Raw genomic sequence first — 57,671 nt, 5'->3', positions numbered from 1 at the left:
CGGCCAGCGGCTCGGCCAGCGTGGCCCGCACGATGTTCTCGTTGAGCAGGCGCACGTCCTGCTTCACTGCAAAGGTGGATTCGCTGCGCCACTCTTCGGGCGACTTGCGCGCCCAGCCGTCGAGGCCGCCTTCGGCGTTCTTCTCGGCGCCTGCGTACATGCAGGCCGGCAGTTCGTGCGCGGCCGAGGAAAGGTCGATCCAGTCGATGCGCAGCGACAGCGGCCCGCGCGGCGCGTTCTCCAGCAGCACGGCGCCGGCGCCGTCGGAGAGCATCCAGCGCAGGAAGTCCTTCTCGAAGGCCAGTTCGGGCCGCGCCTCCAGCGCCTCGATCTTGTGCTCGAACTCGGCCTCGAAGCGCGAGCCGCGCATCACGGCCGAGGCCAGCTCGGAGCCGGTGGCCACCGCGCGCCGCGCATCGCCCGCGCGCACCGAGAGCCACGCGTGCTTCAGCGCGGCGGCGCCGGCCAGGCAGATGCCCGCGCAGGCCACCACTTCGAGCCGCGGCCAGCCGAGCTCGCCGTGCACCATCACCGCGTGGTTGGGCATGAGCTGGTCGGGCAGCGAGGTGCCGGTGACGAGGCAGTCGACGCGCCCCACGTCGCCGAGCGCGCGGATCGCGCGGGCGGTGAGCTGGGCGTTGGTCATCGCCAGCTCGCCGGTGGCGCGGTCGATGGCGTAGTGGCGCGACTGGATGCCGTTGCTGCGAAGGATCAGCCGCCGCGCGCGGGACGCCTTGCCGCCGATGCGACCGAGGACGTCTTCGATGTCTTCATTGCTGACCGGGGCAAAGGGCAGGAAAGCGGCAGTACGGGTCAGGAAGACATCAGTCGTCATAGAGAGGGGTGCGGTCCGTGGCTGAGCCCGACGGGCACTCGAATTTGGCCGTCATTCTAGTCAGCCACCCCCTGAACAGAGGCCGCAGGAGCGCCTGCAGACTCAGGCTCACGGGCACCACCGTAATGATCAGTACCAGCAGGAACAGCACGTACAACAGCAGCAGCGGCTTGCGCTGCCAGGCGCCGGGCCCGCCGGCGGCCATGATGAGCTTGCCCCAGAGATAGAAGCTGCGGGTGCCGGCCTTCTCGCTGATGAGCAGCCGGGCATTGGCCTGCACCGCGCCGAGACCGGAAAGCAGCGGCTGCGTGCCGCGCTCCAGGTCGTTGTGAAGCGCATCGCGCAGGGCCCGGCCGAAACGGGCCGTACCCGCGATCTGCTCGGTACTGAGGCCCGCATCGGGCATGCCCCAGAACCCGCGCTTGCGGCCCCAGATCAGCCAGGCGGGGGTGGTGAAGAAGGTGGCGAGCGTGGGGCCGGGGTCGGTGAGCACCACGTTGTCGATCAGCCGCGCGCCCACGTCGTCGAGCATGCCCTTGAGCTTTTCCTGCGCCAGCAGCCACATGTTGCGGCAGGCAATGACGGTGACCACCGGCTTGCCCTTAAGCAGCCGTGCCGCCACAGGATGCTTGAGGAAGGCCGCCACCGGCTGCGAAGGCGCCAGGAACCACACCTGGTAGGGCAGCACGACGAGGTCGAAGTCTTCGTCGCCCGTGAGCGAGAGCGGCGCCAGCGGCTGCGGCTTCATGTGAGCCGACTCGGGAAAGGCGTCGAAGAAGGTCAGGAAGGGCCAGGGAAAGGGATACGGCTTCAGCGGCCGCAGCACTTCCTCGTGCACCTGGATGGCCGGGTCCGCCTTCAGCGGCGCGACGATCCGGTCGGCCACCTCGTCGAGCTGGCCGGACTGCGAATAGCGCAGGACCAGGACGCGCTTGACGCTCGAAGGCGCGCTGGAAGGGCTTGAAAGACTGGAATTCACTGGCTCGGGCATTTCGGGGGCCGTCGAATGTAAGCGAACCGTCCTGCAAACGCATCTGCCAATGGTCATGGCGTCGCGGCAATCAGACGGTCGAGGCGGCCAAATTGCACCGGAAGGGCCGGCGATGCGGAAAACCGGGCAAAAAAAGGCCGTGCCTCGCGGCACGGCCCTGTCTGCCGGGTTGCTACCGGCTGTTGCTGCCGGACGAGGAAGTCGCCGGGCGCTCAGCGCACCTTGCCTTCCTTCCAGGCGGTCAGCAGCTTGTTGTAGTCGATGGTCTCGCCCTTCGGCTTCTCGTTGGTCAGCTTCTTCCACGGGGCGTGGTCGTCGCTCAGGTACTTGGCCGGGTCGCCCTTCGGGTTGAGCTTGGGCGCGCACTTGGCCATGCCTGCGCGTTCCAGGCGGGCCATCACGTTGTCCATCTCGTCGGCCAGGTTGTCCATGGCCTTCTGCGGGGTCTTCTCGCCCGTCACGGCCTCGGCCACGTTCTTCCACCACAGCTGGGCCAGCTTGGGGTAGTCGGGCACGTTGGTGCCGGTCGGGGTCCAGGCCACGCGCGCGGGGCTGCGGTAGAACTCGATCAGGCCGCCGTACTTGTTGGCGTTCTGGGTGAAGTAGTCAGAGCGGATGTCGCTGTCGCGGATGAAGGTCAGGCCGGTGATCGACTTCTTCAGCGAGGTGGTCTTGGCGGTGATGAACTGCGCGTAGAGCCATGCGGCGGCCGTCTTGTTGGCGTCGTGGCCCTTGAAGAAGGTCCACGAGCCCACGTCCTGGTAGCCGTTCTGCATGCCCTGCTTCCAGTACGGGCCGTTCGGGCCCGGGGCCATGCGCCACTTGGGCGAGCCGTCGTCGTTCACCACGGGCAGGCCCTTCTTGGTCATGTCGGCGGTGAAGGCCGTGTACCAGAAGATCTGCTGGGCGATCTGGCCCTGCGCGGGCACCGGGCCGGCTTCGCCGAAGGTCATGCCCATGGCTTCCTTGGGCGCGTACTTCTTCATCCAGTCGATGTACTTGGTCAGCGCGTACACGGCGGCCGGCGAGTTGGTCGCGCCGCCACGGGCCACCGAGGCACCGGTGGGCGTGCACTTGTCGGCGGCCACGCGGATGCCCCACTCGTCGATCGGCATGCCGTTGGGGATGCCCTTGTCGGCCGCGCCGGCCATCGACAGCCACGCGTCGGTGAAGCGCCAGCCCAGCGACGGGTCCTTCTTGCCGTAGTCCATGTGGCCGTAGATCGGCTTGCCGTCGATGGTCTTCACGTCGGTGCTGAAGAACTCGGCGATGTCCTCGTAGGCGCTCCAGTTCAGCGGCACGCCCAGGTCGTAGCCGTACTTGGCCTTGAACTTGTCCTGCAGGTCCTTGCGCGCGAACAGGTCGGCGCGGAACCAGTACAGGTTGGCGAACTGCTGGTCGGGCAGCTGGTAGAGCTGGCCGTCGGGCGCGGTGGTGAAGCTGGTGCCGATGAAGTCCTTCAGGTCGAGGCCGGGGTTGGTGAACTCCTTGCCAGCGCCGCCCATGTACTCGGTCAGCGACATGATCTTGCCGTAGCGATAGTGCGTGCCGATCAGGTCGGAGTCGGACACCCAGCCGTCGTAGATCGACTTGCCCGACTGCATCGAGGTCTGCAGCTTCTCGACGACGTCGCCTTCCTGGATCAGGTCGTGCTTGACCTTGATGCCGGTGATTTCCTCGAAGGCCTTGGCCAGCGTCTTCGATTCGTACTCGTGGGTGGTCAGGGTCTCGGAGACGACGGAGATCTCCTTCACGCCCTTGGCCTGCAGCTTCTTGGCTGCCTCGATGAACCACTTCATTTCCTCCATCTGCTTGTCCTTGGACAAGGTCGATGGCTGGAACTCGCTGTCGATCCACTTCTTGGCTTCGGCCTCGCCGGCCGTTGCCGCACCATGCGCGGCGAACATCGCCGCCGCAAGTGCCAATGCCGTGTAGCGCATCTTCATGGAACTGTCTCCTCGGTTGTTGCTTCCCCGGTGTTGTGTCCGATCACGGCTCCGGGGAGGCGGAGAGCCGGAACGCTTTTGGAAGAAGGAAAAAATGCGGTGCCCGCTCAGCCCTTGCGCATGACCAGCGCGAGCAGGCCCATCGACAGCACGAAGCTGATCCACACCGAGGGCTCGGCCTCGAGGCTGAACCACTCCTGGAACTTGCCCGCCAGGCCGACGAAGACCAGGTTGACGTAGGCCGCCGACAGCAGCCCGATGAAGAGCCTGTCGCCGCGCGTGGTGGCCATAGGCAGCCAGCCGCGCCGCAGCGTGGTGGGCGACTTCAATTCCAGATCGTCATGCCGACCAGCATGATCGCGATGCAGACGAAGAACACGGCCACCGGAGTGGTCCAGACCATCCAATCGAACATTTCCGTGCCTCCTCAAACACGACCCATCGCGAAACCCTTCGCGATGTAGTGACGCACGAACCAGATCACGATGGCGCCCGGCACGATGGTGAGCACGCCGGCCGCGGCCAGCGTCGCCCAGTCCATGCCCGACGCGCTCACGGTGCGCGTCATGGTCGCCACGATGGGTTTGGCGTTCACGCTGGTGAGCGTGCGCGCCAGCAGCAGCTCGACCCAGCTGAACATGAAGCAGAAGAACGCCGCCACGCCCACGCCAGCCTTGATGAGCGGCAGGAAGATCGTGAGGAAGAAGCGCGGGAACGAGTAGCCGTCGATGTACGCCGTCTCGTCGATCTCGCGCGGAATGCCGCTCATGAAGCCTTCGAGAATCCACACCGCCAGCGGCACGTTGAACAGCAGGTGCGCGAGCGCCACGCCCAGGTGCGTGTCCATCAGCCCGACCGTGCTGTAGAGCTGGAAGAACGGCAGCAGGAACACCGCGGGCGGCGTCATGCGGTTGGTCAGCAGCCAGAAGAACACGTGCTTGTCGCCCAGGAACGAATAGCGCGAGAAGGCATAGGCCGCCGGCAGCGCCACGGTGAGCGAGATCACCGTGTTGATCGCCACGTAGATCAGGCTGTTGATGTAGCCCGAATACCACGACTCGTCGGTGAAGATGCGCGCGTAGTTCGACCAGGTGAGCTGCTGCGGGAAGAACGAGAAGCTCGAAAGAATCTCCTCGTTCGTCTTGAAGCTCATGTTGATCATCCAGTAGATGGGCAACAGCGCGAACAGGATGTACAGCACCAGGAAGATGCTGCGCTTGTGAAATCTCTTCTCGTTCATTTCTCCACCTCCGCTTCCTGCGTGCCGACCCGCTGCATCCAGTTGTAGAGCACGAAGCAGAACAGCAGGATGATCAGGAAATAGATCAGCGAGAACGCCGCCGCCGGCCCCAGGTCGAACTGGCCCACGGCCTTCTGCGTGAGGTACTGGCTCAGGAAGGTGGTGGCGTTGCCCGGCCCGCCGCCCGTCAGCACGAAGGGCTCGGTGTAGATCATGAAGCTGTCCATGAAGCGCAGCAGCACCGCGATCATGAGCACGCCGCGCATCTTGGGCAGCTGGATGTAGCGGAACACAGCGAACTTGCTGGCGCCGTCGATGCGCGCGGCCTGGTAGTAGGCGTCGGGAATGGAGCGCAGGCCCGCATAGCAAAGCAGCGCCACCAGCGGCGTCCAGTGCCACACGTCCATCACCAGCACGGTGAGCCACGCGTCGGCGGCGCTGCCGGTGTAGTTGTAGTCGATGCCCAGCTTCTGCAGCGCGTGGCCCAGCAGGCCGATGTCGGCGCGGCCGTAGATCTGCCAGATGGTGCCCACCACGTTCCACGGGATCAGCAGCGACAGCGCCACCACCACCAGCACGGCGGACGACTTCCAGCCCTTGGCCGGCATCGACAGCGCCAGGCCGATGCCCAGCGGAATCTCCACCAGCAGCACCGACAGCGAGAAGCCCAGCTGGCGCCACAGCGCCTGGTGCAGCTCGTCGTCGCGCATCACCGCGGCGAACCATTCGGTGCCCACGAACACGCGGCGCTCAGGCGAGATGATGTCCTGCACCGAGTAGTTGACCACCGTCATGAGCGGCACGATGGCCGAGAAGGCCACGCAGACCAGCACCGGCAGCACCAGCCACCAGGCCTTCTGGTTGATCGGCTTGTTGGTGGCGTTCACAGCAATACCTCCGTGCTTCGCACTCCGGTGCGAGCTTGTTTGGGGCGGCCCGGCACTGCGCTCATGCGACCAGCTCCTCATCCTTGTAATAGCAGGTGTGGGTATCGAGCACCCTCACCCACACCGTGTCCCCCACCGTCGGCGAGCGGTCGTCCGAATGCAGGCGCACCTTCAGCAGGCTGCCTCCGGCCTCCACCGTCAGCATCACGTGCGTGCCCACGTCCTGCACCTGCTTCACAACCGCCGCCACGGCGCCGGCAGCGCCCGCGTTCGACAGGCGCAGGTACTCGGGGCGGATGCCGATCTTCAGCGGCCCCTGCGGCAGTTCGCGTGTGGGCACCAGCGGCGTTCCGGCCACTTCGATGGTGCCGTTGCCGCTTTGCGCCGACAGGAAGTTCATGCCCGGCGAGCCGATGAAATGCCCGACGAAGGTGTGGGCCGGCCGCTCGAAGAGCGCGTCGGCGCTGCCCACCTGCACGGCCTTGCCGCGGGTCATGACCACCACCTCCTCCGCGAAGGTGAGCGCCTCGACCTGGTCGTGCGTCACGTAGATCAGCGTGAGCTTCAGCTCGCGGTGGATCTGCTTGAGCTTGCGGCGAAGCTGCCACTTCAGGTGCGGATCGATCACGGTGAGCGGCTCGTCGAAGAGCACCGCCGACACGTCGCTGCGCACCAGGCCGCGGCCGAGCGAGATCTTCTGTTTGGCGTCGGCCGCAAGGCCGGCGGCGCGCTGGTTGAGCTGGCCGCTCATGTCGAGCATCTCGGCGATCTCGCCGACGCGCTTCTTGATCTGGTCGGCCGGCATCTTGCGGTTGCGCAAGGGGAACGCGAGGTTCTCGGCCACGGTCATGGTGTCGTAGATCACCGGGAACTGGAACACCTGCGCGATGTTGCGCTCCTGCGGCGTGGCGCGCGTCACGTCGCGGCCGTCGAAGGTCACGGTGCCCTGCGAAGGCACCAGCAGGCCCGAGATGATGTTGAGCATGGTCGTCTTGCCGCAGCCCGAGGGGCCGAGCAAGGCGTAGGCGCCACCGTCGCGGAAGCTCATCTTCAGCGGGAGCAGCGCGTAGTCGCTGTCCTGCGTGGGGTTGGGGCGGTAGGCGTGAGCCAGGTCGAGGTCGATGCGTGCCATGTCAGCTCTCCTCCACGCTTCCGCGTGATCCGCAATGCATGAAACAGTCGAGACCTTGTCGCGGAACACCGCGGAACCGGCTTTGCCGGGCCGCTGGTGTTGCCCCCTGGAAGGGGGTTGGCGAAGCGACACGAAGTGCGCGAAGACTGGGGGTCATCCTATTTCCTCGGCGCCAGTGCCAGCTTTTCGCCGGCATCGAACACATAGGCCTGTGACGCGCTGAAATACAGCGTGAGCGAGGCACCCAGCTCGAAGCGGTGCACGCCGGTGAGCTGCGCCACCAGTTCGCCGACCGCGGTTTCCACGTGCACGAAGGTGTCGGAGCCCGAGATCTCGGCCAGCTCCACCTTTCCCGGCAGGGCGATGTCGCCCTCCCCCGCGTCGACGTTCAGTGCGCTCGCACGCAGGCCCACGGTGACGGAGCCCGAAACGCTTTCAGGCAAGGGCAGCGCCAGTGCAGGGCCGCCGGCCAGCTGCACGCGGCCGGCCGCGGCCGTGGCGGACAGCAGGTTCATCGGCGGGTCGCTGAAGGCGCGCGCCACGCGCAGCGACTGCGGCGCATGGAACACCTCGGCCGTGGGGCCGTACTGCAGCAGCTCGCCGGCATCCATCACGGCGGTGTAGCCGCCCAGAAGCAGGGCTTCGCCGGGTTCGGTGGTCGCGTAGATCACGGTCGAGTCGCCGGTGGCGAAGAGCTGCGTGAGCTCCTCGCGCAGGCCTTCGCGCAGCTTGTAGTCGAGGTTGACCAGCGGCTCGTCGAGCAGCATCAGCGGCGCGTTCTTGGCGAGCGCGCGCGCCAGCGCCACGCGCTGCTGCTGGCCGCCCGAGAGTTCCTGTGGATAGCGGTCGAGGAACATGCCGATGTGCAGCTTGTCGGCCAGCGCCTTCACCCGCGCGTCGATGTTCGATTCGCCGCGCAGCTTGAGCGGCGAGGCGATGTTGTCCGCCACCTTGAGCGACGGGTAGTTGATGAACTGCTGGTAGACCATCGCGACGTTGCGCTCGCGCACCGGCATGCCGGTCACGTCCTTGCCGTCGACCAGCACCTTGCCGGTGGTGGGCGTGTCCAGCCCCGCCATCAGCCTCATCAGGCTGGTCTTGCCGGCCTGCGTGGCGCCCAGGAGCACGGTGACCGCGCCGCTCTTGGGCGCGATGCTCTGCTCGTAGAGCCATGTCTGCGCTCCCACCTTCTTGGTGACGCGCTCTAGTGTCAATTGCATTGGCGCTCTTCCTCTTCTCTTCCCTTGTGTCCGGCCTAGTTGCTGCCGGCGCGGGCTTGTTGCGGCTGTTGCCGCAGCCAGCGCGCGACCTGTTCGCGCTGCTCGGGCGTGTAGTGCAGCCCCAGCTTGGAGCGGCGCCAGAGCACGTCTTCGGCACTCACGGCCCATTCGTTGTCCTGCAGGAAGCGCAGCTCGCGCTCGTGCAGGCCGGGTGCGACTTCGCAGCCCAGGTCGGCCATGGCCTTGGCATCGCCCAGCAGATCGGCGATGCGCGCGCCGTAGGCACGCGCGAGGCGGCGGACCAGGTGGCTGCCGAGCCACGGATGACGGGCCTGCACGGCTTCGACGAAGCGCTCGAAGTCGTCATCGGGCCGCCTGGCGGCGCCGATCCAGGACGACAGGTCGCCGCCCGCGAGGAAGGCGCCGTCGGTCCAGGCCGGGCGCTGCTGGGCGGACTGGCCCAGCATCCGGCCGACCTCGTCGGCGGCGTCCTCGGCCAGCTTGCGGAAGGTGGTGATCTTGCCGCCCCACACCGACAGCAGCGGCGCGGCCGTGGTGTTCGACTCCAGCATGTAGTCGCGCGTGACGGCCGATGGGTCGCCCGAGTCGTCGTCCAGCAGCGGGCGCACGCCCGAGTAGGTCCACACCACGTCCGAAGGCGCGATGGGCTTCTCGAAGTAGCGGCTGGCCTGGGTGCAGAGGTATTCGACCTCCTCCTGCGCGATGCGCGCGGCGCCGGGGTCGTCGCCGGTGAGCTCGATGTCGGTGGTGCCGATCAGCGTGAACTCGTCCTGGTAGGGAATGGCGAAGATGATCCGCTTGTCGGGGTTCTGGAAGATGTAGGCGTGGTCGTGCTCGAAGAGGCGCGGCACCACGATGTGGCTGCCCTTCACGAGGCGCAGGCTCTTGGTGGCGAGCGCCTCGCCCTTGGCCGACTGGGCCACGCCGCGCAGGAAGGATTCGGCCCACGGCCCCGCGGCGTTGACCACCGCCCGGGCACGCAGCGTGCGCTTGGCTCCGTCGGTGCCCAGCAGGGTGGCGGTCCAGCCGCCGGCGTCGCGCTGGGCATTCACGCAGCGGGTGCGGGTCAGTATCTCGGCGCCACGCGCCTTGGCGTCGAGGGCGTTGAGCACCACGAGGCGCGCATCGTCGACCCAGCCGTCGGAATAGATGAAGCCGCGCTTGTACTGCGCCTTCAGCGGTTTGCCGGCCGCGTGCGCGCGGAGGTCGACGCTGCGCGAACCCGGCAGCACCTCGCGGCGGGCGAGGTGGTCGTACATGAACAGGCCGATGCGGATCATCCACGCCGGTCGCATCGACGGGTCGTGCGGCATCACGAAGCGCAGCGGCCACATGATGTGCGGCGCGCTCTTGAGCAGCACCTCGCGCTCCTGCAGCGCCTTGCGCACGAGGGAGAACTCGTAGTACTCGAGGTAGCGCAGGCCGCCGTGGATCAGCTTGGTGGAGGAAGACGAGGTGTGCGAGGCGAGATCGTCCTTTTCGCACAGCACCACGCGCCAGCCGCGGCCCGCGAGGTCGCGCGCGATGCCGCAGCCGTTGATGCCGCCGCCGACGATCAGCACGTCGCAGTCGGTGGCCGGCGCGGGCGAAGCGGAAGGAATAGCGCTCACAGAAGATGGGTCCGTTGAAGCGTGACTTTCGTCACTGACGGCGGCCATTGTATTTTCGAGTTTTTTCATTTGGATTCCTTTTGGCGCGATTTTCCTCCGAGTTTTCCCTTAGTTGGATTCGTTTTTGTTCGCTTTAAAGTGACGCGCCGGGTACTCTTGGCCTCAGTCTTCCCGCATTCCACGACGCCTCCGTGAACTCCAATCCCCGTCAGATCAACCTCCTGGACACCGTGCGCGCGCGCGGTTCCGTTACCGTCGAGCAACTGGCCGACATGCTCGGCGTGACCCTGCAGACCGTGCGGCGCGACGTGCAGCGGCTGGCCGACGAGGGGCTTCTCACCCGGTTCCACGGCGGCGTGCGCGTGCCCAGTTCGACCACGGAGAACATCGGCTACCAGCAGCGCGAAACGCTGCACGCCGAAGGCAAGGCGCGCATCGCCCGCCGCGTGGCGCAGCTGGTGCCCAACGACTGCTCGCTGATCCTGAACATCGGCACCACCACCGAGGCCATCGCCAAGGCGCTGCTGCGCCACACGGGCCTGCGCGTGATCACCAACAACCTGAACGTGGCCACCATCCTCAGCGGCAACGCCTCGTGCGAGGTGATCGTGGCGGGCGGCTCGGTGCGCCCGCGCGACCGCGCCATCGTGGGCGAGGCCACCATCGATTTCATCCGCCAGTTCAAGGTCGACATCGCGCTCATCGGCGTGTCGAGCATCGAGGCCGACGGCTCGCTGCGCGACTTCGACCTGCGAGAGGTGAAGGTGGCACAGACCATCATCGCGCAGGCGCGCGAGGTATGGCTGGCCGCCGACGCGAGCAAGTTCAACCGCCCCGCGATGATCCAGCTGGGCACGCTCTCGCAGATCGACCGCCTCTTCACCGACGCCGAGCCGCCCGCGCCCTTCAGCGACCTGCTGAACGCCGCCCAGGTGCGCCTGGAGATCGCGCGCGAGAACTGAAAAGAAGGAATACCGACCGAATGACCACCTACCTGCTCGCCCTGGACCAGGGCACTTCCAGCTCGCGCAGCATCGTTTTCGACCGCGAGGGCCACATCGTCGCCATCGCGCAAAAGGAGCTGACGCAGATCTACCCGCAGCCGGGCTGGGTCGAGCACGACCCGATGGAAATCTGGCGCAGCCAGCTCGCCACCGCGCGCGAAGTTCTCGTCAAGGCCAAGCTCAAGCCCACCGACATCCACGCCATCGGCATCACCAACCAGCGCGAGACCACCGTGCTGTGGAACCGCGCCACGGGCCAACCGGTGCACCACGCCATCGTCTGGCAGGACCGGCGCGCCGAACCGCTGTGCGCGCAGCTGCGCGACGAAGGCATGACCGACACCATCCGCGAGAAGACAGGCCTGGTGATCGACGCGTATTTCTCCGGTACCAAGCTGCGCTGGCTGCTCGACAACGTGCCCGGCGCGCGCGAGCAGGCCGCGCGCGGCGAGCTCGCCTTCGGCACCGTCGACAGCTGGCTCATGTGGCAGCTCACCGGTGGCAAGGTGCACGTGACCGACGTGAGCAACGCCTCGCGCACCATGCTCTTCAATGTGCACCGCAACGAATGGGACGCCGACCTGCTGAAGGAGCTCGACATTCCCGCCTCGCTGATGCCCAAGGTGCAGCCCTCCAGCTCGCACTTCGCGGACACCGACGCCGCGCTGCTGGGCCACACGCTGCCCATCGGCGGCGTGGCCGGCGACCAGCAGAGCGCCCTCTTCGGCCAGGCCTGCTTCGAGGCCGGCATGGCCAAGAACACCTATGGCACCGGCTGCTTCCTGCTGATGCACACCGGCGGCGAGTTCCAGCCTTCGCACAACGGGCTGCTCGTGACCAGCGCCGCGCAGACCGATGCGAAGCCGCAGTACGCCATGGAAGGCAGCGTGTTCGTCGGCGGCGCCGTTGTGCAGTGGCTGCGCGACGGCCTCAAGGCCATCAAGGGCAGCGCCGAGGTGCAGTCGCTCGCCGAGAGCGTGCCCGACGCGGGCGGCGTGATGATGGTGCCGGCCTTCACCGGCCTCGGCGCCCCCTACTGGGACGCCGACGCGCGCGGCACGATCACCGGCCTCACGCGCGGAACCACCCTGGCGCACATCGCGCGCGCCGCGCTGGAAAGCATCGCCTACCAGAGCGCAGCGCTGCTGCAGGCCATGAGCCGCGACGCGGTGGCCGCCGGCGGCAAGCCCGTTGCCGAGCTGCGCGTGGATGGCGGCGCCAGCGTGAACGACCTGCTGATGCAGTTCCAGGCCGACCTGCTGGGCATTCCGGTGGTGCGGCCCGAAGTCATCGAGACCACTGCGCTGGGCGCCGCCTACCTCGCGGGGCTTTCGACCGGCGTCTACACCGACGCGCGGCAGCTGTCGAAGCTGTGGAAGATCGAGCGGCGCTTCATGCCGACCATGGGCCGCGCCCAGGCCGAGGAATCGATGGCGCGCTGGGAGCGCGCCGTGCGGCAGGCCACGGCGACCTGATCCGCTGCCTGCGGCCTACCAGCCCCAGACGAGGCGCCGCTGCACCCAGCCGGTGGCGCCGCCTTCGTGCCGCACCTTGAGCCAGTCGCCGCGCCGCTCGATGGTGCGCAGCACGTCGCCATAGCCCGCCCTCTTCACCACCGGGCTGCGCACTCCGGGCGCGCGGCGCAGGTTGGCCGATTGGGCCTTCACCACATGGTGCGGCGTCTTGTTGGTCATCGGGCGGAAGACCCAGGCCTTGTCACCCTCGAAGTCACTCACCCTGAGCCAGTCGCCCTTCCTGCCGATCACGCGGAACGGATAGCCCCTGGTCACCGTCCAGTGCGACTCGTAGCGCTGGCCAGGGCCGGTGCGCATGTTCAGCGTCTTGACGGCGGCACTGACCATCTGGGTCTGCGCGGCGGTCGCGGAAGGCAGTGCCACCCACGAAAGAGCGAAAGCAAGCAGGAGCGCGGGGAGCCGGCTGAATCTGAGCATGGAGCGGAGGTTCCTTTCTGTATGCAGAACAGTGAAAAGCCCGTCTGGGCACCAGAGGCCCGATAAGTTCCGCGGGGATATCCCTGAGTGCACCTTCCGGCCAAAGGGCCTCGCCGGCATCGGGGCACTGGAGGCTGCCGCGCAATCCCAGGGGCAGAATGCGCCCGCCCTTCCCGACTCGCCTCGCCGCGCCGCCTGCTTGACCACCCTGCCCCAACAAGCTTCTCCGTCGCGCAACGCGCTGCTCGCCTGCGGCGTGGTCGGTGCGACATTGCTGGCCCTCATCGCACTCGGCCATGACGGCCGCCGCATCGCGCAGCTCGCTGTGCTCGCATTGCCGATGGTGCTGTGGCTCGCGTGGCCGCTGCGCAGTGCACGCATACGGCGCGTTCGCACGCTGCTGGTATGGCTCTGGGCGATGGGCTTCGCGCTCGACGGCGCAGTGCGCGCCTATCTGCTCGACACCTACCAGGCCGCGCCAGACGGCGCGATGGTGCTGGGCGCCGCGGCCAACACCAATGCACGCGAAGGCACCGAATACCTGTGGATGCACTGGCGCTCAGCCGCCGTGTGGGGCGCGGTGCTGGTCGTGGCGGGTGTGCTCGTGGGCATGTTCGCGCGGCGCGGCGCCGTCGCGAGCACGACTGTCTCAGCCCGGCCTTCGCGATGGATGGTGGCGCTGATCGCGCTGCTACTTTTGCTCTCGTGCGTGGCCTACGCCAGCAAGCCCTGGCGCAGGCTGCATCCCGCGATCTTCTGGACGCAGTGGATCGACTCCCTCCACGCGCTGCGCTCCGCCTGGGCCGACCAGCAGAAGCAGCGCGACCGCCTGATGGCACAGGCCAAGGCCATCGCGCCTGTCATGACGCAGTCCGGACCTTCCACCGTGGTGCTGGTCATCACCGACAGCATCAACCGCGACAACATGGCCCTCTACGGCTACGGCCGCCCGACCACGCCGCGCCTGCTCGCGCACAAGGCGCAGACCGGCGACCAGATGGCGGTGCTGAAGAACGCATGGTCGGTGGACGCCAGCACCCTGCCCGCGCTGCGTAACATGTTCCACTTCGGCCTGCCCGAAGCCGAGAACCCGCCCCACGTGCTGGCACTCGCTCGCGCCGCCGGCTACAAGGTCTGGTGGATCAGCAACCACGACGACCTCGCCATCGAACAGCAGCACGCACGCCTCGCAGACGTCGTCGACATGGTCAACCGCACGCCGGGCCGTGCCAGCGCATCGCTCGACGGCGAGATACTCGATTGCGTGCAGGAAGCACTGGCCGACACAAGCACAGACCGCAAACTCATCGTCGTCCACCTGATGGGCGCGCACCCGCACTACAGCCTGCGCTTTCCCGAGAACGCCAATCCTTTTGACGACAACGTCGACGCGGTGGAGAACGGTTTGGTCAAGGATGGGCGCTCGGCCTGGGTGCGGCGCTTTCGGCAGGAGTACGACGCAGCGCTGCTGTATCACGACTTCGTGGTGTCGGAGCTGCTGCAGCAGACGCGCGCCCCGGGCAAGCAGGGCGAATACCGCGCGTGGATGTATCTGTCGGACCACGGGCAGGAGGTGGGGCATGTGAGCGACCGTGCGGGACACAGTCCATCGACTGCTTCGGGCTACCGCATTCCGGCCGTCGTGTGGCGCAACCGGCAGCCGCTGCCGCAGGATGCGGCGCTGCAGCCGTTTCGCGCGGACTGGACGGGGTGGACCTTGATGGATCTGCTCAACATTTGGTGGAATGGGCAGCAGCCTGAGCGGATGTGCTGGCGGATTCCTATCGCTGGCAGGCGCCGGGGATTCCGGTGAAGGTCGAGTCGTTCTTGCGATAGTTGGCAAGCCCCACCATCCCCTGCCGCGTCAAAAGCTCGCGTTGAGATTGAAGCCCAGCGTGACCTTCGCGGTCCGATAGCCCTCCGGCTTGCTGATCGGCGCGCCGACGAAGAAGTCGTAGCTCAGTTTGCTCCACTGGCCTCGCACACCGACGACTGCGCCAGCCAAGCTGCGGCCGAGCAGATCGACCGTCGAGCGGCCGCCGACGTGGCCATAGTCGGCACCGACGTACAGCTCTGCCCCGCTTTGACCCACGGCCCATCCGATGTCGTTGCGGATGAGCCAGCCGCGCTCGCCCATCAAGCTCGTCTCTCCATCGAAACCACGCACCGTGTAGCGCCCGCCGATGGCGAAGCGGTCTTGCGGCGTCAGCGGCGTGCGATTCCACTGGGCGCGGATCAGGCCGGAGTAGCGCATCTTCTGCTCGCCGACTTTGAACGGAGCGTTGAGGCTGATGTCGGCGGTGTAGAGCTTCAGGCGCGAAGTGCCCTCGCCGAACTCCTCTTCCGGTGCAGCGCGCGATCCGAAGCCGCCGGTGCCGCGCTTGTAGGCCAGCGTGCCTTCGAGCGTCGCCTCGCCGATGTACTCCTTGTGATTGAGGCTGAGCTCCCAGCCGCCGACCACGCGGTGCTGCACCTCGACCTCGGTATCGTCCACGAAGTTGCGCGACTCGCGGCGCCAGCCCTTGATCGCAATGCTTGTCTTGCGGCTCTGGTCGCGGTAGACGAGACGCGAGAGCTTGACCTCGGCGTTGTTGGTCTTGCCGGCGTAGACGTAGTCTTGGTTCAGGCCGGCGACGCTCTGGTGGTACTGGCTGTTGGAGGCCGTGAGGCCCAGCAGCCAGTAGCCATACGGCAGCGAGTAATGAACGGTCTGGCCTTCGGTGCCCTTGGCTGGATCGCCGAAGACGTGGTTGTTGATGTTGTGGTTGGCGCTGACGTAGAACAGGTCGTTCAGGCCGAAGGGGTTGTCCAGGGACAGCGTGGCGCCGGCCTGGTAGCGGCCGGTGGCTTCGGTGCCGCTGTCGTCCAGGCTCAGGGTTACGCGCCACTTCTTGGATTGGACGTACTTGACGACGAGGTCGCTGTCGCCGGGCTTGGCGTCTGCGGCTGTGGAAGGCTCGATCTGGATGTCGGCTTCGGCTGTGGGGGTACGCTTGAGGTTCTCCAGGCCCTGCTCGATGTCGCGCAGGTTCAGGAGGTCGCCTGGACGAGCAGGAATGGCCGTGGCCAGCAAAGCAGAACTGCCGAGCAGCGTGGACGAAGAATCGGGCGTTGTCCGAATTGCGGCGATGCGGCCGGGGACCAGTGAGAGCGTCAGCGTACCGGTCGACAGATCCTGCGGTGCAGCGAGAACTCGGGTGGTGACGTAACCGCGGGCGATGACGGCTTGCTGCGCACGCGCAAGGACCACGTTAACGCCATCCGTGCCGAGGCAGCGACCGACAGGGGAATCATTGCCCTCGGGGCCGGACAGATCGGCGACAGCCCATTGGAAGGACTCGGACTGCTCGCCCGCCAACAGCACTAGATCGATACGAAAGCATGGCGACTCGGAATCAGGAATGCGCTGGGCCGGAACCGGCGGCGCAGCCTGTGGACGCTGGTCAACAGTGCGCTCGTTCTGCTCACGAAGGGCACGCTCTCGCTCTTGTTGACGTTGCAGTTCAACGAAGGGCTGCGGCGTTGATGGGGATTGCTGGGCAGCCGCAAGAAACGGCATTGCGACGGCCGACACCGCCAGTACATAGCTCTTCATCTCGACGGTGTTCAGCGCGAAGGTACAGGACAGCCTGCAACGTCCCGAACCTCAACGGGTTGGGGTGCATCGGGATTGGTCGCATCCATGACCGAGAGACGGCAAGACATCCTTTCTCCCCAAACGAACTCGACCGCATAGGCACGGTTCTCCGCAGGAGTGAAGCTCACGTCACCGGACCGCAACTGCCGGCGCGGAAGGCCACGTTCGCTCCGCCTGTACTCCAGTTGCCTATACCTCGGACTTGGATGGGCTGCCCTGGTGTCGCGTCATGCGCAAGGTAGGGGCTGGCACGCGTGCCAACACGCGTGGCACGTGCGATCCATGGATAAACGATGCCGCTGCCCGTGTAGGCAGCGGCGCCCAGATGTTGGAAGTCTTTGCACGGCGCCTCGGCGATGCTGACGGCGAACTGGGCATTGGACGTCGTGCCTGCAGCGCCGAAGGTGCGCATGACCAGTTTGGCGGTGCCTGGCTCGATCTCCTTCAATTCGTTGTAGCCGGTGTTGGCACGCAAGTCCGCCGCTGCAGCTTCGGGGTTGATCTGCGAGTATGTGCAACCGGTCATTGCGATCGTGGCAGAACCTAGCGCCCCTACGAAATAACAAGCCCGCTTTGTCGATTTCTTCATGTACTCCCTCTAATGGCAACCGCTCTCGCGCGGGCGCATTCCTTGACTCGCGACAGACGCACATAAACTTAATTAGTCTTCTGAGAACCACGCACCCAGAGTGATATCGATCTGCGATTTTGCCTTAAATGCCTCAAAATCTATAGGCAATACCGTACGCGCCAATTCATCCAAGTCCTGGCTTTGACGAGCAATCTCGGTTGAAACAAATAAACTCGAATCAACCGCCTCATCACTGACACTTCCAACCGGAATTCGCAACACCGAATAAGCAAGCGAATCCAAGATATTCATAGAGAATTCAGCAACCACCTTGCAAGACAAAGGATAGTTAATCAAATTTATTTCAGTGATAGCGTTCAATGCATAAATAAAGTTGGCTGCCGCATCCTCCGCATCAAATGTTGCCTCGATAAGAGGAACTGGCTCAAGCGGCACGTTTTGCAGCCAAAGAGCATCCAAGTATTTACGCGCGCGATCAGAATCTTCAGGACGCACCACTGTCGTCGATTTGTCATAAGCAAATTTTTGTCGCTCGGCACATAACAGGCAAAACACTCGCGCCTGTTCAAATGAAAGCTTGGATGCTCTCTCCTGTACACGCAGCAGGTGCTTCAACATTTCTCTCACTTACCACCTCGCATTTGCTCTATTGCAGCCGGGATAACAGGAAGCGTAATCACGGGATTAATGGACACGCCAATTGTAGTCCCTGCGCCTGGTAGTTTTGTCGTCAAGTCCAAAGGTCTCCCAATCACGCCTCCATTGGCGGCCGCGGTGCCAGTAAGATTGATCACGTTTGCCAGCGCCTGTCGAGCAGCGCAGCTATCGCAGGCAAAATGACTGGTAACTTGGATCGCGCCTGAAGGGTTATCAGCTGCATTTATGCCGCGGGCCTCAGAATGATGCCCCGCCTCCCCATCAGCATTTGCAGATTTTCCTCCAGCAACAAATTTGACATTGCCTTCCCCAAAAATCTGATTTGCCAGCTCCCGCTGCGCTGGCGTGGGCATACCCCCGACACGACTTAAAATCAAAGTTCCATCTGTCTCCATCGTCAAGGTTGATGGATTTTGGCGACGCGCGATGCCTTCTGGCAATGCCCCTTGAATTTGGTCAATTGCTGCCTGCCGCTCCGCCGTTGTCCACTCCGAAAATGGGCGCTGGTTTGTAGGCGTTGAGTCTTTTTCATAGCGACCATTGATCAGCAAACTCATTGTGATTTGCTGTCCTTGACGTGAATCCGCCGCAGTTTTGAAATTCTCAGGAACTGCACCCGATTGCTTCGCCCATGCGGCAGCTGTTCGTGTTGCGGCATCAGCGACCGCTCTGTCAGCGGCACTTGCCTGTGGCATAGCAGCAAGCAGGTCGGAGTACATCATCAATTGGCCGAGCACGCTGACTTGCTCAGTCTTTGACAGATTGGAAAAGGTCGGACTACTTGTCGCATTGGCGAATGCATATGTCAATGCATTCAGATTCGGGCTTGTGCCTTGCATCTTTCCAGCATTGCCATAAAGATTTGCCAATTGCCCCAAGTATTGAGAATTTATCGCTGGATCGTAATATTCCGCAGTCCCCGAGTAATCCATTCGTGGGCCGCCGGAATTCTGGATTCCCGCAAGAATATTTCTTGCACCAGGGTCCTCCGAATAGCGATCGGCAAAGGTCGAGTCATTTAGGCGCAACGCCTCCTGAGTCAGCCTGGACTCCCATTGCTCAGCGGTCAGCCCCTCAGTGCCTGCAAGTGATCGAGCACGACTTCGAATCGCATCTCCCTGTGTCGGGTGCAGCTGTCGATTATTGATATCGATGCTGTAGGCACTCGCTGCGCCTGGTGCTCCACCGACCAAGCCTCCAATCGCTGCAGCGGTCGCTGCCCCAACAGCCTGCGCCACCGGCGCTGGAAGATCCAGGTCGGCAATAGCTTGCCCCACCCTCGGCATCAGGGTTGCGCTGGCACCAGCCCCCAACGCCCCCGCAACGCCACCGCCCAAGGCACCTGCCGCCGTATGTGCAGCCACTCGGTATTCCCCACCTTCGTCCCACTTCGCGGCCTCGGCCTTATCTCCACGCGCCAAGGCAGCATCTCGCTGCTTGTCCGAATAGGTTCCGATCTCGCGCGCCGCGTTCTGATTGAACTGCTGGGTGATCTGAGCCTGTGCCTGGACGTTCTTGACGATGGCCTGGGTATTCCAATCCTTTATCAGTGTGCCAGCGCTGGTGTTGTCCCCCGTTCGCACACTCTGATCGCCCGCAATGCCCGAGATGCCAGATTTCGTGACGCTGGCCTGGTTGTTGCCGCTGTAACTGCCCACGCCCGCAGCCCCGCTGGGGCGATTGCTCGGCCCAGTCCACGATGCCGTCATGTCCCTGGCAGGCGCCGTCTCCGTGGCGGCGGTCGGCGCCGTGGTGTAACCCACACTCAGTCCTCCACTGACCGAGTAGCTGCCGCCGCTTGACTGGCTCACGTTCTGCAAGTCAGTCATGGTGAGCGCACCACCCGTGCTGAAGTTGTTCTTCTTGCCGTCGATGGCTGCCTGCGTGCTCTCAATCACCGCACCCTTCAGGTCGGTGTTGCCCGCGACCTTCACATCAAAGCCGCCATCCCCGGCTTTGATACCGGATTGCACGCCCGGGCTGACGAAAATCCCGTCCGCCTTCGCGCCTGCCGCGCTGCCGCTGACGGTAGCCACCGCGCCATAACAGATCGGCGGAATGCACAAACTCACTCCAAAGCCGCCGCTGGATTGCCGGCTTTGGCCCACGCTCACATCCTGCAAGGTGGTGATCTTCAGGTCACCTCCGACATCCGCCGTCACGCGGTTGCCTTCGATCGTCGCCCCGTCGAGCGTGAGGTTGCGACCTGTGGAGACGTTCACCGCCTTGCCACCGGAAACCTGGGTGGAGTTGTACGTGGTGTCGTTCTGATTGTTGCTGCCCTTGCCGCTCTGCACGCCCAACTGGATGCTGAAGCCGTTTTGAGCACCTGCACCGAAAGTCACGCCCACATTGGCGCCACGGCTGGAGTTCTGGCCTACCGTCACGCTCGTGTTCTTGCTGGCCTCCAAGGTAATGTCATTGTCCGCCACCATGTTGACGGTATTGCCAGCAGCGATGGTGGAGCCCACGGCGCGAATATTCGAATCCTTGTCGCCGCCCGTGGCCACGATGTTGACGTTGTTCGCACCTACAACGCTGGAACCTACCGCCTCACTGGTGTTGGTGAAGCTTGTGCTCTGGCTGCTGTTGCGACTCACGTTGACGCTGACGCCATAGCTCAGCGGACCTGTCCCGCCAATTGCTTGCACGGCGTCATAGGCCTGCTTGCCGCTCATAGCCAGATTGATGGCACCAAGGGCCTGCATGCGGCCGTCGCCGCCGATGTCGCCCATGGCCTTGATCGTGCTGGATCCCCCCTTGAGAGTGTCGGTGCCCACTCCCATGAAGTTCGCGCTGCCGCCTACGATGGTGCTGGAACTCTTGTCGAGAGTGATCGACTGCGTGGTGTTGTACGCCTCGTTGATCACGACGTTCTTGGCTAGGATGTTGACATCGCCCCCCACCAGCGGGCCGGCCTGCCCTGCAGCCAAGACGCTGCTGGCCGTCTGGCGGTACTCATTGCCAGCCACCAGAGTCACATTGCCTTGGAGGCTGGCGACTTGGCTGGCCTGCTGTGTCGTACTGATTTCGGCATTGGCCTGCGAGCCCTTGACGTTGCCGATCGCAGGGTTGTACCACTGGCCGATCATCCCTGACTTGCTGTTGGCGTCGTAACTGCTCGAAATCCGCTGGTTCTGAGCGCTCTCCACGGTCAGGTTCCGTCCAGCCACCATCGTGATGTCTTTGTCCACCACGACGGTCGCCGCCTGCAGCGTCGTGTCTCGTCCGCTCACCGTTTGCAGGCTTCCAGCCGAAATGGTGGTGCCTATGGCTTGGGTTGAGATACTTGCATCGGCATGATTGGAAGATTTCTTGTTGCCCGCGATCGCGACTGCCGTGACGTCGCCCATGAACGTTGCGGCGGCTAGGCCCATGCCAAATGCAGTGCCGCTGGTCTTGCTTTGCGCTGCATGCAATTCCAGGTCGGTCTGATTGGCAGTCGTGAGGTTGATATCACGGCCTGCAGACAGGCTCATCGCATCGTCCGCATGGAGTTGTGCCGCCTGCAGCTTGATGTCGTTGCCGGCCACCAGCGTGACACTGCTGCCGCTCAGGCTGCTGGAAAGCACCTCGGCGGTGGCACTAGTGTCCATGGTGCTAGAACTGCTCTTCTTGAAGAGGCTCTTGGAGGACTTCTGAGTGGCCGATGCGGTATTTGTCGTTGCTTGCCCCGAAGTGACGTTGATATCGTTGGTGGCGGTGACAACCAATCCACCATTCACACTTTGCACAGCACCCGCTCGCACGTTGACATCGTTGCCAGCGGCCAAGCGCACGTTATCCTGCCCCTGTATGACGGAACCTACTTCGCGACTTTCCGAAGAAATCCCCGCTGCACCTGGTGCGCTGAATACAAGCGTATGGCCTTCGGTGACGGTGCCGAGATTGATATCGTGTCCGGCACCAACGCCCAATGAGCCGGCACTGATCATGGCGGCCCCCACCAGATTTACATCATGGCCTGCGGACGCGAGCAAGATGCCCCCCGGATTGGTGACATAGACTCCTGCTACACGATCGATGGCTGTGCTTGCGCCAAGGGATCGCGTCGTGGTCTGCACGTTGATATCTCCGCCTGCTGTCAGTACAGCAGTTTCTCTGGCGGTGATCGCAGAACCGATATTGTTGATGTTGGTGCGCGCGTCGATATCCACGCTGCCTCCCGCAATTCGGCCCCCATCAAGGTTGTTGACGTTATCGGCAGTGATCGACACCAGTGAGCGGCCGGCGATGGTGCCTTTATTCGTTACATCGCCCGAACTCTTGATTTTTACTGAGTCCGCGCTTAACAGCGCCCCCGATCCGTCAATGTCGCCTGGCTGCACCCGCACATAGACCTGCGGCACAAGCACCCTCTGCGCGGAGCCATCGGGTAAGGTGACGGTTTGCTCGACCAACCAGACGATGTCGCTCGTGAGCTGGGCCATCTGAGCGGCAGTCAACGCCACGCCCGGACGAAGCCCGTACTGTTTCGCAAAGGTCACGCCGGCATTCATCAACGCCGCATACTGGTCCTCGTCGTTGTTAAAGCCGCCCAAATATCGATACCCAGTCAGGCGAGCAACCTGCTCGCGGATAAGTTGTTGCTCGTAGAAGCCATCGCCCAGACGCTTTAGGATGTTGTTCGGGTCGAGTCCAAAACTGTTGAGCAGATAGTCGCTGCTGAGCCAATTGCGGTAGTTCGCAAACCTTGGGTCCGTCTCGATCAAGTAGTTGCCGCCCGCCTGCGTACGAAACAGGCTAGCCTGAGGCACGTTCAGATTTGGTGTACTGGTGCGCACCACCGCAGGTACAGTTTGGGTGCTGCCGGTACTGGCTCCTCCGGATGCGCTAGCCCCAGAGCCACCCGCACTTACTACCGTCCCCACATCGGCGGCCACCTCCACGATGACTCCCGCGCCAGGACCGCCGCTTGCACCAGTGGCCCCGCCACCGGTCGCACCACCGGACCCTTTGGCGGCGCTGCCAGCGTTGTAGCCCGTGGTCGCGTTGAGGTTCTGCTGGTACTTGTAGGCACCCAATGCGATGCTTTGCGGCGCGGCCACGATGGGGATGTTGACGGCCTGGACCTGGCCCTGGTTATTGACCACGCTCGCCAGACCCGACACATTGACCGAGCCGTTCAGTTGGCTGGACTGGTAGTCGCTGGCGGTGATTGTCCCGCCCGCAAGCACTTGGCTGTCCTGGTTGTACAGGCGACCATTGATCGTCATGTTGCCGCCTGCGATCAGATGCGCGGGATCGGCGTTGACGGCCGTGTCAGTGACAGTGGTGATGTTGTTGGTCCAGACGCCATAGCCCCCCATGCCTACCAACTCGCCCGTGTCCTTTCGGTAGACGAACCCGTTGGCAGGATCGAGGTTGACCTCGTCCATCGTGTACTGCGTAGTCCGCCCCACACCACTGCCCATCGGCGTGACGGGTGCTATACCGACCGCGACGCTCGAGACCGAAGTGGGCGTGCCCAACTGGATGTGCACGTCGCGGTTGTTGACGGCAGCCATCGAGATGGACATGTTGCCCAGCGACTGGATGTCCGCGCTCAGGTTGTCGAGCGTGCCGCCCTGGCCGGCGGCTTTACGGCTCGCATCAAGCGTCCCACCGATGGCCATGTTGTTGCTGCTGAAGATCAACGCATGTTCACGGTTCGTGAGAGTACCCGCACCGATATTCAGGTCACCGCGCGAAGCAATAGTCGCGGCCGTTGTCGTGCCACCAATGCTCTCGGCTTCGTTCACCAGCGTTCCGACACCGATCGAGATGGCATTGCCGTAGATGCGCCCTGTTCCGATGTTGTTCAGGGTTCCCGCGTTGACCTGCGTGTTGCCTTGGCTGTCAATCAGTCCTCTGTTGTTGAGAGTACCCGCATTGATGATGGTGTTCGTGCCCGACATCTCGCCTGTCACTGCGTTGTCGACGACATTGCCGTTGACTGTCAGGGTGCTACCCGCGAGCAGCTTCGCGTTGTTTGCCAGATTGCCGGTGGTGCCATAGGTGAGATTGCCGCTCACGCTGATATCGCGGTTGTTGACGATGTCTTGCGTCAGCGCCACGGACATGTCTTTGCCCGTCGTGAAGGTGCCGTCATTGCTGAATTTGGCGGCGTCGATCTGGAGACTGGTCGTGGCCGTCAAGGTTCCGCTGGTGTTCACCAGATTGAGCGTCTCGGCGCTCGGATTCCCTGCGTTCGGATCAACGATCTTGACGGTATCGCCCGCCGACAGAAGGCCACCCGTGGAGTTGTCGACGGTCCCACTGCTGGTCACCGTGAGATTCTGCGCAGCGCGAACGGCGCCGGTCTTGTTCCCGAGTCCCCCGGCGTTGATTGCGACGTTCGTTCCCTCGATGCCTTGATTCGTTCCGCTGGTGTTGGCGTTGTCGACACTCGCTGCATTCAGCATAGTGGTATCGCTGGAGCGCAGCAGGCCGCCAACGTTCTTGAGTGCACCAGCATTGACCGTTAGGCCCCCGACCGCCTGTGTCTCACCACCGCTGTTCTCGAAGCTCGCACCGTTGGTGTTGATCGTGACCGCAGCCTGTCCGATGAGTTTTCCGCCGACGGTGTTGGAAAAGCCCCGCGAACCTTGTGTTGTGGCAGTAAGAGCTCCCTTGGCCCCGATGAAGCCCGAGTTGTTGTTCACGGAACCTGCGCTGAGCGTCAGAGTGTCAGCGCTCGTGATACCGCCCTGGCCATTCGTGTGGCCAGCTGCGTTGGTGTTGGTGAGCGCCTGGCCGTTGGTGTCGATGGTCATCGCCCCGCCCGACTGGACAAGACCGGTGTCGTTGTTGAGCGCTCCGGACTTGATATCGACGGTGGTGGTCGCAGCGATGGTTCCCTTGGCGCTGTTGTCCAACGCTCCCCCGTGAGCGTCGATGCTCAGGCTGTTGCCGAAGATCTTGCCGCCCGCGCTGCTCAAGCCACCGTTGCTCAGCGTGGTCGAGCCACCAGCTTGCAAAGTGCCGCCGGTGTTGGTGGTGGTGCCTGCGGTCGTGACTTTCAGGTCGCCGCTGACGGCTGCCGTCGTACCTGCACTATTGTCCAGGCTGGCTGCTGTCAGCGTCGTGTTGCCATTGGCCGCAAGCGTGCCGCCCACATTCGTCGCGGCACCCGAGACAGTTGCATCCAGGTTGCCGACAGCGGTCAGACTGCCAGTGTCGTTCTTGAGGCTCCCGGCCGAGACACTCGTATTCGCGCCTGAGGAAATCTTGCCTGCCGCGGAGTTGTCGAGCTGACCGACAACGGTGAGGTTCAGGTCAGAGGAGCCCGCTGCCTGCAGCTTGCCGCCCTGGTTGGTCATCGAACCTGCGTTAGCGATGATCGCGCCATTGCTTGCGATGGTTCCCGCGTTGTTGGAAAGAGAGCCGCCAACGTTGAGCGTCGTGGTGCCTGCGCCGGCCTGCACGATGCTGCCGCCGCTCTGGTTGCTCAGCGAGCCGGCTGTGATGTCGATCTGCTTCGCGTAGGTGGTGCCAGCATCCTGGTTGAAGGCGCTGGACAGGTTGACGTTCAATGCGCCGTTACCTGTGATCGCGCCACTTGCTCCGTTGAAGCTGCCTCCCGCGATGGTCAGCGTACCAGTGCCGGCATGGTCGATCTTGCCGGCCGTGCTCGTGATGGACGCTGCCTGAAGGGTCAGGTCCTGGCCATTCGTTGCGATATGCGAGTTCGAGTTGTCGATGCTGCCGCTGACGGCAAGAACGGTCGCACCAGTGCCCGTCTGGACGATCTGGCCGCTGTTGGTGTTGGCGATGTTCGAGGCGTTGATCTGCAGCTGGGCGGCATTCAGCTGGCCCGCGTTGTTCACCAATGTCTGACCAGGCTGCGCGTTGGCCGTGATGGCGAGCGTGCCCGGTGTTGCGACGGTAGCACCGCTGGTGGTTACGTTGCCTTGACCAGCCGTGATTGCGATATTGGCGGCGCCGGTTTGGCTACCGGAGAGGTCGACAGAAGCGCCCTTGAACGTGGCGTTGCCACCTGCGATGTTGGTGCCCGTGGAAGTCAGCGCCTGACTGGCAGCAACGGTCATGTCGCCCGTGCTCTGCAGATTGCCGCCGCTGCCATCGAGGCTGCCAGTCTGGACCGAGAGGTTCGCGCCGCTGGCAATGTGCCCCGCGGTGTTCAGGAGTTGCTGGCCAATGGTGAGCTGAACATTGCTGCCTGCCGATGAGATGTTGCCCTGGCTGTTGTTCAGGGACTGGGCAGCGACATTGAGACTCTGGTTCGAGGTCAGCGTGCCGGAGGTGTTCTGAACTGCGCCGGCAAAGCTCGCATTCAGCGCGCCAGTAGCCGAGATCGTGCCACGCGTGTTGTCGCCATTGGCGCCCACCGCCAGATTGACATCGGAAGCGCTCGTGAGCGTGCCATCTACGTTGAGCAGATCACCAGTGGTGGTGATGCTCAGACTGCCCGCATTGAGCTTGCCACCCGTGTTGTCGAAGGAGCCGACGTTCGCGCCGAAGCTCTGGCTGACATTGAGCGTGCCGCCCGCATTGCTGAAACTCGGGCCTGCAACGGCCATCGTCGCGACATTGAGCGAGCCGCCTGCGTTGTTGATCTGCGGCGTGTTGAGCGTGATGGGACCGCCCGCGTAGATCTTGCCGCCATCGTTGGAGATGGTCCCGCCAGCGGTGATGGCGCCCGGTGCAGGCGGGCTGTAGGTGGTTGGCGTGGATGTACCGCTCGAGCCCGTGTCGCCGCCACCCGTGGTCGATGGCGTGGTCGTGCCGCCGCCACCGATCGGACTCGTGGTTCCGCCACCAGTCGAGCCACCGCTGCTCGTACCGCCGGTGCTTGCACCAGCGCTCACGGGCTCGGCACCGATCACGCCGCCATTCGTATTGCTCAAGACCTGCGAGGCAATCGTCAGGCCCGCCGAACTGCCCTGGCGGACCGTGCCGCCGCGGTTCGAAATATCGCTAGGCGTGGTCAGTTCAACGCACTGACCTTCCAGCGTGCCGATGTTCTCCAGGCGCCCCGCTGCCGTGACGACAAGCCCCCCGGCACCAGCGCCGATGCTGCCCGCGTTGCGCACGCCCAGGCCGGCTTCGCTTCCGATCAGGACGATCTTGTTGGCGTACATGCCGCCCAAAGCAGCGACGTCTAGCGCAAAGGTCGGAGTGGTGCCCGTGCCCGTCGTGGGCGTGATCTGGCTATGGTCGGCGCTGATCTGGTTCGCGCCGGTCACCACCTTGAGCTCGCTCGCCCAGATGCTCGCGTTGGCCTGCACAGCACGCGCAAGAATGGCCGCGTAGTCGGTCTTGCTTGCATCGAGGCCCGCGCCGTCGATGGTGATGGTTCCGCCACGAACAAGGAAACTGTCAAGACCGCCGACGGCGTTGAACTGCGGCGTGCCGGTGGTGAGCGTGGCGCGGCTGACATTGATGAAGCCGCCGCCGTCGACGCTGATGCCCGCCGGGTTCGCGATGATCACTTCCGCGCGCCGGCCACCCACTTCGATGTAGCCGCGAAGCTGGCTGGGCGTCCCGCCGTTGACCTCGTTGAGAATGATGCGCGCCGTGCCCGTGGCCAGATTGGGGTTGCCCTGAACGAACCCACCCAGTTGGGTCTGCACGTTCACTCGGCTGTTGTTCAGGATGGTGCCGTTCGAACCGACGCTGAACTGGTTGTAGACGTTGCGCGAGACGCCCGCGGCGGAAGGCGTCTGGATGTTGACCAGCGGCACGCCATTGGGCGCTGTCAGCACGGTCGGGCGGAGATTGCCGGGAACGTTGGGGGCACCGACGATCTGGGCGTGTGCGGCTCCTGCGATCAGCACACCTGCGAGGGCGGCAGCACCTGCGGCGGTCGTCGCCCTGCTGGCGCCCTTTCCAGTGCTGGCGGCCGTTTCCTGGACCACCATGCGCATCCCTCTGGCCGCGTTGAAGACCACGCGGTGCAAGTGCCGATTCATCGCTTTTACGCTCCCTCACAGTTGTCATGTCGCAGCTTCATTTGTGACCAAATGAAAACTGAGGAGCGCGATTATGGGAGCGCGGCGCTTGCTTACAAGGTATTAATTCACGCTTTTAAACGTCTGAAAACATTCAATTTCGGCAATTTTAATTCTTATTGCTTACTTTTGATCTTGCTGATTTAGTTGCGTCAACAATTGTCAAAAGTTCGCGCTGAGTGGAGCGGGCGTCATCTCCCGCAAGGGAGATGACGCTTTCGCATTTCAATGCGCCGGAACCAGAAAATCCTGGCTGATCCGCACCCCCAGCTCATTCACCCGATCGAGGAATTGCGTGAGATATGCATGCAGCCCCGTCGCCAGAATTTCGTCGACGCGCGCATATTGCAGATCGGCCAGGAGCTTCCCCGCGCGGCGCTGCGTTTCAGCGCTCTGCTCGTTCTGAACCTTCGCCAGGTTGTTGACCACCTCGACCAGGCTCGCATGCAGCGAGCGAGGCATGTCGGCGCGAAGAATAAGCAGTTCGGCCACGCGCTCCGGCTTGATCACGTCGCGGTAAACCTTGCGGTAGACCTCGAAGGCCGAGACGCTGCGCAGGATGGCGCTCCAGTGATAGAAGTCGTATTCCTGATCTTCCTCGGTGGCGGCGCCGAAGAACTCGCTGTTGAGCGCGTGGAACTTCACGTCGACCAGGCGCGCGGTGTTGTCGGCGCGCTCCAGGAAGGTGCCCAGGCGCGAGAAGTAGAAGGCCTCGTCCTGCAGCATGGTGCCGAGCGTGACGCCGCGCGACAGGTGCGAGCGGAACTTGACCCACTCGAAGAACTGGCCCGGGTCGCGCTCGAAGTCGCCCGAGCGCAGCATGCGGTTGACTTCGAGCCAGGTGGTGTTCTGCGTTTCCCAGGCTTCGGTGGTGAGGGCGCCGCGAACGGCGCGTGCGTTCTCGCGAGCGGCCTTGAGGCAGGAGACGATGGACGAGGCGTTGCTCTCGTCCTTGACCATGAACTCCATCACTTCCTTGGGCGCGATCTGGTCGTACTTCTGGTTGTACCAGGGCAGCAGTTCGCTGATGGAGAGCACGCCCTGCCAGCCGTACTTGGCGACTTCTGCGGACTGGGGCAGGAGCGAGGTCTGGTAGTTGACGTCCAGCATGCGCGCGGTGTTCTCGGCGCGCTCGGTGTAGCGGGACATCCAATAGAGGTGATCTGCGGTGCGGGACAGCATCGTTCGTGCTCCTACTGCGATTGGCTTTGCGACTGTGCGGGAGCCTTGGACTTGGGCACACGGTCGGCTTCGAGAATCCAGGTGTCCTTGGTGCCGCCGCCCTGCGACGAATTCACCACCAGCGAGCCTTCCTTGAGCGCCACGCGCGTGAGGCCGCCGGGCACCATCTGCACTTCGCTGCCCGAGAGCACGAAGGGGCGCAGGTCGATGTGGCGCGGCGCGATGCCGGCGTCGACGAAGGTGGGCGAGGTCGACAGGCTCAGCGTGGGCTGGGCGATGTAGCCGTCGGGCTTGGCGATCACGGCCTTCTTGAAGTCCTCGATCTCGGCCTGCGTGGCGGCGGGGCCGATCAGCATGCCGTAGCCGCCGGCGCCGTGCACTTCCTTGACGACCAGGTCCTTCATGTTGTCGAGCGTGTACTGCAGCTCGTCCTTGTTGCGGCACATGTAGGTGGGCACGTTCTTCAGGATCGGCTTCTCGCCGAGATAGAACTCCACCATCTTCGGCACATAGGGGTAGATCGACTTGTCGTCGGCCACGCCGGTGCCCACCGCATTGCAGATGACGACGTTGCCCTCGCGGTATGCGCGCATCAGGCCGGCGCAGCCCAGCGTCGACGTGGGGCGGAACACCTCGGGGTCGAGGAAGTCGTCGTCCACGCGGCGGTAGATGACGTCGACGCGCCTCGGCCCGCGCGTGGTGCGCATGTAGACGAAGTTGTCCTTGACGAACAGGTCCTGCCCCTCGACCAGCTCCACGCCCATCTGCTGCGCGAGGAAGGCGTGCTCGAAGTAGGCGCTGTTGTACATGCCCGGCGTGAGCACCACCACCGTGGGCTCGGCCGTGGCCGGCGGCGCGCTGGCGCGAAGCGTTTCCAGCAGCAGGTCGGGGTAGTGCGCGACCGGCGCGATGCGGTTCTGGTTGAAGAGCTCTGGAAAGAGCCGCATCATCATCTTGCGGTTCTCGAGCATGTAGCTCACGCCGCTGGGCACGCGCAGGTTGTCTTCGAGCACGTAGTACTCGCCGTTGCCCTGTGCGTCGGGGGCGCGCACGATGTCGATGCCCGAGATGTTCGAGTAGACGTTGTGCGGCACGTTCACGCCCATCATCTCGGGGCGGAACTGGGCGTTGTTCAGGATCTGCTCGGCCGGGATGATGCCGGCCTTGATGATTTCCTGGTCGTGATAGACGTCATGCAGGAAGCGGTTGAGCGCCGTAACGCGCTGCACCAGCCCCTTTTCCATGCTGTCCCACTCGTGGGCGGGAATGATGCGAGGCAGCAGGTCGAACGGTATGAGCCGCTCGGTGCCGGAGCCGTCCTCGTCCTTTGCGCCGTACACCGCGAAGGTGATGCCGACCCGGCGGAAGATCATTTCCGCCTCTTCGCGTCGCGAACGCATCACCTCACCGGGTTGCTTCGCGAGCCATTGGTCGTAGCGCTTGTAATGCTGTCGGATCGCAGCTCCAGCATAGGGAAGCTGCTCGTACATCTCGTCAAATTTGTGCATGGAACGACCAATCTCCTTGAGTTAGTAGCTTAGCAAGTTCAGGGCCAGTAGAACCCCTGATGCCAAGGCCGGAGACGGGTCGGATGATCTTTCCGCGCTCAGGTCGGGGGGCCCTCCCCGGTCGTTTCCGGCTTCTTGCGGGGCGAGAGAAATTCCTTGATGCGCTCCCCGCTCTCGTCGCTGTAGAGGCTGGCCAGAAAGGACTCGCGCTCGGCCTCCAGCTGCTCGCGGCGGCTGCGTCCGCGCGCCGCATAAACCAGCTGCTTGATGCGCGCCTGCACTTCGAACGGTCCGCGCGCGAGTTGCTGCGCCCAGGCGAGCGCGGCGGCGCCGGCTTCGCCGTGCGGCACCACCTTGTTGACCACGCCCAGCTCATGCAGCCGCTTCGCGGTGCAGGGCGTGCCGTCGAGCAGCATTTCGAGTGCGGCCTGCGGCGGCAGCGAACGGGCCAGCGAATCGGTGCCGCCGCCGTCGGGCGAGAGGCCGACGTTGATGTACGACATCGCGAACTTCGCGTCCTCGGCGGCCACGATCAGGTCGCAGGCCAGGCAAAGCGAGAAGCCGCCGCCCATCGCGGCGCCCTCGACCGCGGCGATGACGGGCTGCGGTGCCTCCTCGATCGCCATGAGCCATTCGTGCAGCGCGTCGATGTGGCCTTGCTGCTCGGCGGGCGGCAGCTTGCGCTGCCGGGCGAGGCGCCGCAGGTCGCCGCCGCCGCTGAAGTGATCGCCCTCCCCGCGCAGCACGATGGCGCGCACCGTGCGAAATCCGGCGGTGGTGCGTATCGCCTTGGCGGCCGTCCGGTAGACCGAGGGATTGATCGCGTTGCGCGCCTCGGGATTGCTCAGCGTGAGGACGAGCACCGGACCCTCGCGATGCATCTTGAGACGCGCGCCGGAGCCGCCGGCGATGCTCGCGCTGGTGATGGCCGGAACGCCGGTCGTCATGAGGCGCGCCCGGAAGACGGGCCCCAGCGAGAGATCCGACGGTTGTGCTTGTCCATGTTGCCCCCTTGTTCTGAGTTGTAGCGAAACGATACAACGCATGGAACGCGATCGGGGACGCCTTTACAAGAGGTCTTTCAGGCTACTTTTGACAATTAGTTCACGATTTCAGGGCTCCGGACGGCCAACCTACTCCGGCTCCCGGTGCTGCCAGTAACGCGCCCGGCGCTCTCGCTCGCAGCCCACCTCGGCAGGCTTCGCGCTGCTCCAATGCGCGGCGCCGCAGTGGGTGTTCTCGATCAGCCGCACATCTCGTTCGCGGTACCGCGCCACCACCTCCCGCGCCGGATGGCCGAAGCGGTTGCGATACCCCGCCTGGACGAACACGATGCGTGGCTGCACTGCATCGAGGAACGCCGCGCCCGACGAAGTCTTGCTCCCGTGATGCGGCGCCAGCAGCACGTCCGCACGCAACAGCTGCGGCGTGCGAATGAGCAGCGCCGTCTCCTGCAGCCGCTCGATGTCGCCCGCCAGCAGCGCCGACGCGCGTCCGTTGTCGATGCGCAGCACGCACGACACCGCATTGGGCTTGCCGAAGCTGCGGTAGTCGCTCTCGAAGGGATGCAGCACATCGAAGCGCACGCCGTCCCAGTTCCACGACTGCCCCGCCTCGCAGCGCTTCGCCATGCGCATCGCCTGCAGCGGGTGCGTGGCCTCGATGGAACTCAGCAGCGCGGCCCCGGGCTGCATCGCGAGCACCGCGGGCGCGCCGCCGATGTGGTCGGCATCGCGATGGCTCACCACCAGCGTGTCGAGCCGCTCTCCGTACGCGCGCAGCAGCGGCACCAGCACGCGATGGCCCGCGTCGCTTTCGAGGCTGTAGCGCGGGCCGGCGTCGTAGAGCAGGCTGTGCGTGGCGGTGCGTACGAGCACGGCGTTGCCCTGGCCGATGTCGGCGGCGAGCAGCTCGAACTCGCCCACCGCGGGCCGCGGTGCCTGCCACAGCAGCACCGGCAGGAGCAGGGGAACGCCGAGGCTGCGCAGCGACCATGGCAGCCGCATTGCCAGCAGCACGCCGCCGCCCACGCCGCAGGCGGCCATCCACAGCGGAGGCGCCGCCATCGACAGCGTGGCATGCGGCAGGCCGGCCAGCCATTGCAGCAGGAGCGCCAGCGCATGCACGGCCCAGGCGGCCACGTCCCACAAGGGGGGCAGCGCCACGCCGAGCATCGCCAGCGGCGTGATCACGAGCGTGACCCACGGAATCGCCACCGCGTTGGCGAGCAGCCCGATCAGCGACACCTGCTGGAACAGCAGCAGGCTCAGCGGCGTGATCGCCAGCGTGATGGTCCACTGCTCGCGGAAGAAGCGCAGCAGGCGAGCAGCCGCGCCGGCCTGCTGCTCGCCCGGCATTCCGGCGTCCGTCGCGAAGAGCACGCCCACCGCCACGAAGCTCAGCCAGAAGCCCGCCTGCATCAGCGCCCAAGGATCGAGCGCGACCACGACGGATGCGGCCAGCAGCCACACGTTCGGCCAGGGCCAGCGCCGCCCGGTCAGACGTAGCAGCGCGACCGTCGCGAGCATCCAGACCGTGCGCTGCGACGGCACGCCCCAGCCGCTGAAGAGCGCATAGAGCGCGGCCAGCAGCACGCCGCCGACCAGCGCCGCCTGCTGGGCGGGCAGCCGAAGCATCAGCCGGGCGCTGCGGCGCCAGAGCAGGCCGACCACGTGCGCGGCGAGCCAGGCAAACATCGTGACGTGCAGGCCCGAGATCGACATCAGGTGCGCCACGCCCGTGGCACGGAACACATCCCAGCCCGCGCGGTCGATGGCGTTCTGGTCGCCGGTGACCAGGGCCGCGATCACGCCTGCGCGGGCGCGGTCGGGCACGCGCTCGAAGATGGCGTCGCGCACCGCTTCACGGGCACGCTCGATGGGATGCAGCCAGGTGGGGCCGAGCAGCACGGGCGCCGCGTCGCGCGCGCCGGCTCGTACATGGCCGCTGGCGTGCAGGCCCTGCTCCCACATCCGGAGTTCGCTGTCGAAGCCGTGCGGGTTGCGGTTGCCGTGCGGCGCTTTCAGGCGCACCGTCAGGCTCCAGCGTTCGCCGGCATGCGGGGAAGCGGCAACGGTGCTGGCTGGCGAGGTATGCCCCCAGGGACTGGAGCCGTCCGCATACCAGCCGAGAGCGATGCGATCGGGTACGGCCGGCCGGCCCCGCGTGTCGGCGTCTGTCCATTGCGCGGATTCGACATCCACGACGAAGCGCGTGCCGGCCTCGTTGCGCTGGGGCATCTCCGACACGACGCCCGTGACGCGCAGGTCGCGGCCTTCGAGCGACGGGTCGAATGCGCTCTTCGCATAGGCCACCGCACGCCATCCGGCGAGCCCCGCGCCGGCCATCGCTCCACATGCCAGGGCGACCAACAGCAGCGCGCTCCCCGGCACTCGGCGACACCACATTCCGGCCGTGCCTATACATAGCAAACCGGCATAGACCCATGCCGGCCACAGCATCGGCTGCTGCAGCTGCAAGGCCGCTCCCAGCAGCGAACCACCCAGCGCCGCGAACCCGCCAACGCCGCCCACAGCCTGGCCTGACGCGCGAAACCGCGTCATCGGACAACTCCCGAATCCATGATGCAAACCCTCCCCGAATCACGCTCAGTGGCGCGTTAATTGCTTTGGCATCTCGGCTAGTATGCGTCTCACCAGAGACATCTTCTCCCGATGCAATCTGCCAGCACTGCACACAAAAACGCATGTCCATTCACGCCGCTCTCCACCACGTCACCCACTACAAGTACGACCGGCTGGTGCAGCTGGGCCCCCAGGTCGTGCGCTTGCGGCCCGCGCCGCATTGCCGCAGCAACGTCATCTCGTATTCCCTGCGAGTCGAGCCGGCCGAGCACTTCGTCAACTGGATGCAGGACCCGTTCGCCAACTACCAGGCGCGGCTCGTGTTTCCCGAGAAGACGCGCGAATTCAAGGTCACGGTCGACCTCGTGGTCGAGATGGCGGTCTACAACCCCTTCGACTTCTTCCTGGAGCCGCAGGCCGAGAACTTCCCCTTCAAGTACAAGCCCTCGCAGGCCGAGGAACTCGCCCCCTATCTCGTGGCCGAGCCGGTCACGCCGCTGCTGCAGGCCTACCTCGACAAGATCGACCGCAAGGAACAGCGCACCATCGACTTCCTGGTCGGCCTGAACCAGCAGGTCCAGAAGGACGTCAACTACCTCATCCGCATGGAGCCCGGCGTGCAGACGCCGGAAGAAACGCTCGCCAACGGCAGCGGCTCCTGCCGCGACTCGGGCTGGCTGCTGGTGCAACTGCTGCGCCACTGCGGCCTGGCCGCGCGCTTCGTCTCGGGCTACCTCATCCAGCTCACGCCCGACGTGAAGGCGCTCGACGGCCCCAGCGGCACCACGGTCGACTTCACCGACCTGCACGCCTGGTGCGAGGTGTTCCTCCCCGGCGCTGGCTGGATCGGCCTCGACGCCACCTCGGGCCTGCTGGCGGGCGAAGGCCACATTCCGCTGGCCTGCACGCCCACGCCTTCGAGCGCCGCGCCGATCGAGGGCGGCGTGGACGAATCGGAGGTCGAGTTCGGCCACGACATGAAGGTCACGCGCATCTACGAATCGCCGCGCGTCACCAAGCCCTACACCGAAGACCAGTGGGCCGACGTGCTGGCCCTGGGCGATGCCGTCGACGCGCGCCTGAAGGCCGGTGACGTGCGCCTCACTATGGGCGGCGAGCCCACCTACGTGGCCACCACCGACCGCGACGCGCCCGAATGGAACACCGACGCGCTCGGCCCGACCAAGCGCGGCTACGCCACCGAGCTCGTGCACAAGCTGCGCGCCGAATACGGCAAGGGCGGCTTCCTGCACTTCGGCCAGGGCAAGTGGTACCCGGGCGAACAGCTGCCGCGCTGGGCGCTGTCGATCTTCTGGCGCGCCGACGGCCAGCCGCTGTGGCACGACCCCGACCTGTTCGCCGACGAGCGCTTTCCCACGCACTACACCAGCGAGGACGCGCGCCGCTTCACCAACCTGCTGGCGCAGAAGCTGGGCCTGACCGAGCGCTACATCCAGCCGGGCTACGAGGACATCTACTACTACCTCTGGCGCGAACGCCGCCTGCCGGTGAACGTCGACCCCTTCGACTCCAGGCTCGACGACGAGCTTGAGCGCATGCGCCTGCGCCGCGTGTTCACCCAGAAGCTCGATGCGGTGATCGGCTACATGCTGCCGCTGGAGCCCGGCAACGCGAACCGCGACGCCCCTTCGCTCGAAGGCCCCGCCTGGAAGACCGGCCCCTGGTTCCTGCGCGACGACCGGCTTTACCTCATTCCGGGCGACTCGCCCATGGGCTACCGCCTGCCGCTCGACTCGCAGCCCTGGGCCAGCAAGGGCGACTACCCGTACATGATCGAGCGCGATCCGAACGCGCCGCGCGGCGCGCTGCCGAGCGGGGCCGACTACCGGGCGCGCTACGCCGTGGGCACCGGTGACACCGGCGGACCGGGAGCCGACCTCGGCGCCGTGCCCTACGCCTTCGGCACGCCGCCCGTCGTGCCCTCTGCGCTGCGCATGCAGACGCCGGGCGCCGCGAGCGACGGCGACGGGCATGGCGAGGACGACAACGACGCCGCCAGCTCCGCAGATCCCAGCGTGACCCGCCAGCCCCTGCGCGGCGAATCCGCCCACTGGATCACCCGCACCGCGCTGTGCGTCGAAGTGCGCGACCCGCGCCGCGCCAACGGCCCCGCCGCCGAGAAGAAGGGCAGCGCCTCGGGTGTGCTCTACGTCTTCATGCCGCCGCTGGCCCGCCTGGAGGACTATCTCGACCTCGTCGCGGCCGTGGAAGCCACCGCGCGCGACCTGGGCGTGCGCATCGTGATGGAAGGCTATCCGCCGCCGCGCGATCCGCGCCTGAAGCTGCTGCAGGTCACGCCCGACCCTGGCGTGATCGAGGTCAACATCCATCCGGCCCACAACTGGAAGGAACTGGTCGACCACACCGAGTTCCTTTACAACGCCGCCTTCGAAACCCGCCTGTCGGCCGAGAAGTTCATGACCGACGGCCGCCACACCGGCACCGGCGGCGGCAACCACTTCGTGATGGGCGGCGCCACGCCGGCCGACAGCCCCTTCCTGCGCCGGCCCGAGCTGCTCGCAAGCCTGCTGCTGTACTGGCACAACCACCCGTCGCTGAGCTACCTGTTCTCGGGCATGTTCATCGGCCCGACGAGCCAGGCGCCGCGCGTGGACGAGGCGCGCAACGACCAGGTCTACGAGCTCGAGATCGCGCTGAAGGAGATCGCGAAGAACCGCGAGATCTACGGCCAGAACATGCCGGCTTGGCTGGTCGACCGCACGCTGCGCAACATCCTGATCGACGTCACGGGCAACACGCACCGCAGCGAGTTCTGCATCGACAAGCTCTACTCGCCCGACTCCAGCACCGGCCGCCTCGGCCTCTTGGAACTGCGCGCCTTCGAGATGCCGCCGCATGCGCGCATGAGCATCGCGCAGCAGCTGCTGATCCGCGCGCTGGTGGCCCGCTTCTGGGACGAGCCCTACAAGGCGCCCGTCACCCGCTGGGGCACCGAACTGCACGACCGCTTCCTGCTGCCGACCTTCGTGAAGATGGACTTCGACGACGTCATCAGCGAGATGCGCCAGGCCGGCTTCGCCTTCGACCCCGACTGGTTCGCGCCGCACTTCGAGTTCCGCTTCCCGCTGGTGGGCCAGATGCAGGCGATGGGCGTGGAGCTCTCGCTGCGCAATGCGCTCGAGCCCTGGCACGTGATGGGCGAGGAAGGCGCGATCGGCGGCACGGTGCGCTATGTGGATTCGTCGCTGGAGCGCATCGAGGTGCGCGTGACCGGCCTGAACGAAAGCCGCCACGTCGTCACCGTCAACGGCAAGGTTCTGCCGCTGCAGCCCACCGGCGTGGCCGGCGAGTTCGTGGCGGGCGTGCGCTACAAGGCCTGGAACCCGCCTTCGTCGCTGCACCCGAGCATCAAGGCCCACGCGCCGCTGACCTTCGACCTCGTCGACACCTGGATGAAGCGCTCGCTGGGCGGCTGCCAGTACTTCGTGGCCCACCCGGGCGGGCGCAACTACGAGACCTTCCCGGTCAACGCCTACGAGGCCGAAAGCCGCCGCCATTCGCGCTTCACCCGCACCGGCCACACCCCCGGCCTGCTGCGCACGCCGCCGGCCACCATCGAGCTGCCGGGCAGCCGCGAATTCCCGTTCACGCTCGATCTGCGGCGTTGACCGGGATATTCCGCACACTGCCCGAACGGCTCCGCCGTGACGGCGGTGTGACAATCCACCCCCTGTGGAACCTTTGAACGAATCCCTGTTCGACGCCCAGGCACTGGAGTTTCCGGCCGCCCTGGCGTCGGCGCTCGCCCCGCCCGCCCTGCCCGGCCATTTCGACGAAATGCGCGGGCTGGCCACGCCGGCAACCTCTTCCCGGCCGGCCGCGGCGCCCGCCCCTGCGCCGCAGCTGCACGACGCGGCGACGCAGCCGCCGGCCGCGCCGCAGGCCACGCCCCCTGAGTCCCCGGAGCAGCCCCCGCTCACCCCCGCCTGGAACGCCTTCTTCGAACAGCTCGGCCCGGGCGGCTTCAACGACCTGCCCCGGCGCGCGGCCAGCCTGGAGCGGCAGATCCGCGACAACGGCGTTACCTACAACGTGTACGCCGACGCCAACGGCCCGCAGCGGCCGTGGTCGCTCGACCTGTTCCCGCTGATCGTCTCGCCCGAGAGCTGGAGCCAGATCGAGGCCGGCGTGCTGCAGCGCGTGCGCGTGCTCGACCGCGTGATGGCCGACGCCTACGGCCCGCAACAGCTGCTGGCCGAGGGCCTCATTCCCCCGGCGCTGGTGCGCGGCCACCCCGGCTACCTGCGCGCGCTGCACGGCGTGAAGCCGCCGGGCGACACCTGGCTGCACATCGCCGCCTTCGACCTGGCGCGCGGCCCCGACGGCAACTGGTGGGTGGTCTCGCAGCGGACGCAGGCGCCCTCGGGCCTGGGCTACCTGCTCGAGAACCGCCTCGCCATCACGCGGCAGTTTCCCCAGGCCTTCGAGGCGCTGCACGTGCAGCGCCTGGCCGCCACCTACAGCGCCATGATGGAAGGCCTGCAGCGCATGTGCCCGGCGGGCGTGCCGCCGCACATCGCGCTGCTCACGCCGGGGCCGTACAACGAGACCTACTTCGAGCACGCCTACCTCGCGCGCTACCTCGGCGTCACGCTGGTCGAGGGCAGCGACCTCACGGTGCGCGACCAGCGGCTCTACCTGAAGACGCTGCAGGGCCTGCGCCCGGTGCACGGCCTCATCAAGCGGCTGGACGACCAGTTCCTCGACCCGCTGGAGCTGCGGCCCGACTCCACGCTCGGCGTGCCCGGCCTGCTACAGGCGATCCGCGCCGGCAACGTGCTGGTGGCGAACATGCCGGGCTCGGCATTTCTCGAATCGCCCGCGCTGCTGGGCTTTCTGCCGGGGCTGGCACGCCGGCTGATCGACGAGAAGCTCATGCTGCCCGCCCTGCCCACCTGGTGGTGCGGCGAGCGCGCGGCGCTCGAATCGGTGCTGCCGCAGCTGGGCGACAGCGCCATCAAGCCCACGTACCCCGGCTTCGACGGCCGCGCGAGCTTCGACGCGGTGCTCGGCAGCCAGCTCGGCCGGCGCGAGCTCGACGAGTGGGCCGGCCGCATCGTGCGCGAGGGCGACGTCCACACTGTGCAAGGCTACATGCCGCTGTCGCAGATGCCCACCTGGGCCAACGACATGGGCCCGGGCCATATCGCGCCGCGCGCCGTGATGCTGCGCGTGTTCGCGGTGAGCGACGGCGCGCAATCGTGGCGCGTGCTGCCCGGCGGGCTGGCACGGCTCACCGAGCCCGATGCGCAGTTCGCGTCGATGCAGCGCGGCGGCAGCAGTGCCGACGTGTGGGTCCAGACGCACGGCGAGGTCGACCGCACCACGCTGCTGCAGCCGCACAGCACGCCGGCATCGCTCGCGCGGCACCGCGCGCCGGTCACCAGCCGCGCGGCCGAGAACATGTTCTGGCTGGGCCGCTACACCGAGCGCGCCGAGAACGCCGTGCGCCTCGCCCGTCTCACGCTGAGCCTGCTGGGCAGCGAAGACCAGTCCTCGCGTCCGCTGCTCGACTGGCTGCACCGCATGGCGCTGCGCAATGCGCTGGTGCCGGCCGAAGTGCCGAGCGCGCCGCAGTCGCGCCGCGTGTTCGAGCGTGCGCTCATCGCCGAGCTGGGCGACGTGGCCCGCGGCGGCAGCGTGGGCTTCAGCCTGCGCTGCATCCGGCAGGCGGCGGCCGCGGTGCGCGAGCGCCTCTCGCAGGACACCTGGAACCAGATCGTGCGCACCGAGGCCGACTTCCTGCGCCGCGCCGCCGAGCAGGCCGACGAAGGCAGCTTCGCCGCCAGCGCCGCGCTGCGCGCCCTCGAATCCGCCAGCAACGCGCTCGCGGCGATGACCGGCGCGCAGACCGACCGCATGACGCGTGACGACGCGTGGCGGCTCCTGTCCATCGGCCGCCACATCGAGCGGCTGGGCTTCCTGGCGAATGCGCTGGAGGCCGGCTTCGACAACGGCGCGGTGCACGAGGTGAGCGGCTTCGAAGCCATGGTGGCGCTCTTCGACAGCACCATCACCTTCCACGCGCGCTACCAGCAGCGCCGCGACGTCGCCACCATGGTCGACCTGCTGGTGCTCGACGCCGAGAACCCACGTTCACTGGCCTGGGTCACGCAGACCCTGCGCGGGCGCATCGCGCGGCTCGCGGGCAGCGCGCCGGGCAAGCTGACGGCGCTGTCGTACGAGCTGCCCGATCCGGCCAGTTGGACGCTGGAGCACCTTTGCGCTACAGGGCCTGACGCCGACCATCCCGAGCTCGTAAAGCTGCTCGCCAGCTGCGAGACGGCGGCCTACCATGTGTCCGACGCCATCGGCACGCGCTACTTCACGCTGACTTCAGAGTCGCTGCGCTCGGTAGGCGCCTGATTTCCCATACAACAAGACAAGCAGTTCAAGACAGTTCCAAGGAGGCACCCCATGTCAGGCATCACCATCAATCGCCGCTTCGCACTCACCGCCGCAGGCCTCCTCGCGGCCCTCGCCATTGCCGGCTGCGGCAAGCAGGAGCCGGCATCGGCCCCGGCCGCCGGCACACCGGCGGCACCAACCCCCGCGCGCGTGCTCGTGGTCGGCACCGATGCCGCCTACACGCCCTTCGAGTCGCAGAACGACAGGGGCGAGATCGTTGGCTTCGACATCGACGTGGTGAAGGCGGTCGCGCAGAAGGCCGGCTTCGAGGTGAAGTTCGTCAACACGCCATGGGAAGGCATCTTCAATTCGCTGGCCCAGGGCGACCGCGACCTGCTGGTGTCGGCCATCACCATCACCGACGAGCGCCGCCAGACGATGGACTTCTCGCAGTCGTACTTCGACGCGCGCCAGCTCATCGCCGTGCGCAACGACGCGCCCATCGCCAGGTTCGAGGACATCAAGACGCTGAAGGTCGGCGTGCAGAACGGCACCACCGGCGACGAGGTCGTGGGCAAGCTGCTGGGCAAGTCGAACACCGCCATCAAGCGCTTCGAATCGACGCCGCTGGCGCTCAAGGAACTCGAAGCCGGCGGAGTGCAGGCAGTGGTGGCCGACAACGGCGTGGTGGTGCACTACCTCGCCAACAACACCGCCGGCGGCTTCAAGACGGTGAGCGACACCAGTTTCCCGGTCGAGAAGTACGGCATTGCCGTGAAGAAGGGCAACGCCGAGCTGCTCGCCAGGATCAACCAGGGCCTCGAAGGCATCCGCGCCGACGGCACCTACGCAAAGATCTACGCCTCGTACTTCGGCTCCGAGTCGAAGTAAGCGGGCGGTCCACGCAATCGGTGCCGGCCACCATGCTGCTCCACGTCACCCACGAAACGCGCTACGAGTACTCGCCGCCGGTCGAGACGGCGCAGCATCTCGCGCACCTGAAGCCGCTGGCCACCGGCTCGCAGAAGCTCGTGAGCCACAAGCTCTCCATCGAGCCAGCGCCGGCCCAGCGCAGCGAGCAGGCCGACCTGTACGGCAACACGCGCGCCTTCTTCGCTCTGGAGGCCACTCACGACCGGCTGGTGGTCACGGCCGAGAGCATGGTCGAGACTTCGCAGCCCGTGCTCTCGCCCGCCGTGGCGCGCGAGCTGCCGTGGGAATCGGTGCGCGAGCGCTTCCGCTTCCGCAAGGACGCCACCTTCGACGCGGCTTCGGAGTTCGTCTTTCCCTCGCCCTACGTGCCGCGCCACGATGACTTCGTGGCCTATGCGCGCGCCAGCTTCGTGCCCGGCCGACCCGCCTTCGACGTGGCGATGGACCTCACCGAGCGCATGTACGCCGACTTCGCCTACGACGCCGACAGCACCGAGATCAACACCCCTGCCGTCGAAGCCCTCGCGCAGCGCAAGGGCGTGTGCCAGGACTTCGCCCACATCATGATCGCGTGCTTCCGCACCATGGGCCTGCCAGCGCGCTACGTCAGCGGCTACCTGCTCACGCAGCCGCCCCCCGGCCAGCCCCGGCTGGTAGGCGCCGACGCCTCGCACGCATGGGTGTCGGTGTACCTGCCCGGCGAGGACGACGGCACCGGCGGCAGCCCCGGCGACTGGGTCGACTTCGACCCCACCAACGGCCGCCAGCCCGGGGAGGACTACGTCACCCTCGCCATTGGCCGCGACTACTCCGACGTCTCGCCGATGCGCGGCGTACTGCATGGCGGCGCAAGGCACACGCTGAGGGTCGGCGTGACCGTGCAGCCGGTGGGGGAAGTGGTCGATGGCCTGCCGCAAACACGGACACAATCGCCTTCCCAAGACAAGGAGTCTCCATGAGCGTTTACGACAAACTTTCCAGCCTCGGCATCACCCTTCCGCCCGTCGCCGCACCCGCTGCCGCGTACGTGCCCTTCGTGCAGACCGGCAACCTCGTGTTCCTGTCGGGCCACATCGCCAAGAAGGACGGCAAGGTCTGGACCGGCCAGCTCGGCGCCAACATCGGCACCGAAGAAGGCAAGCAGGCCGCCCGCGCCATCGCCATCGACCTGCTGGGCACGCTGCACGCGGCCGTGGGCGACCTGAACAAGGTCAAGCGCATCGTCAAGGTGATGAGCCTGGTCAACTCGGTCGGCACCTTCACCGAGCAGCACCTGGTGACCAACGGCGCGAGCGAGTTCTTCGCCGAAGTCTTCGGCCCCGAGAAGGGCGCGCATGCGCGCAGCGCCTTCGGCGTGGCGCAGATTCCGCTGGGCGCGTGCGTGGAGATCGAGCTGATCGCGGAAGTGGGCTGACCGGCCTTCGGCCTTACCCTTTCGATGAAGCCCGGCGGTTCAGTCTGCCGGGCTTTTATGTTTCGAGGCCACCGAGGAGGCTCAGGTGTCCTGCCGGGCGGCGACCAGGCGCGCTCCCGGCCGCCGGCGCTTCGAGGCGATCGCCGGCCGCATTCGCCGCATGCCCGACGGTCCAGGGCGATTGCCACGCCGCGCTGCCCTCACGGCTCCCCCAGGCTGCGCGAGCCGCCGATGCGCCTCGAACCGCGCCTCCTTCTGCTTCAGGTAGTGCATGAGCACATGCGACACCATGTTCAGCCCGAAGGTGCCGAAGGCGGCCGGAAAGATGTAGAGCGCGACCGAAAGCTCCGACGAGAAGACGAGGTCGTCGGCCAGCGACGGCGTGAGCCGGGCCTGATGCGACAGCGCGCGCAGCACGAAGATGTCCACGCCCGCCAGCACGATCAGCAGCAGCCCGAAGGCGAGCACGGTCTTCTTCGAGAACTCGCGCCGCACGAAGAGCGTGACGAAGATCGCCGCCGGGAAGACCAGCGAGCACAGCACCAGCAACCAGAAGCGCACCTGCGTGAAGACGGTGACGTCCGACGGGATATGCATGGGAGCGATTGAGCCACGGAGGCCGCCAGGCCGTTTGTCCGGCAGGTGAAGCGCCGGTAAAAGCGCCTCTCAAAAGGTGAAGGCAGGCGGCCTCTCGGCCGCACGCTGGTGCATCCCTGCCGTATCCCTCATTTGAGGGATGCCAGTGCCAGGCCGGAAGCCCATCATTGCACCGGAAGTGGTGCCACAGACTCCACGGAACCAACAAGCGATGGCGCCCAGTTTCCAAAATCGTCCGGAGGAGAAATCATGGCCTGGAAGAACATTGTCGGGAGCCCCTTCGACCCCGACTCATTCGACGCTTACTGCCACAGTCTCAGCTGGACATCGTGGCGCCCCTCGTTCCTTGTGCTGCACAACACCGGCGTGCCTTCGCTCGAGCAGCGGCCCCACGGATTCAACAAGGTTCACCTGCAGAACCTGGTCGCCTTCTACCGCGATCAGAAAGGTTGGAGTGCCGGACCGCATCTATTCATCGACGACAGGCAGATTTGGGCATTCACACCCCTGACTGTCTCCGGCGTGCACTCTCCGTCATGGAACAAGTTGTCCGTCGGCATCGAGATGCTGGGCGACTATGACAAGGACGATTTCAGTTCGGGTAGAGGACTCGCGGTGCGCCAGAACACGGTCGCGGCCATGGCCACGCTTAGCGCCGTGCTGGGCCTGGATCCATCGACGATCAAGCTGCACCGCGAAGACAAGGCAACAACGCATGCTTGTCCTGGAGTGAAGGTCCGCAAGATCGAATTGATCAATGAAGTTCAGCAGCTCATGGCCGTGCGCCATACGGGCGAGCACCTCGCGTAGTCTGTCCACTGTTCTTGCACCAGGCCCCAGGTGTATCGGCCATCAGTGGAGGAAGTCATGGTTCCGAATGATTCAGCGAAGTCTGCCGGCACTGGCGCTCGCAGTTGGCCGATCAGGGTGATCCGCTGGCTGATCGGGTGCCGCGAAATAGAAGCTTCGAACGCGGCGCAACCCACCCCGGAACAACCGCTTAGTGAACTCGACAAAGCCATCCTTGAAAGGCGCAAGGCATGGTCTACCGGGCCGTCCAGCAATGCACCCGGCCCCGATCCCCGGCAAGCCGCGCGGCCCACGCACAAATGGGGACTTGCACTTTCGGGCGGAGGCATCCGCAGTGCGACCTTCTGCCTTGGGTTGACTGGATCGCTGGCGAAGAACAAGGCGCTCCTGCGCTTCGACCTGCTGTCCACGGTTTCAGGGGGTGGCTATTTCGGCGCGATGCTCGGCCGGCTGTTCAGCAGGGCCACGACGACGGCGCAGGCCGAGCAGATCCAGTCCGCATTGGGCGACAACGTCTCGCGCTGGTATCTGCTGTGGCTTCGAGCCAATGGGCGCTACCTCATTCCACGCGGCGCGAAAGACACTGCCTTCGCGCTGGCCGTGGTACTGCGCAACCTCCTGGCCATCCATGTCGAGATAGGACTCATCGCGCTGCTGCTGGGTCTGCTGCTCACAGGCATCGATCTGTACGCATGGTGGGCCTTGGCGCATTGGGGGCTCGGCAGCGTTTCGGGCTTCTTCGATCTCGCGGCGCATCTGTCGCCGTATCTTCCCGTGGCCTGGGTGGCGTCGCTGCTCTTCGTCGTCATGGCGGGCGTGGTGTCTGCCGCCTACTGGAATGTGCCCTGGTTGAGGCAGACCCCGTCATGGGTCTTTGGGGTTTCCGTGCTCGCGGCCGGGACGCTTGCCGGGCTCGTTCTCTATCTCCGGGGGGACACGTCCGCCGCGACGCAATACCGCTACGTGCTGTGCATCGGAATCTCCGGATTGCTGGCCGGCTGGCTGGCCGGTGTCGTCGTGGCCACCGGCACTTACCTCGCCTCGACCCACGCGCGCGGCATGAACTCGCTCGACCTGCGGGAAGACTGGACCCGCAATCGCCTGACGGGAATGCTCACGTGGTTTGGCCGGATCATCGTCTTCCTCCTCGTTGCGGGCCTGGTCGACCGGGTGGCGTGGACGATCGCTTTTGAACGCACGGTGATCCAGACCGGCGCATCGCTGGCCATTGCCGCCGCCGTGCTTCGCGCAGGCATGCCGCTGGTTTCCAAGCTGGTGCCGGGGGCGAGCAGCAGCGGCGCGCTGCTTCTGTTCGCCAGGCTCCTGGGCTACGCACTGACGTTCCTCCTGTTCGCCTGGTGGGTATCGCTGACTCACAAGATAGTCCAGACCAGCCTGTTCGTACCGATGCCTTCCAGCGGGCTCACGCTCGACTTCGACGCCGCACTGACGACATGGCTGCTGCTGGCCGTGCCTGTCGTCGCCTACCTCCTGCTGACTGGCAGGAATTTCAACTTCCTCAATCTTTCGTCGCTGCATGCGTTCTATCGCGCGAGGCTGGCCCGCAGCTATCTGGGGGCCGCGAATCCGCTGCGGTTTCCCAGTGCCGGCGGCAAGGAGCCTTCGATGGCCGACCCGCTGGCCTCCATCGCACCGGTGCCCCAATTCCAGGGCACGGGGTTCGCGCTGACGCCGGTCGACAAGGTGATCGACGAAGACAACGTTCCCCTGACGGACTACAAGCCGCAGTCCGCAGGTGCGCCAGTGCACCTGATCAACGCTTGCATCAACCAGACCATCGACCCGCGCGGCGGGCTGTTCAATCAGGACCGGCGTGGCCTTCCGCTGACGGTGGCGAGCGGTGGCCTCATTCGGGTGCCGGGCGCCGGCTGGAAAACGATGCGCGGCGCAGACAGCCTGTCACTGGCGGCGTGGACCGCGATTTCCGGGGCAGCTTTCGCGCCCGGCCTCGGAAGCCTGACAAGAGGCGGCGTTTCGGCACTGGCCACCTTCGCCGGCGTTCGTCTCGGCTACTGGTGGCGGCGCCGGGCACGCGAAAGCGCGATCGAAGCTCCACCGGTCGAATCGACGCCAAGAGCGGATGCAAGGCTTGGCGAGAACAAGAGCGCAAAAGGGAGATTCGGCAGCAAGTCCACCGCCGTCCTGAGCGAGATGACGGGGAGCTTTGCCGGCAGCCCTAAAGACGACTGGTTCCTGTCCGACGGCGGACACTTCGAGAACACCGGCGCTTATGCCCTGTTGGCCGAGCGCTGCGAGCTCATCGTAGTAGCCGACTGCGGCGCGGACCCCGAATTCCTGTTCGAAGATTTGGAAAACCTCGTGCGTAAGGCGCGCATTGACCTCGGTGCCTACATCACCTTCCAGAAACCACGTACCGACACAAGCTTGCGGGACCCGCACGCCAGAGCCATCCGCGCGAGCTTCGGTGCCCTCCAGGACCTGTCCTCGCTGAACAGCAGCGCGTGCCTGGCGCTCGCCGAGGTCCGCTACACGGGAAATGACACTCCAGGCGTACTCGTCGTCGTCAAGCCCAACATGTGTGCGGGCCTGCCTGTGGACCTGACGAACTTCTGGAACCAGAACCGGACTTTCCCTCAACAGACGACAGTCGACCAATTCTTCTCGGAAGCACAATGGGAAAGCTACTTCCAACTGGGTCGAGAACTCGGCAAGTGCCTGAGCCCCGCCCTGCTTGCAAGACTGGCCAGTCATTCGCACACGTACTTCGAGAACGATCACCAGTCTGCATTCGAGGAGCACGCCAAACCCGACTCGGCTCCATTGCACCGCAAGAAGCCGGCAGCAGAGCCGGTGCAAGGCGACGAATCCGTAAGCAGCCGCTATCCAGCACGAAACCTGTTGACCGCGGGTGCCGTAGGAACCACTGTGGGCCTGGGGGCGGTCGCCACCTTGAGTATTGGCACTTGGCAGGCCATCGATGGCGTACGAGCCTCCTACTCCAAGCAGATCGCCACCGAGCGAGACGCGCTGAAGGACCTGACGGAGAAATGGGCCAAGGTGACGGAAAGCACTGCCCCAAACTCACAGGAGAAGCCAGAAGAGATCGCAAAACGGAAGACCGCAGTGTCGGACCTTGCCGCGGCATTGGTGCATACGGCGGACACTCTGTGCCCATCCGATGAGGCGAAGTGGTACCAGAAATCGACTTTCAGCGAAATGATCTTCCAGACGGCGCAAACCAGTTGCGCCACTACCTTCGGGGCCACCATGCCGACCGACGGTGCCTGCGCAACACTGCTGCAGATGAGCTCGGGCAAGGGGGCCGCCGAGATTCCACGATGCCTGATTCAACCCGAGAGCCAGCGTCAGGACCCTCCGGTTCCAGCAGGCTATTGGGGCTATGGCTATGCCGCGTCTGCGACGCGCCTTCTGGCCATGCATCCGTGCGACCCTCGCCGCAAGACCAGGATGGGGGCCGCCGAATGGCGCGCCTGGCTGAATGGCAGAGGACTTTCCGGGGCATGCCCCGCCGCTCCGGCTCCGGCTCCGGCTCCGGCTCCCCCTGCCACATCAGCGCCGCCACCTCCCTCGTCTAGTCCTTCGAATGCGTGCAAGGACATGACGATCTATATACAGATCTATGGTCCGGGACAGCGCGAACTGGCCAGGGCACTGCGCCCGGGTTGGCAGGCGCTTGGTGCATCGGTGCCCCCGATCGAGGACGTCCAGGCGACGGCGAGCGCGGCAGGACGTCGATCTCCTTCTCCAGTGAAGCAGCCGGTCATCCGGTATCCACAGGTCGGGGACGGCACATCGGCAAAGGAGTGTGCGACCGAAATGCACAAGCACATGCCGGCAGGGTTCGCGCCTCCCAACGGATGGGCTATCGAACCACTCGCCGCACAGCTCAAGCCTTCATCGAAAGCCATCGAGGTGTGGATACCGTCCTGGTGGTTCGCTCTCACCCCGGACAGGCCTCCTCCACCAGTCATCCTGGAAGGGAAACAGGAAGCACGGACAAAGTGATTTGACCCGCAGCTCGATGCCCGAAGGCCCGAACGCGATAGCGGGAAAAACCTTAAGCCATCCGCTCGACTTGGTTCCTACAGTTGCGACTGACCCGAAGGGCCTACGAACCTGCAGGTCGGCACGAGAAACCGGCACGAAGAATGAGGGCGCCATGGAGTTCGACTACGTGATCGTGGGTGGCGGCTCCGGCGGCGCCACGCTGGCCGGACGGCTCAGCGAAGACCCCGCCGTACAGGTCTGCCTGGTCGAGGCAGGCGGCGACGGCCGCGGCATCCTGGTGCGGGCGCCGGCCGGCGCGGCGGCCATGATCTCGGGCCGGCCGCGCATCAACAACTACGCCTACCGGACCGTGCCGCAACCCGGCTTGAACGGCCGGCGCGGCTACCAGCCGCGCGGACGCTGCCTGGGCGGCTCCAGCGCCATCAACGCCATGCTCTACGTGCGCGGCCATCCCGACGACTACGACGACTGGGAGCGCGCGGGCTGCATCGGCTGGTCCTTCGACGACGTGCTGCCCTTCTTCAAGCGCTCGGAGGGCAACCAGCGCGGCGAGAGCGCCATGCACGGCGCGAGCGGTCCGCTGCAGGTTGCCGACCAGCAGTCGCCGCGCGAGATCAGCAACGCCTTCGTGCGCGCCGCCATGGAGTGCGGCATTCCGCGCAACGACGACTTCAACGACGGCGTGCGGCAGGAAGGCGCCGGCCTCTACCAGGTCACGCAGTTCCACGGCGGCGCGAAGAACGGCGAACGCTGCTCGGCGGCGGCCGCCTACCTGCTTCCGGTGATGAGCGCGCGCTCCAACCTCACGGTGATGACCGGCGTGCAGGCACAGCGCGTGCTGCTCGACGAGCGCCGCGCCACCGGCGTCGAGATACGCCGCGACGGCGAGACCGACACCCTGTTCGCGCGCCGCGAGGTGGTGCTGTGCGGCGGGGCCTTCAACTCGCCGCAGCTGCTGATGCTCTCGGGCATCGGCGATCCGGAAGAGCTGGTGCGGCACGGCATCGCGGTGCGCCATGCGCTGCCGGGCGTGGGACGCAACCTGCAGGACCACGTCGACTTCATCCTCTCCTATCGCACGCAGGAGAAGAACCTGCCCGGCCTCGGCCCGATGGGACTGCTGAACTTCGCGAAGGCGATTCCCGAATGGAGGCGCAGCGGCAAGGGCCTGATCGCCACGCCCTACGCCGAGGCCGGCGCCTTCATCAGGACATCTCCCGACCTCGACAAGCCCGACCTGCAGCTGCACTTCGTGATCGCGCTGGTCGACGACCACGCGCGCAAGCTGCACGGCGGCTTCGGCTTCTCATGCCATGCGTGCGTGCTGCGGCCCAAGAGTCGCGGCGACGTGCGGCTGAACGATGCCGATCCGGCGACGGCGCCGCGCATCGATCCGAAATTCCTCTCGCACGAGGACGACGTCGCGCGGCTGCTCGCGGGCGTGAAGAAGATGCGCGAGATCCTGCATGCACCGGCATTGCAGAAGTACCGGCAGGCCGAGCTCTACACGGCCGGCGCGAACACCGACGAAGAGCTGCTCTCGCACATCCGCGCGCGCGCCGACACCATCTACCACCCCGTGGGCACCTGCAAGATGGGCACCGACGCGATGGCGGTAGTCGATGCGAAGCTGCGCGTGCATGGCATCGCGAACCTGCGCGTGGTCGATGCATCGGTGATGCCGACGCTGATCGGCGGCAACACCAATGCGCCGACGATCATGATCGCCGAGCGTGCCGCCGAGTGGATGCGCGGCCCGCTCACCTTCGACCGCGCCGAACTCGATGCTAGACGGCCCGCGACGAGCCTCGAACGACCAGTTCTCCAGGCAGCAGCAGCTGGCGCGCAGGCGCATCCAGCCCACGCAACCGTTCGATCAGGCATGTAGCGGCCGCGCGGCCGATGGCATCGGTGGGCTGCGCCACGGTGCTCAGGCCCGGGCCGATGAGCGAGGCCCATTCGGGATCGTCGAAGCCCACGAAGCCGAGGTCGGCGCCGAACTGCCAGCCCAGCCGCGCCATCGCCTGTGCGATGCGCAGCGTGACCACCGCATTGCCCGCGACCACCGCCGCGCGGCGGCCGCGCTTCGCACGCTGGCGCAGGGCGCGCAATGCCTCGTCGAGCGCATCGGTCTCGCCTTCCACGCTCTCGAACACCTCGCCCGCCACGCGCGGCTCGTGCGCGGCCACGCAGGCGCCGAAGGCGGCCGTGCGTTCGCGCCGCGAGCTCACGCCCTTCTGCGGCTCGGTGACGTAGAGCAGCTCGCGATAGCCGCCTTCGACCAGGTGGCCGCAGGTGGCGGCCATCGCGGAATCGTTGTCGAGCGAAACGAAGTCGGTGTGCATGCCCGCATGGCGCCGGTCCACCAGCACCGCAGGCTTGCCGTGCAGCGTGACCGCGTCGACCACGTTGCTGCCGCGCCCCAGCGTGTTGAGGATGAAGCCGTCGACCTGGTAGCCCGCCAGCGCGTCGATGGCCTCGCGCTCGCGTTCGCTCTCGTTGCCGAGGTTGAACAGCATCACGAGGTAGCCGGCGTCCTGGCAGGCCTTCTCGGCGCCGCGCAGCACCGCGACGGAATATGGGTTGGTGATGTCGGCCACGATCAGGCCGACCAGCCGTGAGCGGCCATGGCTCAGCGCCTGCGCCATCGGGCTCGGCGAATAGCCCAGCTTGGCGATGGCGACCTCGACGCGCGCGGCGATGTCGGGGCTCAGCAGGCGCTCGCGATGGTTGAGGAAGCGCGAGACGGTGGCCTTGGAGACGCCGGCGGCCTCGGCGACGTCGGCGATGGTGGCGCGGCCGGTGGGTTTCATCGGCGACTCTCGCTCCCTCTCCCCTTGGGGAGAGGGTTGGGGTGAGGGTCGACGGCGGTGGCGGAAGCAGCGCTTGCGCGAGGGCCCCTGCCCTCACCCCAGCCCTCTCCCCAAGGGGAGAGGGAGCAAGACAGGGAGGTCATGCGCTGGCCGTGTCGTACGGCGCCGTCGGCTTCTCGCCGGCCAGCACCTGCAGCAGGTTCGTCGTCGCCAGCTCGGCCATGGCATGCCGCGTCTCGTGCGTGGCCGAGCCGATGTGCGGCAGCGGCGTCACGCGCGGGTGGGTGCGCAGCGGCGAATCGGCGGGCAGCGGTTCCTTCGCGAACACGTCCAGGCCGGCGGCGCGCAGCGTGCCGTGGTCGAGCGCATACAGCAGCGCCTCTTCGTTCACGGTGGCGCCACGGCCGCCGTTGATGAAGGCGGCGCCGGGCTTCATGCGCGCGAAGAAGGCAGCATCGATCATGCCGCGCGTGGCCTCGGTCAGCGGCAGCATCGCGAGCACGATGTCGGAACGCGCGAGCAGGTCGTCCAGCGATGAGTGCGTGGCGCGGCCCTGCAGTTCGGGCGCCTGCGCAGCCAGGTCGACCGGACGGCGCGAGTGGTACAGCACCGGCATGCCGAAGCCCAGCGCCGCACGGCGTGCCACGGCCTGGCCGATGCGGCCGAAGCCGAGGATGCCCAGTGTCTTGCCGTGCACGTCGGTGCCGAAGAGTTCCTCGCCGATGTTCTTCGTCCAGCGGCCTTCGCGCACCATGGTCGAGAGCTCGACCACGCGGCGCTGCGTGGCCATGAGGATCGCGAACACCGTATCGGCCACCGTCTCGGTGAGCACGTCGGGCGTGTGGCACAGCACGATGCCGCGCTTGTGCAGCTCGGCCAGCGGGTAGTTGTCGACGCCGACGGACACGCTGGAAATCACTTCGAGCTGCGGCGCCGCGTCGAGCAGCGCGGCATCGACCGGATGACTGGAGCCGATCAGCCCGTGCGCGTTGCGCAGCGCGGCGGCGAAAGCCTCGGGCTCCTTGCGCGGATCGGCTACGGTGACGTTGTGCACGGCCTGCAGGCGAGCCAGTTGGTCTTCGGGCAAGGGCCGGAAGACAAGCACGTTCTTCTTCGTCATGGTCATCAAAGCCCCGCTTCCTCGAGCTGCGCCCGCGTCGGCAGGCCTTCGGTGTCGCCCAGTACCTGCACGGCGCGCGCGCCGATCCATGCACCGCGGCGCACGGCGTCGGGCACGCTGCGGCCTTCGAGCAGTGCGCTCACCACGCCTGCCGCGAAGCCGTCGCCGGCGCCCACGGTGTCGATCACTTCCTTCACCGGAAAGCCGTCGACGCGGCCCGTGCCGGCCACGTCGCTGTCGTAGTAGGCGCCCTCGGCACCGAGCTTCACCACCACCAGCCTGGCGCCGCGCTCGCGGTAGAACCTCGCCACGTCTTCCGGCTTGCTGTGGCCGGTGAGCAGCAGGCCTTCTTCGATGCCTGGCAGCACCCAGTCGGCGCGCGAGGCGAGTTCGTTGACCCAGTGGCGCATGGTCTCGGTGGACGACCACAGCGTGGGGCGCAGGTTGGTGTCGAAGGAGATGGTGCGGCCGGCGGCGCGCATCACGTCCATGCTCTTGAGCGCGGCCTGCAGGCTGGTGTCGGAGATGGCGGCAAACACGCCGGTGGCGTGGAGGTGGCGCGCCGAGCGCAGCCATGCCTCGTCGACGTCGGCCGGGCCCATGTGGCTTGCGGCCGAGCCCTTGCGGTGGTACTCGATCGGCGGGTCGCTGCCGTCGGTGACGCGGCCCTTGAACTGGAAGCCGGTGCGCTGCGTCGGGTCGGTGATCACGTGCGAGCAGTCGATGCCCTCGGCGCGCATCGCCGCCAGCAGCGCGCGGCCCATGGAGTCGGTGCCGAGCCGGCTGGCCCAGCCCACCTTCAGGCCCAGGCGCGAGAGGCCGATGGCCACGTTGGTCTCGGCGCCGGCGGTGCGTTTGTGGAAGGACTGCGCGTCCTCCAGCGGACCGGGCCGGTCGGCCACCAGCAGCAGCATGGCCTCGCCGAAGAGCGCGACGTCGAATGCGGCGGGTTCTGTCATGTGTGTTTCGTCTCTATGCGCGCGCGGCGCGGATGAAGTCGACCTGGGAGCGGGCGACGGCCAGCAGGTCGTCGCCCACCAGAGGGTATTCGATGGCGTGCGGCACGTCGGCCGGCAGCGCGCGCAGCACCGAGCGCCATGGCGCGACCGAATCGCCCAGCGGCACCGCCACCCATTTGTGCGGCAGGCGCTGCGCACCCTTGCAATGCACGTAGCGCACGCGATGGCCCAGCGCCTGCGCGGCCTGCAGCGGGCATTCGCCGAGCCAGTGCCAGTTGCCCATGTCGAAGGTCATGCCCAGCGTGAGGCCGGCGCGGTCGGCCGCGTCGAAGAAGGCCTGCAGCGCGGGCAGCGTGCCGGCGCGCACGGTCTGGTCGTTCTCGATCAGCAGTTCGATGCGGGTTTCGGCAAGCTCCACCCTCAGGCCCCACAGCGAGCCGTGAGACGAGGGCTGGAAGTCACCGATGGACATCTTGAGCCGCTTCGCGCCCACGCGCGTGGCGGCGGCGATGCCGCGCTTGAGCGCGGCGCTGTCGAGCCAGCCGCCTTCGGCCCAGAGCCCCTCGGGGCTGGAATAGACGGAAGCCAGTCCGTTGAGCGCGGGCAGTTCGGTGTCTGCGTCGCGCAGCATCTCGCCGCGCACTTCCACCGAGTCGGCGCCGGCCGCGCGCGAGAGCTGCGAGCACCAGAGCTGGCCGTGCCGCCCCACCTCGGCCGCGCCGAAGGACGACAGGGAAACGAGAACCTCGAAGGACATCAGTAGGCAGGTCAGTGGTTTTGGTGCGAACTCAGGATCTGGCCGAGGAACTGGCGCGTGCGCTCGTCCCTGGGGTTGCCGAAGAACTCCTGCGGCGGCGCCTGCTCGACGATCTTGCCTTCGGCCATGAAGATCACGCGGTCGGCCACGCTGCGGGCAAAGCCCATTTCGTGCGTCACGCACAGCATGGTCATGCCGTCTTCGGCCAGCGCGATCATGGTGTCGAGCACTTCCTTGACCATCTCGGGGTCGAGCGCGGAAGTAGGCTCGTCGAACAGCATGATCTTGGGCGCCATGCACAGCGCCCGCGCAATCGCCACGCGCTGCTGCTGGCCGCCCGAGAGCTGGCTGGGGTACTTGTTGGCCTGCTCCGGAATGCGCACGCGCTTGAGGTACTTCATCGCCACCTCTTCGGCCTGCGCCTTCGTCATGCCGCGCGAACGCATCGGCGCGAGCGTGCAGTTCTCGAGGATGGTGAGGTGCGGGAACAGGTTGAACTGCTGGAACACCATGCCGACTTCGGCACGCACGGCATCGACGTTCTTGCCGCCGGCCGTGAGGTCGATGCCGTCGACCACGATGCGGCCCTTCTGCACCGTCTCCAGGCGGTTGATGCAGCGGATCAGCGTGGACTTGCCCGAGCCCGAGGGCCCGCAGATCACGATGCGCTCGCCCTGGCGCACGCTCAGGTCGATGCCGGTCAGCACCTGGAATTCGCCGTACCACTTGTTGACGGCTTCCATGCGGATGATGGGATCGCTCATGGGGTGTTCACTCTGTTGGATTCAAGAAATCGGACTTGGCCGAACGCAGAAATCGCGAAGGTTTCGCCGAGGTCGCAAAAGAGAAACAAGAAATTTGTCTTGGTCTTTTCTGCGACCTTTGCGTAGCTTTTGTATTTCTTCTGCGTTCTGCCCCCGCTTCCGTGTTACTGCATCTTCGGCAGATCAGCCTGCAGCCACTTCTGGTACAGCTTGTTCAGCTCGCCGTTGGCGGTGTTCTTCTGCACGAACTCGTTCACCGCCTTGTGCAGCTCTTCCTGGCCGGGGCGCATCGCGATGCCCATCGATTGCTGCACCAGCGTGAACTTGTTTTCGAAGGTGTTGGCGGGCACGCGCTTGGCGATCTGGGCTGCGACGGTCACCGAGCAGCCGATGGCGTCGACCTGGCCGGAGATCAGCGCCTGCATGGCGGAGGCGTCGTCGTCGAAGCGGCGGATCTCGGTGCCTTCGGGGGCGGCCTTGGTCACGGCCACGTCCTGCGTGGAGGCGCGGGCCACGCCCACGCGCAGGCCCTTCAGGTCGCCTGCGGCCTTGATGGGGGTCTTGGTCGCGCCGTACAGCACGATGGTGGCGGCCGCGTAGGGCTGCGAGAACTGCACCTGCTTGGCGCGCTCGGGCGTGATGGCCAGCGAGGCCACCAGCAGGTCGACCTTGTTGGTCAGCAGGAAGGGAATGCGGTTGGGGCCGGTCACGGGAACGATGTTGGCCTTCACGCCCCAGTCCTTGGCCAGCAGCTTGGCCACGTCGGCGTCGTAGCCGTCGGGCTGGTTCTTCGCGTCGGTGGTGCCGTAGGGCGGAAAGTCGACCAGCATGCCGATGGTGATCTCGCCCTTCTTCTTGATGTCGGCCACGCTCTGCGCCGAGGCGAAGGGAGCGAACACGGTGAGGGCGGCGCCGAGACCGAGGGCTGCGAGCGCGACGCGGCGCGAAGTGATACGGGTCATGGGATGTCTCCTGAGGAAGAAAGAGAAACGAAGAACGAAAAACAGAAAACCAAGAAAGCGAAAGGGGTTCAGCGGGCCAGGGCCCGGGCGCGCTTGCGCTCCATGCTCGCGGCCAGCAGCGACAGCGGCCAGCAGATCACGAAGTAGATCGCCGCCACCACCGAGAACACGATGAGCGGCTGGAAGGTGGCGTTGTTGACGATCTGCCCCGCGCGCGTGACCTCGACGAAGCCGATGATGGCCGCCAGCGAGGTGCCCTTGATGATCTGCACCAGGTAGCCCACCGTGGGCGCGAGCGCGATCTTCAAGGCCTGCGGCAGCACCACGTCGCGCATGCGGTCGAAGTACCTGAGGTTCAGGGCCTGCGCCGCCTCCCACTGGCCGCGCGGAATGGCCTGGATGCAGCCGCGCCAGATCTCGCCGAGGAAGGCGCCGCTGTTGAGGATGAGCGCCACGCCGGCGGCGATCCACGGGTTGATGTCCAGCCCCAGCACCGGCGCGCCGAAGAACACCAGGAACAGCTGCAGCAGCAGCGGCGTGCCCTGGAAGATCTGGATGAAGGTGGTCGAAGCACCGCGCGCCCACGCCGATTCCGACGTGCGCATCAGCGCCAGCGCCAGCCCCAGGATCGCGCCGCCCACGAAGGCGATGGCCGAGAGTGCGAGCGTCCACTTGGCCGCTTCGAGGATGAACAGGAATTCGGGAAAGCCGAAGGTGCGCATGGTGTTGTGCTCCGTCCGTCGTCTGGAGGTTTACCGGCGGTCCGGGTAGTTGAGCGTGCGCTTGTAGATCAGCTTGAACATGGCCGAGAAGGCCAGCGCCAGCGCGAGGTAGATGGCGGCCACGACGATGTAGATCTCGAAGCTGCGGAAGGTCTGCGACTGCAGGTTGGCGGCCACCGAGGTCAGGTCGTCGGCCGAGATGACCGACACTACCGCCGAGCTCAGCATCAGCAGGATGAACTGGCTCGTGAGCGCCGGGTAGATGGCCTTGAGCGCCGGCTTGATGATGACGAAGCGGAAGATTTCCCAGGGCTTGAGGTTCAGCGCCCTGCCCGCCTCGATCTGCCCCTTGGGAATCGACTCGATGCCCGCGCGGATGATTTCCGTGGCGTAGGCGCCCAGGTTCACCACCATGGCCACCAGTGCGGCCGTCTGCGGCGACCAGCGCAGGCCAATGGCCGGCAGCGCGAAGAAGAAAAAGAACAGCTGCACGAGGAAGGGCGTGTTGCGGATCACCTCGATGTAGGCATTGATGATGAAGCGCAGCCAGCCCGGCCCCGAGGTCTTGCCCCAGGCGCAGAAGATGGCCACCACCAGCCCCAGCACCGTGGCGACCAGCGAGAGCTGGATCGTGATCCACGTGCCCTTGAGCAGCAGCGGCCAGGCGGCGAAGACGGCGTCGAATTGAAACTGGTAGTTCATGGTGGGCGGACCCTGAAGCTGCGCGGCGCGGACGCGCGCAGACCCTGAAAGCAATGCTTGCAGCTTATATGAAACCGGTTTCAGGATTTCATAGGGATTCCCCTAGGTGGTCGTTTTGTCCCACCTTCTGCCTACTTCAATTCCATGCTGAACCCACCCACGGCCGACATGCCCGCAGAGGCGAATGAGCTCTCCCCCGGTACGGCTGCGCCCACCGTGCGGCACTTCAGGCAGGCGCTGCTGTGGCCCCTACGGCTGATGCCGGCACCGCACGCCGGGCACCATCACGCGCCCTGGCATGTGCTGCGCGAGATGGGCAACGCATCGCCCTGGCGCGAGGAAGTCGACGAATACACGGGCGACAGCAGCCGCTTCCATGAGCGGCACTACAACGAGTTCGTGAGCTTCCTGCCTTACGTGCAGCGCTTCCTGTACGGCGAAGGCCGCTCGCGCGGCGGCGGTACGACCGGCGACGGCGACTCGCCGATGCGCATCTTCCGCCGCCACGACGTGGCTGCCGTGCGCCTCGTGTCGAAGCCGGGCGATGCGCCGGTCACGCTCGACGTGATCCATTGCGACCTGTACTTCTTCTTCGACGTCGACGTGGTGATGCTCAACCTCGAAGTCGGCGCGAACGACCTGAGCCTCGCGCAGGCGCAGGACATCCTCTACCGCTTCGGCCGCGCCTACCCCTCGGGCTGGGAGGCCGACGGCTCCGCGCTGCACTGCATGGCCAGCGTCGAGTGGCTGGGCGTCGACGGCCGCG

At 65.8% G+C, this 57,671-nt stretch carries 38 protein-coding genes and 1 pseudogene (2 of these 39 only partly in view); 12 read left to right on the top strand and 27 right to left on the bottom strand.

Annotated features, from left to right (window positions below; translation table 11 throughout):
• From ACAM57_RS11090 to glpD, 9 genes and pseudogenes are all read right to left on the bottom strand, one after another.
• Positions 1–835, bottom strand: the 5' portion of a protein-coding gene (locus tag ACAM57_RS11090; protein ID WP_369661669.1) for a beta-ketoacyl-ACP synthase III. 302 nt of this gene lie to the left of the window's left edge; the window shows 835 of its 1,137 coding nt (coding positions 1–835); it begins with the start codon at positions 833–835; its stop codon lies beyond the left edge, outside the window.
• Positions 825–1,826: a dialkylrecorsinol condensing enzyme gene (locus ACAM57_RS11085; RefSeq protein ID WP_369661668.1), complete on the bottom strand. Its 1,002-nt coding sequence runs from the start codon at positions 1,824–1,826 to the stop codon at positions 825–827. The genes ACAM57_RS11090 and ACAM57_RS11085 overlap by 11 nt, the downstream gene beginning before the upstream one ends.
• A gap of 212 nt (positions 1,827–2,038) precedes the next feature.
• Entirely contained in the window at positions 2,039–3,772 is a 1,734-nt protein-coding gene (locus tag ACAM57_RS11080; protein WP_369661667.1) for an ABC transporter substrate-binding protein, read from the bottom strand.
• Positions 3,773–3,879: 107 nt separating this feature from the next.
• Positions 3,880–4,187, bottom strand: a pseudogene (locus ACAM57_RS11075) (DUF2160 domain-containing protein).
• 12 nt (positions 4,188–4,199) lie between these two features.
• Positions 4,200–5,012 (bottom strand): carbohydrate ABC transporter permease, encoded by an 813-nt coding sequence (locus tag ACAM57_RS11070; protein ID WP_093203041.1) that lies wholly within the window; start codon positions 5,010–5,012, stop codon positions 4,200–4,202.
• Complete coding sequence (locus ACAM57_RS11065; protein WP_184641258.1) at positions 5,009–5,899, bottom strand: carbohydrate ABC transporter permease; 891 nt, start codon at positions 5,897–5,899, stop codon at positions 5,009–5,011. The genes ACAM57_RS11070 and ACAM57_RS11065 overlap by 4 nt, the downstream gene beginning before the upstream one ends.
• Before the next feature lie 61 nt (positions 5,900–5,960).
• A complete protein-coding gene (locus ACAM57_RS11060) occupies positions 5,961–7,031 on the bottom strand; it encodes an ABC transporter ATP-binding protein (RefSeq protein WP_369661666.1) in 1,071 nt (356 codons plus the stop codon).
• A 158-nt stretch (positions 7,032–7,189) separates the two neighbouring features.
• Positions 7,190–8,251: an ABC transporter ATP-binding protein gene (locus ACAM57_RS11055; protein WP_369661665.1), complete on the bottom strand. Its 1,062-nt coding sequence runs from the start codon at positions 8,249–8,251 to the stop codon at positions 7,190–7,192.
• A gap of 35 nt (positions 8,252–8,286) precedes the next feature.
• Positions 8,287–9,951 (bottom strand): glycerol-3-phosphate dehydrogenase, encoded by a 1,665-nt coding sequence (gene glpD, locus ACAM57_RS11050; RefSeq protein ID WP_369661664.1) that lies wholly within the window; start codon positions 9,949–9,951, stop codon positions 8,287–8,289.
• Between the two features lie 122 nt (positions 9,952–10,073).
• On the opposite strand from glpD, the gene ACAM57_RS11045 reads away from it, so the two are divergent.
• Both ACAM57_RS11045 and glpK read left to right on the top strand, forming a co-directional pair.
• Complete coding sequence (locus ACAM57_RS11045) at positions 10,074–10,844, top strand: DeoR/GlpR family DNA-binding transcription regulator (RefSeq protein ID WP_184641261.1); 771 nt, start codon at positions 10,074–10,076, stop codon at positions 10,842–10,844.
• A gap of 20 nt (positions 10,845–10,864) precedes the next feature.
• Positions 10,865–12,361 carry a glycerol kinase GlpK gene (gene glpK / locus ACAM57_RS11040; protein ID WP_369661663.1) on the top strand — a complete coding sequence of 499 codons (1,497 nt, stop codon included), beginning with the start codon at positions 10,865–10,867 and terminating at the stop codon, positions 12,359–12,361.
• Between the two features lie 15 nt (positions 12,362–12,376).
• On the opposite strand, the gene ACAM57_RS11035 is transcribed toward glpK, so the two are convergent.
• Positions 12,377–12,838, bottom strand: coding sequence for an SH3 domain-containing protein (locus ACAM57_RS11035; protein ID WP_184641263.1), 462 nt, complete (start codon positions 12,836–12,838; stop codon positions 12,377–12,379).
• A gap of 199 nt (positions 12,839–13,037) precedes the next feature.
• Between ACAM57_RS11035 and ACAM57_RS11030 the strand changes: the two genes are divergently transcribed.
• A complete protein-coding gene (locus ACAM57_RS11030; protein WP_369661662.1) occupies positions 13,038–14,651 on the top strand; it encodes a phosphoethanolamine transferase in 1,614 nt (537 codons plus the stop codon).
• A gap of 51 nt (positions 14,652–14,702) precedes the next feature.
• Here ACAM57_RS11030 and ACAM57_RS11025 read toward each other — a convergent pair whose 3' ends face one another.
• From ACAM57_RS11025 to ACAM57_RS10990, 8 genes are all read right to left on the bottom strand, one after another.
• A complete protein-coding gene (locus ACAM57_RS11025) occupies positions 14,703–16,397 on the bottom strand; it encodes a ShlB/FhaC/HecB family hemolysin secretion/activation protein (RefSeq protein ID WP_369662423.1) in 1,695 nt (564 codons plus the stop codon).
• A 202-nt stretch (positions 16,398–16,599) separates the two neighbouring features.
• Positions 16,600–17,064, bottom strand: a complete 465-nt coding sequence (locus tag ACAM57_RS11020; protein ID WP_369661661.1) for a hypothetical protein — start codon at positions 17,062–17,064, stop codon at positions 16,600–16,602.
• Between the two features lie 72 nt (positions 17,065–17,136).
• Complete coding sequence (locus ACAM57_RS11015) at positions 17,137–17,685, bottom strand: hypothetical protein (protein WP_369661660.1); 549 nt, start codon at positions 17,683–17,685, stop codon at positions 17,137–17,139.
• A gap of 5 nt (positions 17,686–17,690) precedes the next feature.
• On the bottom strand, positions 17,691–27,626 hold the full coding sequence (locus ACAM57_RS11010) for a hemagglutinin repeat-containing protein (RefSeq protein ID WP_369661659.1): 9,936 nt from the start codon (positions 27,624–27,626) through the stop codon (positions 17,691–17,693).
• A gap of 276 nt (positions 27,627–27,902) precedes the next feature.
• Positions 27,903–28,859, bottom strand: a complete 957-nt coding sequence (locus tag ACAM57_RS11005; RefSeq protein ID WP_019656032.1) for an alpha-E domain-containing protein — start codon at positions 28,857–28,859, stop codon at positions 27,903–27,905.
• Between the two features lie 11 nt (positions 28,860–28,870).
• A complete protein-coding gene (locus ACAM57_RS11000) occupies positions 28,871–30,367 on the bottom strand; it encodes a circularly permuted type 2 ATP-grasp protein (RefSeq protein WP_369661658.1) in 1,497 nt (498 codons plus the stop codon).
• Positions 30,368–30,465: 98 nt separating this feature from the next.
• Positions 30,466–31,314 carry an oxepin-CoA hydrolase, alternative type gene (locus ACAM57_RS10995; RefSeq protein ID WP_369661657.1) on the bottom strand — a complete coding sequence of 283 codons (849 nt, stop codon included), beginning with the start codon at positions 31,312–31,314 and terminating at the stop codon, positions 30,466–30,468.
• Between the two features lie 186 nt (positions 31,315–31,500).
• Entirely contained in the window at positions 31,501–33,930 is a 2,430-nt protein-coding gene (locus tag ACAM57_RS10990; protein ID WP_369661656.1) for a DNA internalization-related competence protein ComEC/Rec2, read from the bottom strand.
• Positions 33,931–34,073: 143 nt separating this feature from the next.
• Here ACAM57_RS10990 and ACAM57_RS10985 point away from each other — a divergent pair, with 143 nt between their 5' ends.
• The 5 genes from ACAM57_RS10985 (at position 34,074) to ACAM57_RS10965 (ending at position 42,688) form a co-directional block, all read left to right on the top strand.
• The gene (locus ACAM57_RS10985) at positions 34,074–37,601 is read left to right on the top strand and encodes a DUF2126 domain-containing protein (protein ID WP_369661655.1); all 3,528 of its coding nucleotides are present in this window, start codon (positions 34,074–34,076) and stop codon (positions 37,599–37,601) included.
• A gap of 64 nt (positions 37,602–37,665) precedes the next feature.
• Positions 37,666–40,359, top strand: coding sequence for a circularly permuted type 2 ATP-grasp protein (locus ACAM57_RS10980; RefSeq protein WP_369661654.1), 2,694 nt, complete (start codon positions 37,666–37,668; stop codon positions 40,357–40,359).
• 51 nt (positions 40,360–40,410) lie between these two features.
• Complete coding sequence (locus tag ACAM57_RS10975) at positions 40,411–41,232, top strand: basic amino acid ABC transporter substrate-binding protein (protein WP_369661653.1); 822 nt, start codon at positions 40,411–40,413, stop codon at positions 41,230–41,232.
• A 32-nt stretch (positions 41,233–41,264) separates the two neighbouring features.
• Positions 41,265–42,233, top strand: coding sequence for a transglutaminase N-terminal domain-containing protein (locus ACAM57_RS10970; RefSeq protein WP_369661652.1), 969 nt, complete (start codon positions 41,265–41,267; stop codon positions 42,231–42,233).
• Entirely contained in the window at positions 42,230–42,688 is a 459-nt protein-coding gene (locus ACAM57_RS10965; protein ID WP_126021773.1) for a RidA family protein, read from the top strand. The genes ACAM57_RS10970 and ACAM57_RS10965 overlap by 4 nt, the downstream gene beginning before the upstream one ends.
• Positions 42,689–42,769: 81 nt before the next feature.
• Here the strand turns inward: ACAM57_RS10965 and ACAM57_RS10960 are convergent, their stop codons facing one another.
• Positions 42,770–43,285: a hypothetical protein gene (locus ACAM57_RS10960; RefSeq protein ID WP_369661651.1), complete on the bottom strand. Its 516-nt coding sequence runs from the start codon at positions 43,283–43,285 to the stop codon at positions 42,770–42,772.
• A 249-nt stretch (positions 43,286–43,534) separates the two neighbouring features.
• On the opposite strand from ACAM57_RS10960, the gene ACAM57_RS10955 reads away from it, so the two are divergent.
• The 3 genes from ACAM57_RS10955 to ACAM57_RS10945 all read left to right on the top strand — a co-directional run bounded on the left by ACAM57_RS10955 (position 43,535) and on the right by ACAM57_RS10945 (position 49,994).
• Positions 43,535–44,095 carry a peptidoglycan recognition family protein gene (locus ACAM57_RS10955; RefSeq protein ID WP_184641276.1) on the top strand — a complete coding sequence of 187 codons (561 nt, stop codon included), beginning with the start codon at positions 43,535–43,537 and terminating at the stop codon, positions 44,093–44,095.
• Between the two features lie 57 nt (positions 44,096–44,152).
• A complete protein-coding gene (locus ACAM57_RS10950) occupies positions 44,153–48,103 on the top strand; it encodes a patatin-like phospholipase family protein (protein WP_369661650.1) in 3,951 nt (1,316 codons plus the stop codon).
• 154 nt (positions 48,104–48,257) lie between these two features.
• Positions 48,258–49,994, top strand: a complete 1,737-nt coding sequence (locus ACAM57_RS10945) for a GMC family oxidoreductase (RefSeq protein WP_369661649.1) — start codon at positions 48,258–48,260, stop codon at positions 49,992–49,994.
• Here the strand turns inward: ACAM57_RS10945 and ACAM57_RS10940 are convergent.
• The 8 genes from ACAM57_RS10940 to ACAM57_RS10905 all read right to left on the bottom strand — a co-directional run bounded on the left by ACAM57_RS10940 (position 49,894) and on the right by ACAM57_RS10905 (position 56,905).
• Positions 49,894–50,919, bottom strand: coding sequence for a LacI family DNA-binding transcriptional regulator (locus ACAM57_RS10940; protein ID WP_126021770.1), 1,026 nt, complete (start codon positions 50,917–50,919; stop codon positions 49,894–49,896). The two genes, ACAM57_RS10945 and ACAM57_RS10940, sit on opposite strands and share 101 nt — an antisense overlap.
• Before the next feature lie 139 nt (positions 50,920–51,058).
• Positions 51,059–52,045: a 2-hydroxyacid dehydrogenase gene (locus tag ACAM57_RS10935; protein ID WP_369661648.1), complete on the bottom strand. Its 987-nt coding sequence runs from the start codon at positions 52,043–52,045 to the stop codon at positions 51,059–51,061.
• Positions 52,045–52,998: a sugar kinase gene (locus tag ACAM57_RS10930; RefSeq protein WP_369661647.1), complete on the bottom strand. Its 954-nt coding sequence runs from the start codon at positions 52,996–52,998 to the stop codon at positions 52,045–52,047. Before ACAM57_RS10930 ends, ACAM57_RS10935 begins: the two co-directional genes overlap by 1 nt.
• A gap of 13 nt (positions 52,999–53,011) precedes the next feature.
• The gene (locus tag ACAM57_RS10925) at positions 53,012–53,755 is read right to left on the bottom strand and encodes a sugar phosphate isomerase/epimerase family protein (RefSeq protein WP_369661646.1); all 744 of its coding nucleotides are present in this window, start codon (positions 53,753–53,755) and stop codon (positions 53,012–53,014) included.
• A gap of 11 nt (positions 53,756–53,766) precedes the next feature.
• Entirely contained in the window at positions 53,767–54,519 is a 753-nt protein-coding gene (locus ACAM57_RS10920) for an amino acid ABC transporter ATP-binding protein (protein ID WP_126021766.1), read from the bottom strand.
• Between the two features lie 164 nt (positions 54,520–54,683).
• Positions 54,684–55,481: a transporter substrate-binding domain-containing protein gene (locus ACAM57_RS10915; RefSeq protein WP_369661645.1), complete on the bottom strand. Its 798-nt coding sequence runs from the start codon at positions 55,479–55,481 to the stop codon at positions 54,684–54,686.
• 68 nt (positions 55,482–55,549) lie between these two features.
• Positions 55,550–56,203, bottom strand: a complete 654-nt coding sequence (locus ACAM57_RS10910; protein ID WP_369661644.1) for an amino acid ABC transporter permease — start codon at positions 56,201–56,203, stop codon at positions 55,550–55,552.
• Positions 56,204–56,233: 30 nt separating this feature from the next.
• On the bottom strand, positions 56,234–56,905 hold the full coding sequence (locus ACAM57_RS10905; RefSeq protein WP_126021763.1) for an amino acid ABC transporter permease: 672 nt from the start codon (positions 56,903–56,905) through the stop codon (positions 56,234–56,236).
• 144 nt (positions 56,906–57,049) lie between these two features.
• On the opposite strand from ACAM57_RS10905, the gene ACAM57_RS10900 reads away from it, so the two are divergent.
• Positions 57,050–57,671: the 5' end (the start) of a hypothetical protein gene (locus ACAM57_RS10900; protein ID WP_369661643.1), read on the top strand. The gene runs 1,073 nt beyond the window's last position; 622 of the gene's 1,695 nt are visible here — the first part of the coding sequence; the start codon lies at positions 57,050–57,052; the stop codon falls past the right edge of the window.

Source organism: Variovorax sp. V15 (assembly GCF_041154425.1).
GTDB lineage: Bacteria > Pseudomonadota > Gammaproteobacteria > Burkholderiales > Burkholderiaceae_C > Variovorax > Variovorax guangxiensis.
Note: the sequence above shows the minus strand (reverse complement) of the source record. Positions and strands in the feature narration are given on the sequence as shown.

Bases quoted from the DNA above. Each gene is read 5' to 3' on its own strand.
- ACAM57_RS11025 (WP_369662423.1), bottom strand. From the start codon at position 16,397: ATGCCGTTTCTTGCGGCTGCCCAGCAATCCCCATCAACGCCGCAGCCC.
- ACAM57_RS10935 (WP_369661648.1), bottom strand. From the start codon at position 52,045: ATGACCATGACGAAGAAGAACGTGCTTGTCTTCCGGCCCTTGCCCGAA.
- ACAM57_RS10910 (WP_369661644.1), bottom strand. From the start codon at position 56,203: ATGCGCACCTTCGGCTTTCCCGAATTCCTGTTCATCCTCGAAGCGGCC.
- ACAM57_RS11060 (WP_369661666.1), bottom strand. From the start codon at position 7,031: ATGGCACGCATCGACCTCGACCTGGCTCACGCCTACCGCCCCAACCCC.
- ACAM57_RS10955 (WP_184641276.1), top strand. From the start codon at position 43,535: ATGGCCTGGAAGAACATTGTCGGGAGCCCCTTCGACCCCGACTCATTC.
- ACAM57_RS10985 (WP_369661655.1), top strand. From the start codon at position 34,074: ATGTCCATTCACGCCGCTCTCCACCACGTCACCCACTACAAGTACGAC.
- ACAM57_RS10915 (WP_369661645.1), bottom strand. From the start codon at position 55,481: ATGACCCGTATCACTTCGCGCCGCGTCGCGCTCGCAGCCCTCGGTCTC.
- ACAM57_RS11085 (WP_369661668.1), bottom strand. From the start codon at position 1,826: ATGCCCGAGCCAGTGAATTCCAGTCTTTCAAGCCCTTCCAGCGCGCCT.
- ACAM57_RS11055 (WP_369661665.1), bottom strand. From the start codon at position 8,251: ATGCAATTGACACTAGAGCGCGTCACCAAGAAGGTGGGAGCGCAGACA.
- ACAM57_RS10920 (WP_126021766.1), bottom strand. From the start codon at position 54,519: ATGAGCGATCCCATCATCCGCATGGAAGCCGTCAACAAGTGGTACGGC.
- ACAM57_RS11020 (WP_369661661.1), bottom strand. From the start codon at position 17,064: ATGAAGAAATCGACAAAGCGGGCTTGTTATTTCGTAGGGGCGCTAGGT.
- ACAM57_RS10930 (WP_369661647.1), bottom strand. From the start codon at position 52,998: ATGACAGAACCCGCCGCATTCGACGTCGCGCTCTTCGGCGAGGCCATG.
- ACAM57_RS10990 (WP_369661656.1), bottom strand. From the start codon at position 33,930: ATGACGCGGTTTCGCGCGTCAGGCCAGGCTGTGGGCGGCGTTGGCGGG.
- ACAM57_RS10970 (WP_369661652.1), top strand. From the start codon at position 41,265: ATGCTGCTCCACGTCACCCACGAAACGCGCTACGAGTACTCGCCGCCG.
- ACAM57_RS10995 (WP_369661657.1), bottom strand. From the start codon at position 31,314: ATGACGACCGGCGTTCCGGCCATCACCAGCGCGAGCATCGCCGGCGGC.
- ACAM57_RS11080 (WP_369661667.1), bottom strand. From the start codon at position 3,772: ATGAAGATGCGCTACACGGCATTGGCACTTGCGGCGGCGATGTTCGCC.
- ACAM57_RS10975 (WP_369661653.1), top strand. From the start codon at position 40,411: ATGTCAGGCATCACCATCAATCGCCGCTTCGCACTCACCGCCGCAGGC.
- ACAM57_RS10905 (WP_126021763.1), bottom strand. From the start codon at position 56,905: ATGAACTACCAGTTTCAATTCGACGCCGTCTTCGCCGCCTGGCCGCTG.
- ACAM57_RS10950 (WP_369661650.1), top strand. From the start codon at position 44,153: ATGGTTCCGAATGATTCAGCGAAGTCTGCCGGCACTGGCGCTCGCAGT.
- ACAM57_RS10965 (WP_126021773.1), top strand. From the start codon at position 42,230: ATGAGCGTTTACGACAAACTTTCCAGCCTCGGCATCACCCTTCCGCCC.
- ACAM57_RS11035 (WP_184641263.1), bottom strand. From the start codon at position 12,838: ATGCTCAGATTCAGCCGGCTCCCCGCGCTCCTGCTTGCTTTCGCTCTT.
- glpD (WP_369661664.1), bottom strand. From the start codon at position 9,951: ATGAAAAAACTCGAAAATACAATGGCCGCCGTCAGTGACGAAAGTCAC.
- ACAM57_RS11070 (WP_093203041.1), bottom strand. From the start codon at position 5,012: ATGAACGAGAAGAGATTTCACAAGCGCAGCATCTTCCTGGTGCTGTAC.
- ACAM57_RS10960 (WP_369661651.1), bottom strand. From the start codon at position 43,285: ATGCATATCCCGTCGGACGTCACCGTCTTCACGCAGGTGCGCTTCTGG.
- glpK (WP_369661663.1), top strand. From the start codon at position 10,865: ATGACCACCTACCTGCTCGCCCTGGACCAGGGCACTTCCAGCTCGCGC.
- ACAM57_RS11000 (WP_369661658.1), bottom strand. From the start codon at position 30,367: ATGCACAAATTTGACGAGATGTACGAGCAGCTTCCCTATGCTGGAGCT.
- ACAM57_RS11015 (WP_369661660.1), bottom strand. From the start codon at position 17,685: ATGTTGAAGCACCTGCTGCGTGTACAGGAGAGAGCATCCAAGCTTTCA.
- ACAM57_RS10925 (WP_369661646.1), bottom strand. From the start codon at position 53,755: ATGTCCTTCGAGGTTCTCGTTTCCCTGTCGTCCTTCGGCGCGGCCGAG.
- ACAM57_RS11005 (WP_019656032.1), bottom strand. From the start codon at position 28,859: ATGCTGTCCCGCACCGCAGATCACCTCTATTGGATGTCCCGCTACACC.
- ACAM57_RS10945 (WP_369661649.1), top strand. From the start codon at position 48,258: ATGGAGTTCGACTACGTGATCGTGGGTGGCGGCTCCGGCGGCGCCACG.
- ACAM57_RS10940 (WP_126021770.1), bottom strand. From the start codon at position 50,919: ATGAAACCCACCGGCCGCGCCACCATCGCCGACGTCGCCGAGGCCGCC.